The following is a 57,671-nucleotide window of genomic DNA, read 5'->3' on the forward strand; positions in this document are numbered from 1 at the left end:
GAAAACCTAGTACTGGAAAACCTAGTACTGAAAAACCTAGTACTGAAAACTCAGAAACTCCCAAAGAGTGGAGTTTCTGATGTTGTTATTCTCCATATGCTTGACCCAGAAGGCCGACGCTGACAGACTTCACCTGTATATAAATTCAGGCTTTTTCTATGGCGCTTATTCTGGGTATTGACCCCGGCTCTCTAAAAACCGGCTTTGGTGTTATCAATACCATTGGCAGTAAAAACGAATACATCGGTAGTGGTGTCATCCGTCTTCCTGCAGAATCTCCTTTGCCTGCACGCCTCAAAATCATCTTCCGTTCATTGATTGAAATTATCGAAGAGTATCAGCCTCAGCAAATGGCAGTAGAACAAGTATTTGTGTCAAAAAGCGCAGGCTCTGCACTAAAACTGGGTCAGGCTCGCGGTGCTGCTATTGTGGCTGGTGTACACTCGGAGCTTGAGGTTTTTGAGTACGAAGCCCGAAAGGTTAAACAATCCGTGGTAGGTACAGGAGCCGCCGATAAATATCAGGTTCAGCATATGGTCAAGCATCTGCTGCGATTGTCGGCTACACCTCAAGAAGATGCTGCGGATGCTTTGGCTGTGGCGTTATGTCACGCTCATACCCATCAGCATTTAGTTGCAACCACTAAGTCGGTGGCTTTTCGACGTGGACGGCTGGTTTAGGCCGAATTGCTGTTACCTAGTGTCAACCCTATACACATATTTTTTATAACTGAGTTCAGACTTTTATGATCGGTCGCTTAACCGGTATTCTCGCCGAAAAACAACCTCCCTTTTTGTTAATAGATGTCAACGGTGTGGGTTATGAAGTGCAAGCTCCCATGACCAGTATTTATCAATTACCGGGGCTGGGAGAGAAGGTTACCCTGCACACGCATTTTTCGGTCAGCGAAAATGCACAACAGTTGTTTGCGTTTATTGATCAAAAAGATCGTTTGTTATTTCGTCATTTAATTAAAATCAGTGGTGTAGGTCCTAAGTTGGCTTTGGCTATTTTGTCGGGTATGGAAACTCAGGAATTCGTGCATGCCGTGACCCTTGGTGATAGCACGCGGTTAGTAAAAATTCCCGGCGTGGGTAAAAAGACCGCCGAGCGTTTGGTAATCGAAATGCAAGATCGCCTTAAAGACTGGCAAGTGCCCAGCGAAGCTGCCGCAAACACCGTTACGGAGTCCTTCGATCTTGGCGTTAATCAAAACGCTATTGTTTCGGAAGCTGAAAGCGCTTTGATTGCTTTGGGTTATAAACCGGTTGAGGCTTCTAAAGCGATTAATCGTGTTCTTAAAGAGCACGCGCCTGAACGTTCAGAAGAGTTGATTCGTTTAGCATTAAAAAGTATGTTGCCCGGCTGAATCGTTCCATAAACTGCACATCTTTCGGTAAAAGATAATCCACTATGATCGACAAAGATCACCTTGATGCTCCCAGACTGGTTTCGGCGGTTGCCGATCAGCGTGAAGACGTGCTTGATCGCACGGTTCGTCCCAAACGCTTATCCGATTACGTGGGGCAACCTGTGGTTCGCGAACAAATGGAGATCTTCATCCACGCTGCAAAAAAACGCAACGAGGCCCTCGATCACACGTTAATTTTTGGCCCACCTGGGCTAGGGAAGACCACCTTAGCGAACATCATTGCCGCCGAAATGGGCACCGAGTTAAAGACTACCTCTGGCCCGGTTTTAGAAAGAGCCGGTGATCTTGCCGCGCTGATGACCAATCTTGAGTCTGGGGATGTGTTGTTTATCGATGAAATCCATCGTTTGAGCCCAGTTGTCGAAGAAGTTCTCTATCCTGCCATGGAAGACTTCCAGCTCGATATTATGATTGGCGAGGGCCCGGCTGCGCGTTCTATCAAGATTGATTTACCGCCTTTTACTCTTGTGGGAGCCACTACCCGTGCTGGTTTATTAACCTCGCCGTTGCGGGATCGGTTTGGTATTGTGCAACGCTTGGAATTCGTCAATATTGCCGATTTGACCCATATCATTGCTCGCGCTGGCAGTTTAATGTCCATTCGATTAGAAGCTACCGGTGCCGCCGAAATCGCTAAACGCTCACGTGGGACACCACGAATTGCTCTAAGACTGCTAAGACGCGTTCGAGACTATGCAGAGGTAAAAGGTGATGGACTTATTACCGCTGAAGTTGCCGATGCGGCGTTAAATATGCTGAATGTCGATTCGTTGGGGTTTGATCACATGGATCGCAGAATGCTTTTGGCTGTAATGGAAAAATTTGGCGGTGGACCCGTTGGTGTTGATAGTCTCGCTGCTGCCATCAGCGAAGAACGTGGTACCATAGAAGACGTTCTTGAACCTTATCTTATTCAACAGGGTTATCTTTCTCGAACCCCAAGAGGGCGTATTGCCACACAACTTGCTTACGATCACTTTGGTTTACAAGCGCCCACATCAAACTAGACGATCTGTCTCAAAAACTAGCCGATTCACATTCCAATTAAAAACACCTACAGCTTATTACGGATAAATCATGTCTTGCTTCTCCACCTCGATACGAGTCTACATTGAAGATACCGATGCTGGTGGCATTGTTTTTTATGCGAATTACCTGAAATTTATGGAACGCGCGCGCACCGAAATGCTTCGATCGCTGGGGTTTTCTAAACCAGCGTTAATCGATGATACCGCTTTATTGGTCGTTGCTTCGGTTAGCGTTGACTACAAACGGCCGGCGCGATTGGACGACCTTTTAACGGTTACCGCTGAGGTTGTTGAAATTGGTCGAGTGTATGTGGTCTTCAAGCAGCAAGTTTTTCGTGGTGAAGAATTGATCAGTGACGGCGAAATCAAAGTCGTCTGCGTAGATAGTCAATCATTAAGACCGATTTCTTTACCGGAAAATATGCTTGAAAAAATCAAAGAATATTCTGTGTCGCAAGAGTTGTTGAGAAATCCGTAACACAACAACGCTTCTCGGATTCTAGTCGGTTTAAATTCTAGTAATTCTTACAAAGTTATCGATCAAATTCTTAATCAAGACGTTAACAACGTAAGAATACGACACAAAGATTATTCGCTACTTTTCCGATGTGACTCGATATTTCGCGGATATTGATCGTTAAATACCGAGTAATTTCACATAACTGAACTAAATGCTTGATTATTACTCTCTAGGTGGCAAGTGATTTGTATATTAATTGATAGACTTGGGTTGATTAAAAGTCGTGCTCAACAAAACGCTAAGTAAAGTATTAGATCAGTCTTAACTCATCTTAGCAGACAATATTTTTTGTAATAAATATTCACCGTTGAATTTTATTGCAGTGTAGAGAGACGCGTATCGTTTTATTATGGTTGTTTATAGCAGTATTAACGAAGCTAATGTTGTTTTTGACGCGCCGTAAATATCAATTCGCGTAAGCAAACGTTAAAATAAAAAAATTCAGTTCAATTTCTTCGGTTTAGAATCCTCATTAGTTCGGAGTCCAGATTTTTCATGCAGCCCGGTGAATCCCTTTCTTTATGGTCATTAATCTCTCAGGCGAGTTTGCTTGTTCAATTGGTGATGTTGGTTTTATTGCTCGCCTCAGTTGTTTCCTGGGTAATGATTGTCAATCGTGGCATTTATCAAAATCGAGCCGCCAAGTTGTATAACGATTTTGAAAAGCAATTTTGGTCGGGTATTGATTTAACTCAGTTATATAAACAAGGAAATAATCGCGCAAGCAGCGGCACCTTAGACGGTGTTGAAAATATTTTTCGCGCGGGTTTTAAAGAGTTTTCTCGCCTTCGTCAACAAAGCTCTGTTGAACCTGAAGTGGTAATGCAAGGTACTGAAAGGGCAATGCGAGTCGCTTTAGCGCGCGAAGAAGAAAAGCTCGAAGCCAATCTTTCCTTTTTGGCCAGTGTTGCATCAGTAAGTCCTTACATCGGCCTATTTGGTACCGTATGGGGAATTATGAGTTCATTTCGCGGTTTGGCTAATGTGCATCAAGCAACCCTGGCGACCGTCGCTCCAGGAATTTCAGAAGCATTGGTGGCAACCGCTATGGGTCTTTTCGCTGCAATTCCTGCGGTTCTGGCCTATAACCGGTACTCGGCACGCGCCGAATCTTTATTGGCAAATTACGAAACATTTGCCGAAGAATTGTCGTCATTTTTCCACCGCAAACTTCATTCTGGCCAAGCGTAAACTCTCATGGGCGCAAGGAATAAAAAACGTAAACCTATGGCTGAAATCAATGTGGTTCCCTACATTGATGTGATGCTGGTGTTGTTGGTGGTATTTATGATTACTGCGCCTCTGCTTATGCAGGGTGTCAAGGTCGATTTACCACAAGCTCCATCCACTCCTTTAGATAGTAAAGAAGACGAACCGTTAATTGTTTCGATAAAACAAGATGGTTCCTATTATTTGAATTTGGGCCGCGACCAAGACGTGGCTAAACCTATGTCGCAAATTCAAGATACGGTATCGAAAGTACTTCGTGAAAAGCCCGCTACCCAAGTGTTAGTTTGGGGTGATCACCGAGTGCCATATGGTGAAGTGGTTCAAGCGATGACTTCTTTGCAAGCTGCCGGTGCACCTTCGGTTGGTTTAGTTACGGAGCCGCAGCAGTAATGGCTTTTTGGCTCAAAGCAAAACCAACGCTTGCCGTTTCTATTGTTGTGAGCCTTGTGCTGCACGCCGGTTTAATCGCATTCTTATTTTTTGGCGTGCAACAGGCTAAGCCGCCCGAACCTAAAAAAACGCCTAAATTTGTTCAAGCAAAATTGGTAGAGCTTAAACAAACTGCACCGGAACAGGCGCCAAAACAAAGCACCGAAAATACACCGCGAAAAATTGATTTAACAAAACGTCAGCAAGAAGAAAAAGCCGCGCAAGAGAAAAAGCAACAGGCCAAAGCGGCTGAGCAAAAGCGACAAAAAGAACTGGAAGATAAACGCAAAAAAGACGAAGCCAAAAAAATTGCAGACGCTAAGCGTAAGAAAGAAGAAGCTGAGCAGGCTAAAAAATTAGAAGCGGCCGAAGAGAAAAAACGACAGCAAGCGCTTGTTGAAGAGCTTGATCGTATCGAAAAAGAACGGCTTGAAAAACAACTGGCCGAAGAAGCTGCTGCTGCCGAGGCGGCCGAAAAAGCCTTGCTTGCCGAGCAACAAGCCGAAGCCACAGCACAGAGTTATGTTGCACTTATTGCCAGTCGCATCGAACAATTTTGGAGTCGGCCGCCGTCTGCGCGAACTGGAATGCGTTGCGAATTGCTGATCAAATTGGTTCCCACTGGTCGAGTTGTAAATGTATCCATTATTTCCAGCAGTGGTAATTCTGCCTTTGACCGCTCGGCAGAGCAGGCAGTATTGAAAGCCGAACAGTTTCGAGAGCTACAAAATGTTAAACCAGAAGTTTTCGAACGTTATTTTCGTGAATTGCGGTTAGTGTTTGATCCGCAAGATTTACGACTATAAACGCGTCAATAATAACTAAGCCTCACAGGAGATATTGTGAAGTTAATTGCTCTACGAAGTGTATTTTTCTTGATAATTGCGAGTTTTAGCTTAATGGCTAAAGCACAGCTTACGATAGAAATTACGCGAGGTATCGATAATCCAACATCCATTGCGATTGTGCCTTTTGCTGGATCGACTAATTTATCGGAAGATGTCGCTGGCATTGTTTCCGCTGATTTACAGCGCAGCGGTCAATTCGCACCGGTTGATCGCGCTAATATGCTTGCATTGCCTCAAGAACAAAAAGATGTGTATTTTCGCGATTGGAAAATTCTTGGTGCAGAATATTTGGTTATCGGTGGTATCGAGCCTGTTACCGGCGGTTACCAGCTGCGTTTTGAGCTGTACGACGTTCTCAATCAACGCCAAGTTCTTAAAAAGATTGCCACTGCAACCGCCACCGATTTGCGCGGTTTAGCGCACTATGCTGCGGATCAAATTTACGAACAAATCACTGGAATTCGCGGCGCCTTTTCCACCAAAATTATCTACATTGAAGTACTTCGTAATGCCAGTAATCCTCAAGAGGCGACATACCGATTAATTCACGCCGATGCCGATGGTGCTCGTGAGCGTGAATTATTGAAATCCAGCCAGCCATTATTATCGCCACGTTGGTCGCCTGATGGCAAACAAGTCGCTTATGTGTCATTCGAAACGTCACGTCCGGCGATTTTTATTCAAAATATCGCTACCGGCGCACGTCGCCAAATTACCAACTTTAAAGGTTTAAATGGCGCTCCTGCATGGTCGCCTGACGGCAAAAAATTGGCGTTTGTCTTATCGAAAGATGGTAATCCAGAAATTTATACCATTGATTTAGCCAGTGGCAATTATCAAAGAATTACCCAGCATTTTGCCATTGATACCGAACCAAACTTCTCAGGAGATGGAAAAGGTATCATTTTCACGTCAAATCGCGGAGGTCAGCCACAAATATATCAAGTTGATCTTGCCAGTGGCCGTATTGAACGCTTAACCTTTTACGGCGATTATAATGCTCGCGCGAGTCTCTCACCTGATGGTAAGACCATGGTGATGGTTCACCGCGAGCAAGGTATATTTCACATCGCAGCACAGGATGTAAAAACCGGTGATTTGCGGATTCTCACTGAAACGGAATTGGATGAATCTCCAAGCATCGCCCCTAACGGAGCAATGCTACTGTACGCGACACAAGCCAATGGTAAAGGTATACTTGCCGCCGTATCTTTGGATGCCGGTGTGAAGTTTAAATTACCATCGAAACGTGGTGATGTTCGTGAGCCAGCTTGGTCACCGTTTTTTAATTAAATCTCAGTTTGATGACCAATCTGCGATAGGTTGTGTTAGGGTCAAGAATCTGGTGAGCATTTTTGTTTGAGCCTGCTTTTTAAAGTAGTCTGGCAAAACACCTCGATGACTAGGTTATAGATGCTCTACACAATCTCTAAGCATATTAGGCGAGTCGTTAGGCAAACCTCGACAAACAGAGATTTTCAACGCAATTTTAGAGTTAAATTTACGATAATTTTTGGGAGTGTAAGACCATGAATGTGTTTAAAACAGGGTTGGGCTTGGTTGTTTTATCTGCGGTATTAGCTGGCTGTTCATCTACTTCTACACCTGCGGATACTGGTAATACCGGTCCGGTAGAAGATACCAACACCAGTGTTGACGTAGGTACCACAACAGGTGGCGGTATTGTTGAAGATGAAGATGAAGTTGTTGCTTTAGAAACAATTTTCTACTTCGACTTTGACCAATCTACCATCAAGCCAGAAGTTCGCGCCCTGTTAACTGCTCACGCAGCTAAATTAAAAGCAAGCCCACGTTCTATCCGCTTAGAAGGTCACGCTGATGAACGCGGTACTCGCGAGTACAACATTGCATTGGGTGAGCGTCGTGCAAACGCAGTTCGTGATTTCTTGATTCTTCAAGGTGTTGACGCTAGCCTAATCGAAACCATCAGCTACGGCGAAGAAAAGCCAGTTGCTCTTGGTCACGACGATCAAGCATGGTCTTTAAACCGTCGCGTAGAACTTAAGTAATATCAGGAATATACCTCTCAGACATGGCATCATTTAAACGGTCGACACTCTGGGTTATTACGGCAGCCTTATCCGCTGCCGTATTACCAAGTGAAGCGCAAGTACGCGTTATTGATTCAACACCCGTAACTCCCGCTTCAGTCCCCTCGCAACCGGTCACGAATACGGTTTCCAACAGTGGTTCGGAGCTATACAACCGCCTTGAACTTCTTCAACAAGAAGTGCAGGAGCTTCGTGGCTTAGTTGAACAGCAAACGTTTGAAATTAAGCGTTTAAAACAACAGCGATTAGATGACTACACCGATCTCGATCAGAGAATTTCTGTGCTATTGCAGGGTAATTCAAATACGCCAGCAGCATCTTTAGGTAATGCGACCGACAGTGACGCTAGCTCAGCTATTGATAATAATTCTGCTGTGGCAACCGGCGAAGAAATTCCAGAAGAGCGTGAGCTGTATCGTCAAGCCATCGATTTATTATTAAAGCAAAAAGACTTTAATGGATCTGCCGAACTACTAGAGCAATACCTTAATTATTATCCTCAGGGTTTATTTGCGCCAAACGCCCAGTATTGGTTGGGTGAAATTCGTTTGAGTAATGGTGATACTGAAGCCTCAAAAACGTGGTTTACCAAGTTAATTACACAATATCCCGGCCATGCAAAAATTCCTGATGCGAAATTTAAGCTCGGCAAAATCTATTTTGAACAAGGTGATATTATTAAAGCTAAACAGCTACTTACTGAAGTAGCCAATGGCGGCTCATCGGCAGCCGATTTAGCTCGTAACTACCTATCGGCCAATCAAATTTAATCGATGCGTTCCTGGCGGCAGATTTCGTCGCCTTATCTTCGAGCTTGAGCTAAAAATGCTTTTACCGGCTCGATCTCCCGCTCTTTATGCTTGCTATTGCGCGCTGAGTTTCGCTACACTGCGCCGCTTTTCTATACACTGTCCAAGCAACACCCATGGTTGATACCAGCTTAAGAATTACCGAAATCTTTTATTCACTGCAAGGTGAGTCTCTTACAGTGGGCGTGCCCACCGTTTTTGTGCGCCTAACGGGTTGCCCTTTACGTTGCCAGTATTGTGATTCTGAGTACGCCTTCCATGGCGGTACTCGTCTTTCCATTGACGAAATCCTAGCAAAAGTAGACAGCTATAAAGCTAAAACGGTGTGCGTAACCGGTGGTGAGCCGCTTGCCCAACCTGATTGTTTGGTGCTTTTAACGGCTTTGTGTGATCGTGGTTATCGAGTGTCATTAGAAACCAGTGGCGCCTTATCGATAGCAGACGTAGATACCCGCGTGAGCCGAGTTGTTGACCTTAAAACACCGGGTTCTGGCGAGGTCAGCAAAAACCTGTACGCGAATATCGATTATTTAACAAAGCATGACCAAATTAAATTTGTGCTTTGTGATCGTCAAGACTATGACTGGGCCTGTTTTAAAATCGCAGAGTACGATTTAACTCAAAAAGCCCATGTATTTATGTCGCCGAGTTTTGGACAAATTAATCCCACGGAATTAGCCGATTGGATCGTCAACGATAACCTAGATGTACGCTTTCAATTGCAATTGCACAAAATTTTATGGGGCGATAAGCCGGGCAAATAGGTTTATGCTGTGCCTCTAAATTCAGCTTCGTACAATTAGCTTTGTTATTGATGCGTAGAATATCGCGTAACATCTTTAAAAATAACGCGCCTAATTTATTTAGCCTGAAGCTAATACTCGGAGCGCCGTCGCTCTTTAGGAACCTCTGATTAACTTATCCGTGATGTAATCAAAGGGCAGAAATTGACAATGCGACTTCCAATTTCTATACAATTTCAATTACTTACCGTTCTTGAAATTGATGACACATTCTTGTGTCGAGAGAAACTCTAGGTTAACCAGAGTTTTCTGTAATTTATCTACACTGATATTAACTTATTAAATAACCTCGATTCCCATGCCTGATAAAAAGAAAGCCGTTGTACTTGTCTCTGGTGGTTTAGACTCGACTACCGTATTAGCCATTGCTAAAAGCCAAGGCTTTGACTGCTACACAATGAGTTTTGATTACGGACAAAGACATAAGTCAGAATTACACGCGGCAGAGAATACTGCCAAACTGCTCGGTGCAACCTCTCACAAGGTCATAAAACTCGATTTAAGCGCCATAGGCGGCTCGGCGCTTACCGACTTAGATTTGGCTGTGCCAGAGACAGAAACGTCTCCAGGAGAGATCCCAATCACCTATGTGCCAGCACGTAACACCGTATTTTTATCAATCGCCATGGGTTGGGCAGAAGTCTTAGGTGCAAAAGACATCTTCATTGGTGTAAATGCCGTCGATTACTCCGGTTACCCCGATTGTCGTCCCGAGTTTATTCAAGCATTTCAGGCCATGGCAAACGTCGCTACAAAGGCTGGGGTTGAAGGCAAGGGTATGCGCATACAAACACCACTCATCTTTATGACCAAGGGCGAGATTATTCAAAAAGGCATTGCGTTAGGCGTAGATTACGCAAAGACCGTTTCTTGTTATCAAGCAAATGACCTCGGACAAGCCTGTGGTCGTTGTGATAGTTGTCGATTACGTAAGCAAGGATTCGAACAAGCGGGCATTGAAGATCCAACTCCGTATCAAAATTGATCAATTTGGCTAAGCCTTTGTTTCAATGGCAAATTTGTCCTCAATTAATTTAAAAAATTACTTGTCTTTTAAATTTTAATGAGTACTATATGCGCCTCGCTTGGGGGTCGTTAGCTCAGTCGGTAGAGCAGTTGGCTTTTAACCAATTGGTCACTGGTTCGAATCCAGTACGACCCACCATATCAAGCGTTATAAAATTTATTCAAATTAGAGAGTTGTTGGTGCTAATTTGAATTATGGGTCGTTAGCTCAGTCGGTAGAGCAGTTGGCTTTTAACCAATTGGTCACTGGTTCGAATCCAGTACGACCCACCATTTTTCCCTTCTGTTTTTTTAAATTCTCTTCTCTAATTTTTCTGTTTCAATTTTTAGAATTTTTGTTCCATATATAAAATTTAATCCACATATTTTCGAATACTCAGTCTGTATCATGTTGCTCATTCAGCTTTTTTGAATGAAAAAACTACTGCTCTCTACTCAAATATCAAATAGCCATCAACTACACAAAGCAATAATTCATACCCAGTTTTTCTGTAAATAAAATAGCTAGTAATAGATGGATGGCAAATTCGAGAAATACCGATAGTTATTTTCGCTGTGATTCGGAATTTATCGTTGAATAGTTAAAAGGCTAAAAATTAAAGGCAACTGAATTGATCGGGAGTCTCTATAAATACATGGATGTGTATCAAAGTTCGAGAATTGTAGTTGAATGAAACTATGAATAAATTGGAAATTGTATTTTCAATTTGTGAGTTTATCGGGAATTAAAAATAAAACGTTAGATGTGAGTGGATGTTTTAGTGAAATATCAAAAAAATTTTCTTATTAAATGTTTTGATATTTTTTGACGCTCCTTTTTTATTAAAAATTTCGTTACGAACTCTCAGGTATTTAAACCGCTATTTCTTTTATTTCTGAATAAGAAATTTTATTTCGACCAGTTTGTTTTGCCTGATAGAGCATTTTGTCGGCGGAATCGAGCAGTTTGTTGTGATCGTCGTCTGTTTTTGGAATACAGCTGGCAACTCCGGCGCTGATGCTAACGTGCTTGCTGCTCACGGTGGATTTAATGTGGGGAATTTTCAGTTTTTTGATTTCATCGATGCAACGTTGAGCGATTAACGCGGCAGAAGATAGGTCGGTACCGGGAAGCATTAACACAAATTCTTCGCCACCAAAACGTGCTAATAAGTCTGATGATCTTCCGGTAACGCGGGTAAGGGCGCGAGTAATGCGTTGTAGGCATTCGTCGCCCATTACGTGGCCGTAGTGGTCGTTGTAGCTTTTGAAGTGATCAACATCAAGAATTACTAGCGATATGGGCGATTCATGGCGAATACCACGTGACCATTCAGCACGGATGGTTTCGTCGTAACGTCGTCGGTTGGCGATATTGGTCAACGGATCGGTGTAAGAAAGTTGTTCAAGTTGATGGTTGAGTTGGTGAACCATCGTTTCCATTTTCTTGCGTTCAGAAATGTCGAACATAAAACCCACAAGAGCCTTGGTTTTACCGTTTTCGCGAATAACGTGTACGACGTCTCGAATCCACACGTAGCTGCCATCTGCGGCTAGAGCTCGATAATCGGCTTCGTGGTCGACACCTGTCTCAGACTGGCGCAGGCAATAACTGAAGGTTTTGTCGCGGTCATCTTGATGAATTCGATCTCTCCATTCATGAACGCTCTTCCAAGTTTCTGGTGCCCAGCCTAACAGTTCTTGAATTTGCGGGCCTATGTATTCAAATAAACCACTCTCCCAGTCGATTCGCCAAGGAATAGCTTTGGTCGATTCCAGTAATGTTTTGTAGAAGTCGTCTTGAAGAGGTTTATTGATTGACATACCACCGCCGAAAATTACAAAAATCAATAGTTCTCATATTAACCACGCTAGATATTTTCTGACAAGGTTTTATTGATATTTAGCCGAGCTGTTCAAACCGAAAATTATTATTTTTAGCGACTATTTTATTCAACATGAAATGCCAGGTTATTGATTGCGAAATTTACGTTGTGAAGTTCAAGCATAATGTCACTAATATCAAAAATAACGTATTTAAATATTTTTCGATTATTTCGCGAATGAATGAATTAAAAATTCATAAAGTTTTCAGCGACACAAAGTCGTGTCGCTAATTTCGTGAACCGTAAGCGATTGAAATTATCAGAGAATTAGAAGTTACATTTTAATTGCGGCTCTCTAATTAAATAAAGGATGTATTTATCAGAGATTCCTGCAAACAATTACCGACAATCTTGAGGCGGCCAATCGGGTACGACATCCATCGCCATTGTTAACGTGTTTTCGTTATACATCAGTACTGTATTCGCTGATACAAATGCAGAATCGCCAACCGTAAGCGCGTATACACCAACGAGTGTGCCGTCACCATGAATGGTATAAGACGGCGTATAGAGTGCGTAGCCAAATGGAATTTGAAAGGCGGTAAAGTGAAATTTGGTCGCTGAAAGTTGTTTACCAATGACAATGTATCCGCCGCAGTCTGCGGTGGTGGGAATATGGATATGCGGAAAGTCATGAGTTTCGACAAAAATACCGCCGCCGCCGTATTTCTGCATTAAAAAATCTTTTTTGTAGTCTTTGGTGTAGTCGTACTCCATCATCACAATTTCGTAGTTATCGGATTTCACCGTAAAGGTTTGTTCCGCTGGAATTAACGTTAAACCATAATGTTTTACGTTATCTTGATCGGCAATTACGGTTGGTATACAGAAAGCATCGGGTACCAATAGCGCACCGAGCCCGCCAAATGAATTTGCAGAACTGCCATGTATAACACGAACGCCAGTCTCCAATGCAGCCTGTGTATCTAACCATTGGGCATCAACCTCAATGTAAGGTGTAGAAGTTGCTGTGGGATTTACGGTAATTTTACCGTTAACATCAAACGACCAAGTGCTGGTGCCTTTATCAAAAATAACCACCTCGTCTTCGGTTGTCATGACTGGGTGATTTTTGTCGGGTTGGCCAGAAGAATCTACTGCGTAGCGTGTTAGTTTTGCACTATCAATTAAGGCTTCTTTTAATAAATTTTTGTCGTACGGTGGGGTAGTGCTGTTCATTGTTTAAAGATCCTTTTTAAAGGTATTTTTGTAGGTATCTTAAAATCCGGTTGAGTGCGAAACATTTTTCATCGCATCAAATTTTCTCTGTAGGTGCGTCAGCAGCTAAGACAGTTCGTAAATAAACGCCATCTAGGTTACGAACTCTTGTACATATTACTAACGTTATATGTGCCGTCTGTAAATTACAGTTAATTACAGAGACGTTATATCACCGATTGCGGTAATTCCAAACAGGTGAGGTGTAAGTACAGAATCGATGGGTCGTAAGGATTTGATGAGATGAATTTTTGCTCAGTAAATGTTCTGCTTTGTGTGAAGGTGCAGCAGGGTTAACGCTCAAAATGTATCGGAGTTTTTGTAAAACGAAAAAATTAGATATAAAAAAAGAGCTATTAAAAGCTCTTTTTACAGAAGATAAACACAATTAAATTGTTCATTAAAGATTTAAGCAAACTTTAACACTTGTAAATTGGTATCGTGTAATACATCGGCAAGAGTAAGCTTTTTAAGATATTTCATGTACTCTTGCTGTGCCTGCCATAGGTGGCCTTTCAACGCGCAATTGCCATTAAGAATACACATAGGGCTTTCGCAATTAATTGGCGCTAGGGTTTGTTCCATTTTCACAATAACATCAGCGACACCAATTTCGTGTGGTTCTACCGCTAGGCGAATACCGCCTTTTTTTCCGCGAATGGATTCTACCCAGCCGATGTTAACCAGTTTGTTAACAACCTTCATTAAATGACTTTTTGAAAGATCAAAAGTCTCTGCAATAATTTGAATAGTAGCTAGGGAATCTCGATGACTGGCTAAATAGATAAGTGTTCTAAAGGCAAAGTCTGTATGTTTTGTTAGTTGCATAAAAATCGGTTCTCAGAACAATTTTGCTTGCGACGCTCGGACTTTAACGACTTTTAGGTAGTTTGTTAAGCGTATTATTAGTATCGGCGTGACTGCGTAAGCAATTATTTCATTTTGTGGCGGTTAAATTGCCAGATTTTGTGAATTTAATCCACAGAATTAAAATTTAATGATTCTTAAAATGCCACTCAAAAAATAGAGCAGCCAAGTATTTTAATATCTTGGCTGCTCTATATTGGTACGAAACCGAACTGATTTAGTGCTAAATGCTAATTATTTGGGTTTTTTAAAGGGGGCGAAACCATCATCAATGGGTGTGGCAGTGGTTTTTTTCCCAGTTGACACAATCTCATTTTTATCTTGGTTATTTTTAGGTGCCTTACCAAAGCGTTTCGGACGACCTTTATTTAATTGATCGCGCGTGCGCACTTTAACTTTGGGTTTATCGTCTTTTTTGTTGGTATCTTCTTTAGACTTCTTTTTACCGGCAATTTTGCCGGAAGACTTAACCTTATCTGGACCTTTATATTTAGCGGTTAATCCCGGAACGGTAATTTGTTCCATGCGCGCACCTAAGGCACCTTCGCAGCGAGCTTTATTGTTCCAATCGTCGGCGCAAATAAACGCAATAGAGCTACCACTTCTGCCTGCACGAGCAGTTCGGCCAGAGCGATGAATATAATCTTCTGGCTTGCGTGCCATTTCGTAGTGAACAACCAACTGGATTTCTGGAATGTCTAAACCTCGGGCGGCAACATCGGTTGCAACCAAGAATTGAAATTTGCGAAAACGGAACGCTTTAAGAATTTGTTGGCGTTGATCTTGAGTCATGTCGCCGTGTAAACAACCGGCTTTCAATCCAAAATATTCTAAAATACCGCGTAGCTGATTGGTTTTTGCTTTGGTGTTGGCAAAAATAATAACTTGAGATGATTCGTGATCTTGTAAAATGAGTTTCAGTAACTTTTGCTTAAACTTATCGTCGTCACACAAAACATATTTATGGAAAATATTGGTATTGTGTTCGGCAGCGGTCTCGGTACCGATTCTTATCGGATCATTTAGCAGGGATTTTGCGATCGCTAAAACCTGCGGGTTTCTCATCGTTGCCGAAAATAACAAGCTTTGACGCTTTGGATTCGCTTGTTCTGCGATAGCGGTTAAATCGTCTTTAAAGCCCAATTCCAACATTCTGTCAGCTTCGTCTAAGACCAAAAATTCTAAGTCTTTTAAATCTGTTGAGTTTCGACGCAAGTGGTCAGTAAGTCGTCCCGGCGTGGCGACAATAAACTCAGGATTTTTTCGCAGTTTAGACGCCTGGTATTTAAAATCTGCGCCCCCAGTCAACAACACATATTTAAGGTGTGCGTGATTGCTAAATGCTTTAATTTGTTGACCGATCTGATCGGCAAGCTCGCGGGTTGGAGCCAAAATTAACGCTCTGCAACCTGTTGTTGGTGATGGATTTTTGAGCATCAAGTGCATCACCGGTAACAAAAACGCCAGAGTCTTTCCGGAGCCGGTCTGTGCCGAGGCAATTACGTCTTTTCCTGATAGAACTTCAGGTATTGCTTCGCCTTGAATCTCGGTAGGTTGTGAGAGAGATAACTGCTCAAGTGCGTGGGTTAGCCTCTCATCGAGATTAAAACCGGAAAAATCTTCAGGAGTAGTGTTCAAATTTTCTACATCGTCTTGCATAGTCGGTCCGCTGGAAATCAATAATTGGCTGATGAATCAAGCCTTTGCGAGTAGCGTTGTAGAATTGTGGTTCAATAAACGTCTTAACTCACGTAAATGTGTGATTATCTCACAAGAATAGCCAACGAGCGCAGTTTGACTGAGGTTTTTCTGCAGAGACGTTAGGAAAACCACAACCGGAGTGGGTATAAACACTCTTGCAACAAGTGCTTAAAAATAAGATGTAATTACATTAGGAGAAATGAATGCACTTTAACCAAAACGCAAAAAAGCCACTGCTTACCTTGGCTTCATTGTTGTTAACGACCAATGCAACTTGGGTTTGTGCACAAGATGATGCACCCAAGGTAGAGAGCGAAAAAGTCACCGACTCAATATACATGATTACCGGTCGCGGTGGTAATGTGGGTTTATTTATTGGCGATGAAACTACCATTTTAATTGATGATAAATTTGCACCTTTATCGGAAGTTATTACCCAAGAAGTTGCATCCATTACCAAAACGCCGATTGAGTATTTACTCAATACCCATTATCACGGCGACCACACCGGTGGTAATGTGAATTTTGGCAAAGCGGGAACTACCATTGTCGCTCACGATAACGTTCGTAAAATTCTCGCTTCCGGTGGTGAAATTAAGGCTTTTAATAGCAAATTTGAGCCTTTAGAAAAAGCGGGGCTACCCAGCATTACCTTTAACGATAAAATCAGCTTTCATGTTAACGGTGAGACAGTAACGTTAGAACATTATCCAAACGCACATACCGACGGCGATGGTGTGGTATTTTTTGAAAATGAAAATGTTGTACACACAGGAGACGTTTTCTTTAATGGCCGCTATCCATTTATTGATCTCAGTAATGGCGGATCTGTTCAAGGTACCATTGCTGCCATCGATAACATTGCCGCAAAAATCAATGACAGCACTAAAGTCATTCCCGGACATGGCCCGCAAGGCAATAAAAAGGACATGATTGCCTATCGAGATATGCTTGAGAAATCTCTAGCGATAGTTGCAGAGCTAAAAAACCAAGGTTTATCTATGGATGAAGTAAAAGCTAAATTACCGTTGGCTGAACTTGATAAAACTTGGGGTGAAGGTGGTATGAAGCCTGAAGTTTGGGTAACCATTGTGTACAGTTCGCTAGATTAATTGCAACAGCTCTGATTAGTTAGAGCTTCCTATAATTTGATTTTTCTTGATAAGAAAGCCTCTAAATACTAGAGGCTTTTTTTATGAGTAATGGTTTTTTATAAGAACCTATGATTAACTCATCTATGATTTAATCATAGGGAGGAAATTGAAAATGTGATTTCCAATTTCTTCACAATTTCAATCACTTACAGTTCTGGAAATCGGTGACACATCCTTGTGTCGCGAGAAACTCTAGGTTAATCAGAGTTTCCTATAGATTGGTTTTTAAAAAGCAGATTGTTACTCGCATAGGTAATGATGCTAAAAATTAAAAGCTATATAAAATAAAGCTCTTTATTTTGATTGCTAAAAAATAGCGTTTAATGTTTAAGAATTCGAGCTATTGTCAAAAAACCACTCAGTTTAGGTTGATAAATTCAAAAGTCTTACTTATGCTGCTTTGAAAAATAAAAATCCAAGGTGGTAAAATGGCAAACGGATTTAGCATCAATGAGCTGCTCAAAGCTCTACAGTTTGCAATTGTTGAAGCGCAAGAAATTGCCGAAAATCAACACGCTCGCCAAATTGCTGAATATTTTAAAGAAGACGGCACGCCCGTTACCATTCCTCTTAAATTACCAAATCCTCATCCTAATGCCGGTGAAACCAATGCAGCCGGTGAAAGCATTCCGCAATACGTTACTGTCGAAGTTCCTAAAATTACCTTGGTGCCGCAAAATTCTATCGTTATTAAAGAATTAGAAATGCAGCTAGAAGTACCATTGGGTGATTTAGATACCGAAGCCATCGACTGGCAAGATAACGAGATAAAAGAGCCTTCGATGACGGATGAACAGTGGGATAAAAATATTATTAAAAATCGATTACAGAGACGACCTTCAAAACGTGCGATGGTGGATGATCAAATTCGTGCCTTGCGAATCAGTGGTAAGGGTTCTTTTTTCAGTCGTAAAAACAAACAAACTGCAAAGTTAAAAATTAAATTCGAAGGAACAAATCCTCCAGAGGTTTTGGCGAGAATAGAACAGAGTCTCGTAAAAGGTGTGGAAACATAAATTTTGAGCTTGTTCTTTAAAAAATAACTACAAAAAAACCTCTAATTAACTCATTCGTTATTTAATTAGAGTCTAGAAATTGAGTATGCGATTTCCAATTTCTTACAAATTTAATTATTTGCAACTCTTGAAATTGGCGGCGCAGCCTTGTGTCGCTAGAAACTCTAAATTCATCAGGGTTTCCTACAGCAACGTAAACACATGAGGGATTTTAGTATGTCAATTGCAAACCAGTTTAAAGGCTTACCCATGAAAGCATTAATCGGTGGCCCGCTTCAGGCTGCCTGTGATGCTCAGGTGCAATTAGCCAAAGCAGAAACGAATTTTATTAATGAAGTTGGTTTAATCGAGCAGGGTGGAACAGACGGTCAGCCCGGCGATTTAATGACGCGAACCGTCGACTTTAAAGCTTCTCGTCCCACAACCTTGCCGACCGGGGAAATTATTGAAGAAGTCATTTCTATTCAGGCACCTGTACTGGCAATTGTGCCAATTCCTGCGCTTTTGGTTGATGAAGTAGATATTAAATTTAATATGGAAGTTAAAAACAGTTTTGAAGAAAAACAGCAGACTGATACAAAAGGCTCGTTAAAGGCCAAAGCCGGTTGGGGGCCATTTTCGGTAAGTATTACCGGTTCGGTGAGTTCTCACAAAGAAAATACGCGCAAATCCGATAACAGCGCAAAATACGACGTTCATGTTCACGCAAAACAAATGGATGCGCCAGAAGGTTTGATGAGAATTCTCGATCATTTAATTACGGCGTGTGAGCCACGAGAAATTACCTCGGCAAAAACGTACAATCCAGAGAGTGGTGAGGCAGAAGCCGTAAAAAACGAATAAATTTTACGGTTTTTAGGCAATTAATGGCACTCGATAATGTTTATAAAGTTGAGTGCCAATACTGCTATCACGTTGTTGAACTACAGGTCTCGACATGCCAGAAAAACTCAGCCTTGGAGAAATTACCTACATTCAACGCGTCGTTGTTGGACCAACAACCGCCGATCGTATTCCTTCGCAAGAAGAAATTAACGCACAAATGGATTTTATCAACCGCTGCCTTGGTGAAGGACGTGGTCAATTGGTTGGTTCGGAGAAAGGTTTAATTGTGGTGCAAACTAGCGATCAACAATTGGTGATTCAACACTCGGTGTATCACATTGGTTTTAAACGAAAACCCAGTTGGCTCGATCATTATCGGCCGAAATCCAATGCAGCAGCGGGCATACCGGATTTTGTAAAAGATAAAATGAAACTTTAGGAGCTTTAAATTCAATACAAAATCTATTGCTCTAAAATTCCTAAAGCCATTTCTAAATTAACTTTGTTACAAAGAAAACTCTGCTACAAAGAAAACTCTGATTAAATCATGGACGAGTTAATCAGAGGTTCTTAAAGTTATTCCGTTAATACCAAAATTCGAATCGCATCTAAACGCACTTGGGCTTGGTCTAAATAGCCTAAGAGTTCGGCTTTTTCGGCTTCTAGAAAATCGATTTCTTCTTGGCGAATGTTCGGGTTTACCTGCGCAAGAGCTTTTAGGCGATCAATTTCGTAGTTTTGTTGTGCAGTTAATCGGTCTTTTGCTTCTTTAATTTTACTTGCTGCGGCTTTTTCCACTGCTTTTTGACTTGCGTTGGTGCGAGATTTAATTTCGTCACGTAAATGTTGAATAACATTTTGAGCTTGTTTTAGTGGCAGTGTTTTGGTGAGTTGTGTTAGTTGTTGGCTAGAAATAACACCGCTCAAATCTTTTCCCGATTGATCGCTTAAAATTCGAATAGACGACGCCGGTAAAAATTGGCTGAGTTGTTTGGCTTTTGGTGTCGGGCAGTGAATTAAGAAATTCGCCTCTAATAACCAGGTGCCTGCCGGTAACGCTGGCAGTTTGATGGTACACAAACATGCATTACCGTGTTCGCCGCTGGTGATCATTTCCATGGCGCCGGTGACCATGGGGTGTTCCCAAGTAATAAAGCTCAATTCTTCACGGCTCAAGGCTTTTTCGCGATTAAAGCAAACGCTAATGCCTTCATCGGGTAATTCTGGAAATGGGCTGTGCATGCTTTCACTAGGATGCAGAATTTGTGTTTGTTCGCTGTGGTCTTGATGTTCTACGCCAAATTGATCAAACACGGCCGACATGTAGTCTTCTAGTTCGTTTTCAGAACTTGCAGCGCGAATTTTTTCGATAACGGCTTGCGCTTTTTCGGGATTGCATGAGTTTAATTCTAAGAGTCGATCGCGACCTTGTTGTAGATTGCTCAGCAGTGTTTGCGCGTAGGCTGCGGTTTCGCTCACCAGAGTTTCTAATGCGGCTTTATCTTCGGGTGCTTTTAAACAGGCGCTTACTTGCTCGGCGAATTTTTCATTAATGGCGGTACCAATGGCGCAGGTGTTTTCGAAGGCGTTAATTCCTTCGTGTAACCAATGCATTAAAACTTGACCGGAGCTACCTTCAAAGTAGGGTAGGTGTAATTGCACATCTTGGGTTTGACCAATACGGTCTAAACGGCCAATGCGTTGCTCTAGTAAATCAGGATTTCCGGGTAAATCGAACAGAATTAAATCGTGCGCAAATTGGAAGTTACGACCCTCACTGCCAATTTCCGAGCAAACTAATAATTGCGCGCCATCTTCAAAATCGGCGAAATACGCAGCGCTGCGATCGCGTTCTAAAAGACTCATGCCTTCGTGGAAGACACTGGTGCGCAAACCTTGGCGTAATCGTAAATGAGCTTCTAAATCCAATGCGGTTGAAGCATTGGCGGTAATTAACAAGATTTTGTCTTGCTTGCGCTCTTTCAAGAATTGTTTTAACCAAGGAATTCTGGGGTCGGTTTCTAACCACGAGTCGTATTGTTGGGTTTCTGGATACAGTGACGCCGCATTCCAACCTTCAGGCAGTGCCATTGGGTAGGTGTGCAAAACACGTTTCGGAAAACCCTTGACGCTGGATCGAGTATTACGGAATAGAACCCGGCCGGTTCCGTGGCGATCTAATAATTCTCGAACGTGGGCAAAAATACAGGCTTCGATCTCGTGTTCATCATCCAGCGATTGAATTTGTGCCACCAAGTCTTTAACCATGTCGGGTTCGACGAATTCGACCAGATCTGCTTGCAGTTTGGCGTCGTTGACCAGAGTTTGCGCTCCGCCTTTTTCTAAAAGGGTTTGTATGATTTGGTTGACCGGCTGATAGCGTTGTTCTTCTTCGCGGTAGGCTTCTAGGCTGTGATAACGATCGGGATCGAGTAATCGTAAACGGGCAAAGTGGCTCTCAACGCCTAATTGTTCTGGGGTTGCGGTTAATAACAACAGGCTTTGGCTGCAAGAGGCTAAGTCTTCAACCGCGTTGTAATCATCGCTGGCACCGGCTTCGTTCCAATGCAGGTGATGGGCTTCGTCCACGCACAAAATGTCCCAGCCAGCTGCGCAGGCTTGGTTGAGTCGTTCTTCATTCTTGGTGAACATACTCAGTGGTGATATCACCAATTGTGCCGATTCAAACGGATTGATGCCTTCGCTGCCTTCAATATCTTCAGCGCGCTCTTCGCTCATGACAATAAATTTAAGATTAAAGCGTCGCAGCATTTCGACCAGCCATTGGTGAACAAGGCTGTCTGGAAGTGTGATCAATACCCGTGAGGCGCGTTGGTTGATCAATTGGTGATGGATAATCAAGCCAGCTTCAATGGTTTTACCCAAACCCACTTCGTCGGCGAGCAATACCCGCGGCGCATAACGATTGGCTACTTCGTTGGCGATGTACATTTGGTGATCGAGAAAATCAACCCGTGCGCCAATCAAGCCGCTGGCACCTGAGCTTTGTATGCGTTGCAGGTGATCAAGCGTGTTAAGGCGCAATTGAAAGTGTTTAGGTTTGTCGAGATTGCCCGCTAAAAGGCGCTCAAGTGGGCCGCTGAAGTGAACAAACGGATTCAGTTCGACTTCGCTCAGTTGATCGGCGTCGCCTGCGCTGTTTTTAACGCTGTAGATGATGTGACCGTGATCGGTGATCGATTGCACCTGCCAAGCTTGGTCTTCTAGGTCGTAGATAGTGTCGCCCACTTCGTATTTCACACGAGTCAGCGGTGCGTTGCGCTCTGCATAGGTTCTGATTTCGCCACAGGCGGGGTAGGTGACCGTCACGCGACGATCTTTTAATTCAATGACAACTCCCAGACCTAATTCTTTCTCGGCATTACTAATCCAACGTTGACCAATAGCATATTGAGGTGCAGACAAAACCAACTCCAATTTTCTGAATGAAACTTCGTTCCGACGAGCTTCGGACTAAAAAGCCGCGATGATAGAAATTTACGCTGGGTTTGTCACCGGAAAGGTTTGAATCAAACCCATTGACTATACTTCGAGCATAGGTTGTTCGTTGAGAGATTGATGCGTTGAATCAGGTATCTTTGTCGTTGCACGACTGTATTAAATCGAAGTGGGCAAAAACTAGGCCCCAAATCCTTGTGCCTGATCGTGCCAAAAATATCCAACGGCAAGTTGAAGTGCATTTACCTGAGCTGGTTTTGCTGGAAGATATCATCAAGCGTAACAGCGGTTGTTTTAAAGTACAGGTTGAAGCAGAAATTCCTCTCACTGCTGAGTTGAGTTTGCCACTTTATTCGCTGCATTTCGGCAATGCGGCCGTTGAAAACCCAGCGGTAATCATCACCGGCGGTGTTCATGGGGTTGAGCGTATTGGCAGCCAGGTGATTTTGGGATTTTTGCAATCGTTTACGGAACGTTTGGCTTGGGATAAGTCGGCAAATCATCTACTCGACAATATCAGTCTCACCGTTGTCCCGATTGTGAACCCTTCGGGAATGTATCTACGCAGCCGCTGTAACCGAAATGGTGTTGATTTAAATCGTAACGCGCCCTTGGATGTTGTTGATACTGACGGCTTTCATGCTCATTGGTTGGCGGGTGGGCAACGCTGGAGTCGCCGCTGGCCTTGGTTTCGAGGTAAAACCGAGCAGCTTGAAACTGAAAATCAAGTCTTAGAGCGAATACTAGACGCAGAGTCTATCAAGCGGCCCTTGGTGATCAGTCTGGATGTTCACTCAGGCTTTGGTTTTGAAGACCGGCTTTGGTTTCCTTACGCGTATCGACGTAAGCCCTTTGACCAGTTGTCCGAGGTGATGGCTTTAAAGTTGTTGTGGCAGAGAACCTGTCCCCATTACAACTATCGTTTTGAGCCGCAATCGAGCCATTATTTAACCCATGGCGATATTTGGGATTACCTGCACAAACGTGTGAAAGACAAGCAGTTATTTTTACCGCTTACGTTAGAATTGGGCTCATGGAACTGGGTTCGTAAGCGTCCTAGCCAATTGTTTTCTAGACTTGGATTATTTCATCCAATGGTTCCGCATCGCTTGCGCCGTGCGGTTCGCGATCATCAAATGTTGCTGCAATTTATTCTGCATGCTGCGGCGAGCAGTTCGGCGTGGTTACCGAACGAGCACAACCGTGACAGTTTGTGGCAATCGGCAATTAATCTTTGGTATCAGGAATTGCTATGACATGGGTTTGGCTGCGCGGCCTTGCACGAGAAACTGGCCACTGGGGTGGTTTGCCTAAGCAAGCAGAAAAACTGTTAGGCGAACCGGTGGTAACCATCGATCTTCCTGGCTTTGGTCGATTTAGCGATCGAGATGCGCCTGCTAAAACACGCAAGGTTGTCGAGTTTTTGATCGAGCAAACCCAAAATCTTACTCAAATTCATGTTTTGGGTGTGTCGCTGGGTGGATTAATTGCGTTGGAGTGGGCCAGTGTTGATCAACGTATTGTCTCGGTAACGGCAGTGAATTCATCCAATCGCCTATGTTCCATTCACCATCGTTTGAATTTTTCTAAAGCCTTAAAATTACTCGCTGCATTTGTAACCACCGATCGTGCATCGATTCGCGAATCTAAGATTTTGTCAGTGGTTAGTAACCAAGAGAATAAGGTGAGGCGGGTACATGATCTATGGTCAGAAATAGCGAGACGTCGCCCCGTAGCAATTAAACAAGTCTTGCGGCAGCTGTTTATGGCGGCAACCGCGCCGATTGTAAATCCTAAACTTTTACAACAATGCCGAGTTACGTTTATTACTAGTGAGCACGATCAGCTTGTTTCTAGTCGGTGTTCACATATCTTGGCGAGCTTCTATAGTGCTAATTTACTGGTTCACCCAACCGCAGGGCATGATTTACCATTGGATGATCCGCAGTGGTTGTTGATGCAATTGCCCATCGTGCAATCACATACGGAGTCAGCTCAGCCGAAAGCTAGTGACGTTTAATGGCGTCCCAAACAATCAACCCTAGTTTGAGTCTTATGTGGTTAGAGTTTGTTGTAACACACAGGCTCAATCTTAAGGTTGGTTTAATTGAACAAAACTCTGTCTAAACAGACGAATAAGTTATAGGAAACTCTGATTAACTTAGAGTTTCTAGCGACACAAGGATGTGTCGCCAATTTCAGGAACTGTAAGTGAATGAAATTGTGAAGAAATTGGAAATCGCATTTTCAATTTCTGTCCTCTGATTAAATCATGGATGAGTTAATCAGAGGTTCCTATAAGTGTTGATGATGCGTGACCGGCACCAACGTCATCGAGACTTGTTTTATAACAATAAATAAACCTTATCGTTACATTTCTGGCTGTTCTCGATAAATATCGCAAGCTAACACTTGCTAACCGATTTTATATTTCATGAGCCAAATCTCTCGGGGGAGATATGACAGATTCAGTTTTTAAAGACTCAACTTTACCACTTGCTCTTGTTACGGGTGCCGGTAGCGGTATTGGTGCTGGTATTGCCAAACATCTTGCGGCGAATGGCCACAAAGTTATGGTTACCGATCTTGATATTAATGCGGCAAGTAAAGTTGTTGAAGAAATTCAAAGCGAAAATGGCATTGCTATGCCTTTTGCTTTAAATGTAACCAAGCAAGAAGATATTGAAGCCGCTGTTGCTGCCGCAGGTAAGGTGGATGTACTGGTAAACAACGCCGGTATTCAGTACGTATCAAAATTGGAAGAGTTTCCGGTTGATCGCTGGAAAATGCTGATTGATATTTTATTAACCGGCCCAGCCATGCTAACGCGCGAAGTGTTACCGGGCATGAAGGCAAGTGGCTCTGGTCGTATTGTTAATGTCGGCTCTATTCATGCTTTAATCGCCTCGCCATTTAAAAGTGCTTACGTTGCGGCAAAGCACGGTTTAATTGGGTTTTCGAAAGTAATCGCCCTAGAAGTGGCGGAGTTCGATATTACCATCAACACACTTTGCCCTGCCTACGTTAAAACTCCGTTGGTTGAAAAACAAATCGCCGATCAGGCTCGTGAGCACGGCATTTCTGAAGAAGAGGTTGTAAACAACATTATGTTGCAACCTATGCCGAAAAAATCCTTCATCAGTATCGAAGAGATGTGCGGTGCGGTTGATTTTCTGTTGTCACCGGTAGCACGTAATATGACGGCGCAAGCCATTGTTTTAGATGGTGCTTGGACTGCTCGATAAGCATTTTAATATCGAGCACTTTAACGCTATATAACAGCTTAGAAATCTCTGATTTATTTCTGCTTAAATTGTAATGGAATTAATCAGGGGTTTCTTTATTCAGTTTTATTTGCTCATCAGCAATTTGTTTTAATGGAACAGCTTGTATTTAACAGAACAAGTCGTATTTAACCGATTGTTTTTAACTCAAATCTCTCCATGGCATCTGCCGCATTTAGGATTATCCAAAGATTACCACCCAATAAATATGCCTAATTTTTTTGCGAAACAAGTGATTCGGTAGAAGGCATTGATCACCCAAGTACAGATGTAGTTTCTTTGGGTTCAGTAAACGCTTATCTTATAAGTACAAACGGTTGATAGGTTCAATAAAGCAACCGGCAAATTGTTTGATTTATCATCAAACAGCATCGATAAAGAGAGTCGTTAAAAAAAGTCGTTAAAAAGAACAGTTAATTAAAGCGAGTAGTTTAAAAAGTAGTTTAAAAAAAGCAGTTACGAAAGAGTTGTTAAAGAAAGTCGGCAAAAAGAGGTGGCATATGAAGGTACACATTGAAATTGATTTAACACCCGAAGAGGCCCGGGAGTTGTTAGGTTTTACCGGAGTGGATCGTTTTCAGCAGCTTTTTTTCAACACCATGAAGTCAGAATGGGGAAAAGAAACACACCCAATGTTTGACCTTTATCAGAATTTCGTCAAACAGTCCCAAGAGTTTATGGAAAAGTATGCCAGCTCAAGTGACAGTGGTAACACAAAACGCTGAAACTTCGGCAGCTTGCTGGCCAGATAACAGCTGCGAGTTTTTAGGTGCCCAAAGACTTAGCAGCCTATCGCTTAATTTAGAGGAGCCTTTGGTTAATGTTATTCTGATTTAATCGGAGGACAGAAATTGAAAATGCAATTTCCAATTTCTTCACAATTTCCATAACCTATTGTTATTGAAATTGGCGATGCACCCTTGTATCGATAGAAGCTCTGGGTTAATTAGAGTTTCCCATAAACATAATAGCGCTACTAACAAATCAGGAGTGTTCGTGATGGATCAAGTTGAGAAACAACAAATATTGCAATACGTTGACAAGTATAGAGGTTTATTCAACGAGATCGCCAATGAAGTTATGATGCGATTCCTTGCCGGTGGTAAAGCTGAAATTAATCCACTGACCAATGCTGACAAATTTATGAATGTGCTTTCGCGTGGTGTTAAGGTTGATCCTAGCAAAATCATGCAAGAGCAAATGCGATTTTTAGAATCGCAAATGAAGCTGTGGCAAAACACCGCCCAAGCATTTATGAACAGCGAAAAACCGGCTCCGGTGGTTGAGCCACCTCGTGGTGATCGTCGCTTTAAAGATGATCAGTGGGATACCAATCCCATGTTTAGCTACTTTAAACAAGCCTATTTATTGAATTCGCAAACCATGCAAAACATGGTTGATTTACTCGAATTCGAAGACAATAAAACCGCCGAACAGGTTAAATTTTTTACCCGCCAATACATTAATTCTCTATCGCCAACCAACTATGCGTTAACCAATCCCGAAGTTTGTCGCGATATTCTCGAAACCGAAGGTGAATGTCTGGCTCGTGGTATTGATAATTTTGTTCGCGATTTAGAAAACAGTCCGCTTGAAGCCTTTAAAGTCGGGCAGGTTGGTCTTGATGCCTTCGAAATTGGTAAAGACTTGGCAACGACACCTGGCGATGTGGTTTTCCAAAATGATTTATTTCAATTAATTCAATATTCGCCGAGCACAGCAAAAGTTCACGAAAAGCCGTTATTAATTGTTTCGCCGTTTATTAACAAATACTACATTCTTGATTTAGACAAAAAGAAATCGATGGTGAAGTGGTTGGTTGATCAAGGTTTTACCGTATTTATTATGTCGTGGGTGAATGCAGATGCACGCCATAAAGATAAAACCTTCGACTCCTATGTTGTTGACGGCGTTATTCAAGCGTTAAAAGTCTGTGCAGAAATCTCAGGTGTGAGTTCTGTAAATGCGCTCGGATACTGCATTGGTGGTACGGTATTGGGTGTTGCTGCGTCTGTATTAAAGAAAAAGCGTAGCAAATTATTAAATTCAATGTCGTTACTCACGACCTTATTTGATTTTTCTGAACCCGGCGAAGCCGGAAATTATATTTCCGAACAATCCTATACGCTGGTGGAACAATCCGCGAATACCAAAGGATATTTTGACGGACGGATTCTCGCCTACTGCTTTAGCCTATTGCGTGAAAACAATTTATTCTGGTCATTCTTTGTTGATAATTATTTAAAAGGCAAAGACCCACTGCCATTTGATATTCTGTACTGGAATTCCGACTCTACCAATATTCCTGCAAAAGCGTTTTTGTATTACCTACGCAACACTTATTTGGATAATCGCATTAAAGAACCTAATGCCATATCCGTCGATGGTGTAGAGGTTGATTTAGGCGCGATTGACGTTCCAACCTACGCGCTTGCTACCTCTAACGACCACATCGTTTTATGGCAAGCCGCTTATGAGAGTATCAAGGTGCTCACAAAAGCCAAGGTTCGTTTTGTACTGGCTGGTTCTGGGCATGTAGCCGGTGTCGTGAATCCGCCGGATGATTCCAAATACGACCATTGGGTCAACACTCGCAACCCAAAAACCTCCGATGAATGGCTAAAAAGCGCCAAACAAAAAGAAGGCTCTTGGTGGCTGGATTGGCGCGAGTGGTTATCTGAATTATCGGGTGAACAGGTTGATGCACCTAAACAACCCGGTAACGCACAACACAAATCCCTTGAAGCCGCACCCGGCAGCTACGTGAAAGTTCGTGTTGAGAAAATAGAAGCACCTGTTAAGCCAGAGGCCGAACCGGTTGCTGAATAAGCCGATTGAGCGCTTATTATCACTTATACTGCGGTAGCGTTTATCGCGCCGCAGCGCTACCCACAAATTGACTAAATTGAGGCATGTTCGAGTCTCTTTTGTCCAGCTTAGCTAAAGTCGCTATACTCACTGATATTTATACTGTGCGAGACTCTAAGTGATTATCATCAAAAAGTACCCAAATCGACGACTGTACGATACCTCTCAAAGCCAATACATCAACTTGGAGTACATCAAGACTTTGGTGATGCAGCATCATGAGTTTCAAATCATTGATTCTAAAACCGAGGATGATCTCACCAAGAGTATTCTGCTTCAGATCATCTCTGAGCAGGAGTCTAACGATCAGCAATCTGTTCTTACCAATCAAGTACTTAAGCAGTTGATCCGCTTTTACGATTCAGACATGCAGGTGTTTTTGCGCATGTATCTTGAGCAAAGCATGGCGAATTTCCTAGAGCAACAAGATGCTATGCAAAGTGTTATGCGCAACATCTTAGATACTTCTCCTATTGGAATCTTTGGCCAAATGTTTGAGAAGAATATGGATTTTTGGCGAACAATCTCCAAGCACAATGCCGATAAAAACTCTGAGGAATAAGAGTTTTCTCTCTTATTTAAAATCTGTAAGTCCTTTTTGCTGCAAAGCAGCAAAAAGTGGTTGACCTAAAAATACGTTCCTCCTATTATCATCACAGTTTTATTGTGCGCTGCAGCATCAAGGCGCGGCATTACAAAAAATGTTATGCATTGAAAGCGTTTAGCAATAATGGCGTTTAGCATCTAATAGGTACCAGGAGAAACTCATGTTTGATAAAATTGTAGAACAAGCGCAGACAGCTTCTAAACCATTCAGTGAAATGATGACTATCAATGCTGAGGTTTTAGAAAAATTTGCTGAAAAGCAAACTTCACTTCTAACCGGTGTAATGAATGACAGCATCGAGTACGCGAAAGATCTTGCGTCTCAAAAAGATTTGGCTGGTATTTATGAAACACAAAAATCTTACGCTGAAGGTCTTCAAGAAAAAATGATGACCAGCGCAAAAGAAACCTACGCTCTGATGACTGATACTTCTGAAAAAATGTCAGAACTCTTTAATGGAGCATTTTCAGAAATAAAAAAGTTTGAAGCGGCAGTAACAACGCCGCAAGCTGCAAAATCTGCTCCTCGTGCAAAAGCTCCAGCGAAAGCTAAGGCGCCAGCACCTAAGGATGAAGAAGCTGCTAGCTAAATAAAAACTCCCTTGGGTAATTTTTTACCCGAGGGAGTTGAAATAAAAATTCTTATTAGGTTTAGAAGTTTTATTAAATAAAGTGTTTTAATGCGAAAGGTTTTGTTTTTGAGTGTTAAGACGATTTATTTAATAGCATTGGAATTGTTTAATAAAATTTAGTAAAAAATTTTAGTTTTGTTTGTTGATGTTTATTAAAAAGTAAAATAATAAAATAATTGTTATCACAAGCTGCTCATCAAAATATGTAACCGTATAAAAGATGCTTTAGAGTTTTCTAGATGTATCGTTTAACGAGTTTAAACCTCTAAAGAATTGCATGTACCAAAAAATATGCTGGTATTGATGCAGGGAATCATCAAAGTTTTCGCAGGCTGCGCTCGTAATGTTTTTCTTTTAGTTGAATGTTATGTCAGTAAGTTAAAGAAAATTTTCCGAGATTTAATATTCTAGATTTGTGAGATTTATTTAAAGGCTTTAATTGATGAAAATACTTAAAGCCTTCGATAGAAAATTTTAGATATCTGATTTGACGTTAAGCTATTAAAGTAAAGTTGAGATTTGATATCCATCGTCTTGTTGTAGCGCTTGTAGTTGTGCCCGGGTACTCCCCGGGCTTTTTTTTATTTATTCGACGTGTGTCACAAGTACCGATAACTTATCAATTTTAGCTTCTAGCTTATCGCCACGCTCTAGTGCGCCAACTCCGGCTGGTGTACCTGTAAAAATTAAATCACCGGGTTGCAGTGAAAAATATTCCGAGAGTTTAGAAATGATTTCTGGAATTCGCCAAATCATTTGATTCAAATTTCCAGATTGTTTTAACTCTTGGTTAATTTTTAAGGTAATTAATCCTTCGTTGAGATGTCCGCAATCTTTATGTGAGGTTATTGCGCCAACCACGGCAGAATGATCAAACGCTTTTGCTGTACACCAAGGGTGTCCTTTTTCTTTGGCAGATTTTTGCAGGTCGCGTCGAGTCAGGTCTAAACCAACAGCGTAACCAAAAATCATTGCGGTTGCGGCGTCAACCGAAACATTCGTGCCGCCGCGCTCAAGAGCAACAACCAGTTCCACTTCATGATGCAGTTCTTCGGTCTTGCTGGGATATTTTATAGGGTGATTGGGTGGAACCACAGCATCAGCAGGTTTGGTGAAAAAAAAGGGTGGTTCTTTGTTTGGGTCGGCACCCATTTCGATGGCGTGGTCGGAATAGTTTCGACCAACACAGTAAATACGTCTTACGGGAAAGCGATGGTCGCTGCCCACTACAGGTAGGGTTGATGGCTCTGTAGCCGGAAATACCATGGTCATAGCGGGTACCTGTTGAGTTGTAGTTGAAGTAAAAAGCGTGTATTAATTATCTCTATTATTACGTATTGATATTATTGGTTTTATTTTTATGTAAAACACTCTTTAAAACTGAATTGGTTTAGATTTAACCAATTTTTGAGGGCCAATTATAATGTATAAAGATTTATATTTAAATTGCAAATATATGCCCTTAAAAGGCTAATTTTATAATAGAAAATATCTGGTTTATTGTGTTCTGTGATGTTTTTTGTTTCGTGGTTTTTATTTTTTAACGCAGTAAATTCTAATTCAGTAATTTTGTGGCTAATCAGAGGCTTCTAAATTGTTGCATCAATTTTATTGTTGTTTATTTCTATTCGTAATCGGTTATGAATAAAGTCGAAGTCTCTACTGCGTTTTATATCTTCCATAAGTACATGAGCTTCTGGATAGGTTAATTTTAAATACGATAACCATTGTTTTAGTCGGTTACCTAAAAATTTATTGGGATGAGTATAGGTTGTTTGCAAAAAATACCTTAATACATAGTGTGCAACTTTACACCAAGGCATTGCTTCGATAGGTTCACCATTTAGGGCGCATTTTATTTGCAGTGCGAGGTCCGGTTTGGCAAGTAAGCCGCGGCCTATCATTACATCAACACAACCACTTTGATCACGCGCCTTAAAATAGTCGTCAACCGTCCAAATTTCGCCGTTAATGATGACATTAATAGAAAGTTGTTCCTGAATTGCCTTAACGTAGCTCCAATAGGCAGGCGGTTTATACCCATCGACTTTACTGCGTGCGTGTACAACCAGTTCTTCGGCGCCGGCGCTTTCTAAGGCTTGTGCGTTTTCTAAAAAGCCAATTTTTTCTTCATAACCTAAGCGCATCTTCGCGGAAAGTTTAACGCCTTGGGGTAGAGATTGTTTGGTAGTGCTGACAATTTTAAATAGGGTGTCAGTCTTTTTTAGAAGAATTGCTCCACCTTCACTTTTGTTGACTGTTTTGGCGGGGCAACCAAAATTTAAGTCGATGGTTTTAGCACCTATTTTACTTGCTTTAACCGCGTTTAAGGCGATTGCCTCGGGATTGCTGCCAAGTAACTGCACGGACACTGGAACCCTGTGTTCAGTCTCACAATCACTAAGAATCTCTGGGAAGTGTTTGAGAAAAACTCGTGACGGGAGAGCGTGATTGGTTACACGAATAAATTCGGTAACGCAGCCATCGATGCCGCCAATTTCCGTCAGTATTTTTCGCATATGAAAGTCAACGACACCTTCCATCGGTGCTAGTAGGACTTTTGGCGATCGAGATTTGTTATTGGCGAGATTGTTTAGCAAGTGCGTAACTCTGTGACAATGTGAATGTGATCAGTGCGCTTAATGATTTTGGATGGCGAATTGTAATCGAATTAGATTCTATAGCCTCTTTATTTAAGGGTTTGAAATCCTATGACGTTGAATAGCATGCTCTAGGAGAGATTTTTTCTTTTTGTGCGTAATTAGGGATTATTTAACGAATTTGGAAACATTTAGTTTCTTTTTCTTTGCTATTCGGTGAATTTATAAGCTGTTTATGTTTCATAAACCTTGTAGTTACAAATAGAGTTAACTACAGATGTCTTGTATTACGCTTCTATGAAGAATTGTACTAATTTCAGGCTGTGTATGTAACTCTTTGATCTATAAGAATAATTTATTTTTCAGTTTTGGATAATGGGTTTGTAGTTCTGGGGCAAACTTGCCTACAAATTTTTTCGTCGCTACATTGACTGAACACTTTCGATGCTCTAACTCTTTGTAATTGAAACAAATTTTACGGGGCTTTTTACTCCTGCGGGAGTCTTTTGCTTGTCTGAAAAACGATTGTTTTATTAATAATTTCAACGAGTTCCGGGTGTTTCCTTTAGTTGATTAAGCAGGTCGGTATAGATCTTATGGCTGATTCGATATTACAACAGGGTTTCGACTTAATGTTGTTCGGTATGGGAACGGTGATGGTGTTTTTGGCGTTACTGGTGGTTGCGATGAATGTAATGTCATCGGTGATAGCCAAATTCCAGCCATCGCCCGTGGTTACCGAAAAACAACCTTCAACAGAAGTTTCTGCTTCTGCCACTGTTGACCCCCATCTTTTTAAAGTTATTCAAGCGGCACTAGATCAGCATCGTAAGCGCTGATTGCCTCGATTGTTTGAATACTTAAGCTCAGAGAAACATTATGGCTAACGAAAATAAACCTCTAGGAATTACCGACGTAGTTTTGCGTGATGCGCATCAATCGTTATTTGCAACGCGTATGCGTTTAGATGACATGCTACCCATTGCCGAGAAACTCGACCAAGTAGGATTTTGGTCTTTAGAGACCTGGGGTGGCGCGACTTTTGATGCGTGTATTCGATATTTGGGCGAAGACCCTTGGGATCGAATTCGTCAGCTGAAAAAAGCTATGCCTAAAACTCCCATGCAGATGCTATTTCGTGGTCAAAATATTTTGGGTTATCGCCATTACGCCGACGATGTTGTAACCAAGTTTGTTGAGCGTTGCGCAGTGAATGGAGTAGATGTATTCCGTGTTTTCGACGCAATGAACGACATGCGCAACTTAGAGACTGCTCTTAAAGCCGTTAAGGATGTTGGTAAGCACGCTCAAGGTACTATTTCGTTCACGCTAAGCCCTGTTCACAATCTAGAAATGTGGGTTGATATGGGGAAGCGTATTGAAGATACCGGTGCCGATTCGATCGCCATTAAAGACATGGCTGGGCTCTTAAAACCTTATTATGGTTATGAGTTGGTTAAGCGCCTGAAGGAATCTTGCTCGATTCCAATCCATATGCAATGCCACGCGACAACTGGTTTATCAACCGCTACTGCATTGAAATGTATCGAAGCAGGTATCGATAACATTGATACCGCCATTTCTTCTATGTCGATGACTTATGGACACAGTCCAACCGAATCCGTTGTGGCCATTCTTGAAGGAACCGAACGCGATACCGGCTTAGATTTGAATTTACTCGAAGAAATTGCAGCGTATTTCCGCGAGGTTCGTAAAAAATACGCGAAATTTGAAGGTTCGCTTCGTGGTGTAGATTCACGAATTTTAACGGCGCAGGTTCCCGGTGGCATGCTCACCAACATGGAAAACCAACTCCGTGACCAGGGTGCGACCGATAAATTTGATGCGGTTTTAGAAGAGATCCCTAGAGTTCGTGAAGATCTCGGTTTTATTCCTTTGGTAACTCCAACCTCTCAAATCGTGGGTACTCAAGCGGTACTGAACGTGTTGACTGGCGAACGTTACAAATCGATCTCTAAAGAAACTCAGGGCGTGCTCAAAGGTGAATATGGTGCAACTCCAGCACCCGTAAATGCCGAGCTACAAGCTCGCGTGTTGGATGGTGCCGAAGCAATTACTTGCCGTCCGGCAGATTTACTTGAGCCTGAAATGGACAAGTTAAAAACCGAGTTACTAGAGCTTGCCGCTGAAAAGGGCATTGCGTTGACCAAAGGCGAAGGTCAGATCGATGATGTATTGACCTACGCTTTGTTTCCGCAAGTTGGTCTTAAATTCCTTGAAAATCGTGATAATCCTTCTGCTTTTGAACCTAAGCCGGGTGTGCCTGAGCCTGTTAAAAATGAAGCTGGCGAAGAGATTTACACCGTCACCGTTGACGGTAAGAGCTACACCGTTGCCGTTGCTGAAGGTGGTGATATTTCGTCATTGGCGCCGATTGGTGGTGCTGTAGTGCCTTCGGCATCCGCGGCAACTCCGGCACCTGTAAGCGGTGGTGAGCCAGTAGCAGCGCCTCTGGCGGGTAACATTGTTAAGATTGTTGTGAAACCCGGCCAAGCTGTTGCTGCGGGCGAGGTGCTTATAATTTTGGAAGCCATGAAGATGGAGACCAATATTTCTGCGCCAAAAGCCGGTACGGTTACAACTATTGATGTTAAGGCGGGTGATTCGGTTGCTGTCGGCGACTGTTTACTCAGCCTCGCCTAAACCGGAGGTTACACGTGGAAAGTATGCTAGCCCTATGGCAAGACTCCGGTTTGTACAACATGACCGGCGGCCAGATCATTATGATCTTGGTTGGAATGCTGTTGTTGTATCTTGCTATTCAGAAAAATTTTGAACCACTACTGCTGATTCCAATCGGTTTTGGTGGAATATTAGCCAATATTCCTGGGGCTGACTTGGCGCTCTCGGCTGCCGAGGCGGCCATTGCCAGTGGTGATCCTGAAGTTTTAAAAGCCATGGCTCAGGCTTTAGGTGTTGAGCAATGGCAAAACCTTAAACTATTAAAAGCGGCTTACGGGAATTCTACCGCCGAAATTCACTTGGCGGCTGTGCAAACGGCGGAGAACTTTGGTTTCACCAATGGCATGTTGTATAACTTTTACTCGGTTGCTATTGCGTCTGGTGTTGCGCCCCTAGTAATTTTTATGGGTGTTGGTGCAATGACGGATTTCGGCCCGTTATTGGCGAATCCTAAAACATTGTTTTTGGGTGCTGCCGCTCAGTTTGGGATTTTTGCCACAGTGCTTGGTGCTGTGGGCTTAAACGCTGCCGGTCTTATGGATTTTTCCATCGCAGATGCTGCGGCCATTGGTATTATTGGTGGCGCGGATGGCCCAACCGCGATCTATGTTGCGTCTTTGCTGGCTCCAGATTTACTGGGGGCGATTGCTGTGGCTGCCTATTCCTACATGGCTTTGGTACCAATGATTCAGCCGCCGATCATGCGTGCGTTAACCACGCAATCGGAACGCGAAATTGTTATGAGTCAGCTGCGCGAAGTATCTAAGGCTGAAAAGATCATCTTCCCAATTGTGATTTTGATTTTGGTCGCATTGTTCCTGCCATCAGCGGCGCCACTGCTAGGTATGTTCTGCTTCGGTAATCTTATGAAAGAATGTGGGGTTGTTAATCGCTTGAGCGATACTGCCCAGAATGCATTGATCAATATCACCACTATTTTCTTGGGTCTTTCGGTTGGCTCTAAGCTAGCGGCTGACAAGTTCTTAGATCCTAAAACCTTGGGTATTTTGGCGTTAGGTATTGTGGCCTTTGGTATTGGCACCGCAATGGGTGTTTTGATGGCTAAACTTATGAATCAATTTAGCAAGCATAAGATTAACCCGTTGATTGGTTCTGCCGGTGTGTCTGCGGTACCCATGGCTGCTCGTGTGTCCAACAAGATTGGTCTTGAGTCTAACCCACACAACTTTTTGCTCATGCATGCCATGGGGCCAAACGTTGCGGGTGTTATTGGTTCTGCGGTTGCCGCTGGTGTGATGATATCCATGGTGCAGAGCTTTTTAGGTTCTTAATTAACACATTCAGCACTATTCTAAATTCAGTACTATTCTAAAAAGAGTATTGTTCTAAAGAGCCTACTGCGGTTGCGTGGTAGGCTTTTTTGTTTGTGGTTTATAAGTTGATTTTTGATTATGTATAAAATCATTGTTTATGTTCCCAGTGAGTCCAAAGAAACCGTTAAATCTGCATTATTTGATGCGGGGGCTGGAAGAATTGGCGATTACGCCTGTTGCTGTTGGGAGGTGCTAGGTCAGGAGCAGTTTTTGCCTTTGCCAAATAGCCAACCATACTTAGGGCAAGAGGGCGAATTGGAGCGAGTGCCGGAGTTTCGATTAGAGCTGGTTTGCGAGGCGGCGCTGATTAAAACGGCAGTGTTAAAAATGATCGAGGCTCATCCCTATGAAGAGCCCGCTTATCAAGTGCTGCCGTTTTTAACGCTTGCGGACCTTTAGTCCAATTATTGTTGCTAATCCGTTCCTGAATAATTGCTTGCTGATGTGTCGATTGAGCTAATAAATAACTCGTGCTTAAGGGCCGTCTATTTCACGTCGATTAAAGTGACTATTTGCAAAGGAATTAGCCGTTGTTGGATGTAACAATATCGTTATGCACGGGAAAGACATTGTTCGAGTAATCAGTCAGATAGTTTTCGAGAGTGATTCGAACCACGGGGAAGGCGAGCTTATCCCAAGGGATTTGGTCGAAATCGAACAGTTCAACTTCCAACGATTCTGGCCCCGGACCAAAGTCTTGATTGGCAACCTCGCCTTTATAGAACACATACACTTGGTTTATGTAGGGAACACTAAAAACTTGGTACAAAGATGGGTTGCTGATTTTTACACGCGCCTCTTCCCAAGATTCTCGTAATGCTCCTTCTTCTATAGATTCACCGTTTTCCATAAAACCCGCTGGCAGGGTCCATAGATTCGCGCGCGGCTCGATTGCGCGTTTACACAGTAGGATCTTGTCTTCGAATACGGGTAGACAACCGGTAATAACTTTGGGATTTTGATAATGAATGGTTTCGCATTCAATGCAGACGTGACGGTTTCTGTCATCGCCTGCAGGAACTTGAATGCTGACTTTGGCGCCACAGTTACTGCAAAATTTCATGAAATAAATCCAAAGAAAGGTTTTGCAGTATATCTTAAATTATTGTGCGGCAGCTGTGGTCTCGAATGCTAAAATTTTTGCACTGATTGTTGGGTTTGTTTCTGCAGGTAAATCGTCTTGGCCCTCATTGAGTACACGGCGCAGACGGTCAAAACTGTCGTGCATCATAGCCGACAGCGTGATACAAGCTTTCATCGGCGTACTGCTGGTCTTACGTTTAGCGTCGATTTGGAATTGCAATCCACGTAAGCGACGTTGCATATTTACAGGTGAGTTTTCGATGACAGCGTTAATATATTGCTCACGAAGAGCCTCAAACGCTGTTGGATCGTTTTTCGCTAACTCCATTAAGGTGTCGAAATCGGGTAGATCTTTTTGCATTGCTCGCCTCGCTTTGTGATTTCCTATACTGGCTTTGTGTCAGTCCTTTGTAAACAAATGCTATAAGAAGCCAGAAGAACTAAACAATTCCTGATACTATCAATCAGAAATTGGCGACCTAAATAATAATTTCTTATATAGAAAAACGTTTTCGCCATTTTAAAAAGGATTTTTGGCCTCTTGTTATGACGTCTATCATTCATATACAGGTAGTCATTGATGATTCACTTGATCATCGTTAATTTCTAGGAGTTAGATAACAAATATTTCTTATGCCTAATTTTTTTAAGCAAAATTTGCTTTCTATCGAAAATCTGCTTGTTCAGCAAAAAAACATCCGAAATGCTGGCGTTTTGGTCGGATTAGTACCTTTTGGTGACGATTATTCTGTGGTGTTAACTCGACGGGCAAGTCATTTGAAGTCTCATGCAGGGGAGGTTGCTTTACCCGGTGGAAAGTGGGAGCCCCAAGACGCCAATTTAATTGCCACAGCGTTGCGCGAAACCCACGAAGAAATTGGTTTAGAGCCCAGTGCCGTGGAGCTTATGGGCTGCCTGCCACTTCGAGCGTCGAAATTGGGTGTTAATGTGGTTCCGGTGGTCGGCATCATAGAAACGCTGCCGGTGTTGATTCCTAATCAAGACGAGTTGGACGAGGTGTTTTTGGTACCCTTGAGTTTTTTAAGAGAAGACTTAAGAACACGCACAGATATTTTTCATCGTGCTGGAAAAGATCACTGGGCGCCAGCTTGGCAGTTTGAGTGCTATGAAATATGGGGCCTTACAGCTCGGATACTGGTGGATTTGATGCAATACGGGTTTGACGTTAATTTAACTCGTGAACATCAAGCCCCGGAGCGAACCTACTGACTAAGTAACCCTTTTTAAGATCGATGCTGTGTTCGCCGATTTCGCCAGATAAGCTCTTCAAGCGTGAACAGAGTTTCGATAGTGTGTTATAACTCGGATCGATTCCACAACCTACGCCGTTTGTAAGCAAATGACCTTTAAATCATTCAAACCAAGTCAAGATTCATCAGATACTGGTGCCCGAGCTAAGCCAATCAACTCGCCATGTGTTTCTGTTTGTGTATTAAACGATGAAGACGTCTGCGTTGGCTGTTATCGAACGGGGTCGGAGATTTCGCAGTGGGGAAGAATGGCCGATGACAATAAGTTAGCCGTGCTTGAGCATTGCCGTGAGCGGGCAAAAAAACTGAATCCGTTTTTATAGGAGCTTCAGTTTTAGGCGCACTTTGCAGATGTCTATGATTGATTCATCCGTGATCTAGCCGGAGGCCGAAAAGTAATTGCGTGATAGCCAAGTTTTGGTCAAGTTCGATGATTTATGCTTGTTGGATTTGGCTGTGCATCCTTGCTGTGCTCAAAGCTCTCATTGATTCAAAGCTCTCATTGAATTGAGGTATTAAATTAGAGGCTTCTTGGATTTGGATTTTTTGACTTTTGCCTTAACAATAACCTTGTCACTCAGTTCGATGACTTCGAATATATAGCCATTAAGTTTGAAGCTGATCAACCCGTCAGGGATGGATTGCAGGAATTCAACCGAAAGCCCGTTCAGGGTTTTTGGACCTTCGGTCGGTAATTTCCATCCCAAATGCTTGTTAATGTCACGAATTGACGTAGAACCATCAATCTCAAACCAGCCTTCGCCTACATCGGTAATTTCTTCGTAAGAGTCTTCGGCTGTATTGGTGGTAAAGTCGCCAACAATCTCTTCGAGAATGTCTTCTAGAGTTACCAATCCCTGAACTTCACCGTACTCATCGACCACAATTCCCATGCGGCTTTTTTCTTTCTGGAAGTTTAGAAGCTGATTACTCAGTGGTGTGCCTTCATGCACGAAATAGGGTTTTCTGGTGTAACGGCGTATCGCTGCATGCGTGACCGTGCTGCCTTCACTGGTAATAATGCGTGATGCATGGCGCAGGTGCAGGGTACCAATAACATTATTGATGTCGCCTTCATACACAGGTAAGCGGGTGTAGTCGGTGGTGCGAATTATGTTCATCAAGTGATCGATATCGTCATTAAGATCAAGGCCTACTACCTCATTGCGAGGAATCATAATATCTTCGACAACGGTCTTCTCAAGATCGAGTACGTTAAGCAACATGCCCTGGTGTTGATCAGGGATTAGGTCACCGGCTTCGTCAACTACGGTTCTGAGTTCGTCTGGATGTAACTGATCTTGTTTTGGAGCCTTGTCGGGGTCAACGCCAAACACGCGGGCTAAAGAGTTGGATAAGAAGTTAACCAACAGCACAATTGGATAAAACAGTTTAAGTAGCGGCTGTAAAACCCAGCTAAAAGGATAGGCTACGCGCTCAGGGTGCAGTGCGGCGACGGTTTTTGGGGTTACTTCTGCGAAAATTAATACGACGACGGTTAGGATTATGTTGGCTACCCAGATATAGCCTTCTCCGTATAAGCGTAAGCAGATCATGGTTGCCAACGCTGCGGTAAAATTATTGACTAAGTTGTTACCAATTAGGATAACGCCAATTAAACGATCTGGTCGATCGAGTAGGCGGGCAACACGCTTAGCGCCTTTATTACCTTTATTGGCGGCGTGTTTTAGTCGATAGCGGTTGATGGACATCATGCCTGTTTCTGAGCTTGAGAAAAAAGCTGAGAGAACAATTAAAAAAGCAAGAATGCCAAAAAGGGTGCTAATGGGTATATCGCTCAAGCGGGGAAAACCTGTGTTGATTAGTCAAGAGTGGCAGTGACGATAGTCTCTGTTTACCGTTATAAAGTACTTCTATGAAGAATTAATTCGATAACCAATTTACTTCCAAAATATGCCACCATTAGTGAGCAAAAGCCCGAGAGGGTCCAGCGAATTGCGCTGTTGCCGCGCCAACCTCTGACGTGTCTGCCCCACAATAACGTGGCATAAAGCAGCCAGGCAAAGATCGACAAAATAGTTTTGTGCACCAGCGACTGCGCGAACATATCTTCTAAGAAGATAAAACCAGAAACGATCGAGAGTGTAAGCGTTATTTCACCCGCCCAAACAATATCAAACAGTAAGGTTTCCATGGTTTGGAGCGGAGGTAATAATCGGATTCGACCGGTTGCATGCTTGTTGCGTAGCTGATGGTTTTGCCATGCCAGTAAAATAGCCTGAAGAGCTGCGATCATCAAAAGGCTATAAGCCAGAACCGACAGCGAAATATGAATAAACAGGCCGTGTGGAATATTGTTAAACGGTGTAACTGGGCCTTCTGCTAATAAGGCGGCAATAATCACACAGGCTGAAAAAGGGAACAGGAAAACAAATAAATTTAATATCGGTAGTCGCAAGCCGCTGATGGCGATTAAAAAATTCACTACGCAGGTGATCAACGACAGGGCGACAAAAAATCCCAGTCGGTAGCCGTCTTCGGCAAATACCAAGTGATAAATACTTAGGGCATGGGCGATAACGGCAAGACAACAGGCGGTGATTAGCCAAGACTTTTGGACATTCTTAAGTTTTGCAATTTGAAGTGAGATATATCCGCCAGACACTAAGTAAAGAAACACGGCAGCTATACTGGGGGCGAAGCTTGACATTACAGTTTGTAAATCACTCTCAGACTTGAAAAGTTCGTCAAAGACGAGAGTGTGTCACAGGAAAGCGGCATTTAGAAGGGACAAAGTTTGTAAATTTCTACAGACATTAGTCCTGTATCTACAAGTGATACGCATAACTGAGCAGAAAACGCCTCAAAATCAGGATTAGTCGTGCATTTCCCTAAGCATTGGGTATACTCTGCGGCCAATTTTATTCGTGTAATCATCACAACATACTGCATCTTATGTTTGAAAATCTTTCTGATCGACTCACGCAATCCTTACGCAGCATTACTGGTAAGGCAAAAATTACCGATGACAACATCCAAAAGACCTTACGAGAAGTTCGTAAAGCGTTGCTTGAGGCAGATGTTGCGCTGCCGGTAGTTAAAGATTTCGTATCACAGGTTCGCTCTAAGGCTCTTGGTCAGCAAATCTCCAAGGCGTTGAATCCCGGCCAGCAATTTCTAAAAATTGTTGAGCGCGAACTCGTCCTAACCATGGGCGAGTCCAACGAGACCTTGGATTTGGCCGCACAACCGCCTGCTGTAATTTTGATGGCGGGTTTACAAGGTGCTGGTAAAACCACTTCTGTTGCCAAGTTGGCGCGTTTTCTTAAAGAACGACAAAAGAAAAAGGTGTTGGTTGTTTCTGCCGACATCTATCGTCCAGCAGCGATTAAACAGCTGGAGACTCTTGCGGGTGAGGTTGAGGTTGAGTTTTTCCCTTCTACTGCTGAAGAGAAACCGGTAACCATCGCACAAAATGCCATTGCTCATGCCAAGCGTCAGTTTTTCGATGTGCTAATCGTCGATACCGCGGGTCGTTTGCATATTGATCAGGCGTTGATGGGTGAAATTAAGGATCTGCACGCCGCAATTAATCCTGTCGAAACCTTGTTCGTGATCGACGCGATGATCGGTCAAGATGCCGTTAATACCGCAAAAGCATTTAATGATGCTCTACCTTTAACGGGTGTTGTTCTTACCAAGGCCGATGGTGATGCCCGTGGCGGTGCAGCCCTTTCGGTTCGCCATGTCACCGGCAAGCCCATCAAGTTTTTGGGTGTGGGTGAAAAGGTTGACGCGCTTGAGCCATTTTATCCTGAACGTATTGCTTCTCGTATTTTGGGCATGGGTGACGTTATGTCACTTATTGAGCAAGCTGAGCAAAAAGTCGATCGAGAAAAAGCTGAAAAATTGGTTAAAAAAGTCCAAAAGGGTCAGAAATTTGATCTTGAGGATTTACGCGATCAACTCCAGCAAATGGCTAACATGGGTGGTATGGCATCCATGCTTGAAAAGCTGCCCGGAATGGGTGGTATGGCCAAGATGGCCGAGCAAGCGGATGTCACCAAACAATTCAAGCAAATGGAAGCTATCATCGGCTCCATGACTCCAGAAGAGCGCCGTAATCCGGACGTTCTTAATGGTTCACGTAAACGCCGCATCACCATGGGTTCCGGTACCGACATTCAGGATTTGAACCGTTTGCTCAAGCAACATAAGCAAATGGCGAAAATGATGAAGAAAATGAAGGGCGGTGGTATGGCGAAAATGATGCGCGGCATGGGTGGCATGCTTGGCGGTTTACCCGGTGGTGGTGGCCTACCTCCTGGTATGGGTAAATAGCCGCAAAACTCTCTGGCTCCTCTATACATTGGCACGCGGTTGAAATATAATCGCGCGCCTTAAATTTTTGGGTAAATTCTTACTCAAGAGTTACCTTTCAGAAGACTATCTTCTATTAGACATAAATGTGTGGCATTGCCGTGAGGCAAAGTCCAGCTTAACAAAAACAGGAATCTTAAATGGTAAGTATTCGTTTGGCTCGTGGCGGTTCTAAAAAGCGTCCTTTCTATCATGTGACTGTAACTGATTCACGTAACACCCGTGATGGTCGTTTTATCGAACGTTTGGGTTTCTTCAACCCAGTTGCGCGTGGTCAAGAAGTTCGTTTGCGTATCGACAACGAAAGAGTTGAATACTGGTTAGGTCAAGGCGCTCAAATGTCTGATCGCGTTAGCCAATTGGTTAAAGAATCTCAAAAAGCAGCAATTGCGGCTTAATTTTTTGAGCGCGCGCTGAGTATGTCTGGTTTGGTTCCGGTTGGCCGTATAGCCGGTGCATTCGGAATTAAGGGTTGGGTTAAGATTCTGTCTGACACCGAGCCCAGAGAAAATATCTTTCAATACACACCTTGGTGGTTAAAAACCCGTCATGGTGTAAAGGTCTTTGAGTGTGATGAGTTTCAAAATCACGGCAAAGGTCTAATTGCTCACATTAAGGGCGTTGATGATCGCGATGCCGCTGAGTTATTGGCTGGTGTTGAGATCGCTATTGATCGCGAGCAATTGTCACCGTTAGAAGACGGCGAGTACTACTGGAGTCAGTTGATGGGTTTGAGAGTGATAACCCATGTTAATGCTGAAGCCGGTGACGCCGATTCAGGTTCTTTACAGAGCGTGGATCTAGGGGTGGTAAAAAAACTGATTGAAACTGGTTCTAACGACGTACTTGTTGTTATGCCAGATGCACAAAGTTTTGATGATCGAGAACGGCTGTTACCGTATTTGCCCGGGCAATTTATCTTAGAGATAAACCTTGATGCAGGCACGATTTTGGTTGATTGGGACCCAGATTTTTAGAAGTCCTTGGAAAGAGAGTCGAGTAATCTTGCTCGCAAGATTACCTGCTACGGATTGGTTATGCGAATCGCGGTTGTGACACTATTTCCAGAGATGTTTAACGCTATTACGCAGTACGGTGTTACGTCTCGAGCAATCAAAGATGGCCTTGCGGATTTGCGCTGCTTTAATCCTCGTGATTTTGCGCAAGATCGCCACAAAACTGTTGATGATCGTCCCTATGGCGGTGGTCCTGGAATGCTCATGAAAGTTGAGCCTTTAGAAAGAGCACTAGAAACGGCTCTCGATTGGGCAAGACAAGATGAACAACCCTTAAAGGTTGTTTATATGAGCCCTCAAGGAAAACCATTGGATCAAGGCGATGTTATCAACCTAAGTTCTGTCAGTAATAATCTTGTATTAATTGCTGGCCGATACGAAGGCATTGACGAGCGGTTCATTGAATCCTACGTCGATAGTGAAATCTCGATTGGCGACTATGTACTAAGCGGTGGTGAATTACCGGCAATGGTTTTGGCAGATACTTTAATTCGCCAAATTCCAGGAGCGCTGGGTCATAAAGAGTCTGCAAATGAAGATTCTTTTGCAAATGGCCTGCTAGATTGTCCTCATTACACTCGGCCAGAGTTGTATCAAGGGCAACAGGTTCCGGAAGTCTTATTGTCTGGGGATCACGAGCGTATTAGAAAGTGGCGCTTAAAACAGTCTTTAATCAGAACCTACGAAAGACGACCAGATTTATTAAAGCAGAGGGAGCTCAGTAAAGAAGAAAATTCTTTGCTGAAAGAATATCTCTCGCAAGCAAGCGATTTAGATTCGATAAGCAAACCTTAAGAATATTTTCGCAAAGACTCATCCGCCAGGTCGGTAGTTTTTGATGAGAACTGAATTGATGGTCTAGCTGAGAAGCTACACCGATAAAGAGTTAGGAGCAAAAAATGACTAACAAAATTATTCAAATGCTAGAAAACGAACAGCTTAAAAAAGATGTTCCTGAGTTTTCACCGGGTGACACCGTAGTTGTTCAAGTGAAAGTAGTAGAAGGTAGTCGTGAGCGTTTACAGGCTTTCGAAGGCGTTGTAATTGGTAAGCGTAACCGTGGCTTAAATTCAGCATTCACCGTGCGTAAGATTTCTCACGGCGTTGGCGTTGAGCGTACTTTCCAAACTCACAGCCCATTGGTTGATAGCATTAGCCTTAAGCGTCGTGGTGATGTTCGTCAAGCTAAGCTTTACTACTTGCGTAACCTTACTGGTAAGGCTGCTCGAATCAAAGAAAAACTCAACTAAGTTACAGGTTGATGTTTCTAAAAAGCCGACTTTATGTCGGCTTTTTTGTGTCTAAAATTTAAGAAAATAAGTCATTTGAAAAAAAACAATTTTTGCGGAAAATTTTTGGAACCTCGTTAATAACATGAGTTCCAATAGCTCGAATTATCGATTGTTAATAACCGTAAAAATATATCTATAGTCTTTTACAGGCTTGCTCATGATAAATAAACACTATGGACGAGGTGCAGCTTGAATTTTCTTAACGTAAAACACAGTCTTGGAGCCCTAATGACACGGTCTATGCCGAGATTAAAATTGTATAAAGTATTAGGTGCAACTTTGTCTGCGCTTACCTTTTCATTGGCTGCAATGACTGTTTCTGCTCAAGAGTTAGACACGTCTGTTTCCAAAGAAGTTGAATCGGTTGTAATTTCCGGCATTAACAAAGCTCGTCCGCAGCTGGTTGTTGAGTCTGTTAAGAAGAGTCCGGTGAATGGACTCTACCAAGCGAAAATTGAAAATGGCCCTACGCTTTTCGTAAGTGCTGATGGCCAATACGTGCTTGCAACTGATATGTATCAGGTAGTTGCTGGTGGTTTTGTGAATCTACAAGAAGTAGAGCGCGAAGAGTATCGTAAAGAGTTGGCTCACCGCCTAGACGAGAATCACGACGATGCGATTGTTTACTCACCAAAAGGTGAAGTAAAAGGGGTGGTGAACGTATTTACCGATGTTGATTGTGGTTTCTGTCAGCGTTTGCATCAAGAAGTGGCTGAATTGAACGAAATGGGTATCGAACTTCGTTATTTAGCGTATCCACGTAGCGGGCTAAACTCAGAGTCATACAATAAAATTGCTTCGGCTTGGTGTGCAGACGATCAGCAAAAAGCAATGAATAAACTGAAAGCTCGTGAAGAAATTGCTATGAATGTTTGTGAAAACAACCCAGTTGCCGATCACTATGCACTTGGTAATCGCATTGGTGTTCGTGGCACGCCTGCATTGTTGTTAGACGATGGTACTTTGCTACCCGGTTACTTACCTGCTAAAGAATTAGCGGCGCGTATTGGTGTTGCTTCTGCCAACTAAGCCTAGAAAAAGCCGTTATCGTTCTTCAAAAAAGCCCTTTAAGGGCTTTTTTGCGTTAAGGCCAGCGCGTGCTTTCATTGATCTGGGCTTGTTCTGTTTAAAATTAGCGAATCACCCGTTTAATTGGTCTATTGATTTCCCAGTCCTGACTAATCATGTCGCACTATTTTGTATTCTAAAATACACATTGTCTGATTAAACTGCCTATTGAATACATTGCCACAGCGAAAGGCTTCTTTAATATCTTGGCGCAAGGAATGATCGACATTGAGTGGACTACAGCAAACAGCATTTCGTCGAGTGTTAATTATTGGTTGGGTGTGGCCAGAGCCTAAAGCTTCAGCCGCCGGTGAGCAGATGCTCGCAATCATTCGACTTATGCAATCCGTGAGTGAAGAGATTCATTTCGCAAGCCCTGCACAAAAGACGGAGTTATCTTTCCCGCTTGAGAGCATTGGTGTTCAAACTTCAGCTATTGACGTAAACAATTCTTCCTTTGATTTGTACCTTGCAGATTTGTCGCCTGATGTTGTGATTTTCGATCGTTATATGATGGAAGAGCAATTTGGCTGGCGAGTTGATCTTAATTGCCCAGACGCGATACGAATTTTGGATACGGAAGACTTGCACAGCTTACGAGAAGCTCGGCAAAAAGCACTAACAAACGGTTCTAAACTTGACTTAAACACTGAGAAAGCACTTCGTGAAATTGCTTCTATTCACCGGTGCGATACATCCTTAATTATTTCACGCGACGAATTTGATTTATTGCAGCGCCACTATCAAGTTCCTCAGTCTTGGCTAGTGAACCTTCCTTTGCGATACGGTGCCGGTGACATAAACCCCGATAACTCTCATCTAGCAAAGATGCTCGGATACGAACATAGAACCCATTTCATCTCTATTGGTAATTTCCGACATCCGCCCAATTGGGATTCTGTGTTGTGGCTCAGAGAGCTGTGGCCAAGCATTAGAGCGCAAATTCCCAATGCTAAACTTCATATTTACGGTGCCTATTTACCGGCAAAAGCCAAACAACTGCATAATGAAAAATTGGGTTTCTATGTGCACGGCTGGATAGAAGACGCATTTTTAGCGATGTCTCGTGCTCGTGTTTGTCTTGCGCCATTGCGTTTTGGTGCTGGGCAAAAAGGAAAGCTAGTGTTGGCTGCAATGGCTGCAACACCCAGTGTGACCACTACAGTTGGTGCTGAATCGATGATGTTGGAAGAGACACTTTGGCCGGGTGTTATCGCTGATAAAGAATCTGAGTTTATAAATGCAGCCGTTCGGCTTTATACCGATGAAGATTTTTGGATCAGCGCTCATTCGCGTTGCGATGCCTATGATCAGTATTACAACAAAAAGCCAAACTGGGGTAATGAGCTAGTTACCCGATTAATCTACCTCAAAGAAAATTTAGCTCAGCATCGTAATAGCAATTTCGTTAGTTTGATGTTGCGCCATCATCATCATCGGTCAACGCAATTTATGTCGCAATGGATCGAAGCTAAAAATCAGCTGGCTGATTTGAAAGACTCAGACTAGGTTTGGAAGAGTTGTGAGGCGAGCTATTAGCGCGATAAATCAGCGTTAAATTTGACACAGCAACTCAGCCTAAGTAATGTTGCCTACCCTTTTTCGGGCGCCAAATAAGGTAAATGTTCACTCATCATGAAGGCGTCGTTAATCCAGAGGAAGTTAATTTTGAAACCGGTAAAAGTTGGTATCTGCGGTCTAGGAACCGTAGGAAGTGGCACTGTTAATGTTTTAACTCGAAACGCGACTGAAATCAGCGCTCGTGCAGGTTGTGAAATTATCATTACACAAATTGGCGCTAGACGAGATAACCCTAACTGTAATACTTCTGCCTTTAATGTTACTCGTGACATTTTTGAGGTAGTAACCAACCCGGAAATTGATATTGTTGTTGAATTGATTGGCGGTACAACCATTGCGAAAGATTTGGTTTTGCAAGCCATCGCCAATGGCAAGCATGTTGTGACGGCAAACAAAGCATTAATCGCTGAGTTTGGTAACGAAATATTTACAGCCGCGAAAGAAGCTGGCGTCACTGTAGCCTTTGAAGCCGCCGTCGCTGGTGGTATTCCTGTTATTAAAAGCATCAAAGAGGGTTTGGCCGCCAACAAGATTCAATGGCTAGCGGGAATTATTAACGGTACTGGCAACTTTATTTTGACAGAGATGCGCGACAAGGGCCGCGCCTTTGATGACGTATTGAGAGAAGCGCAAGCGTTAGGTTACGCCGAGGCAGATCCTACCTTTGATGTTGAAGGCATCGATGCTGCTCATAAGTTGGTGATCTTGGCGTCTATCGCCTTTGGTATGCCGTTGCAATTCGACAAGGTATTCACCGAAGGTATTACCAAAATTACCGCCGAAGACGTGTCATACGCCCAAGAGTTGGGTTATCGCATTAAACACCTTGGTATTGCCCGCAAAGTTGGCGATGCGGTTGAATTGCGAGTTCACCCAACATTAATTCCAAAAGAACGATTGATTGCGAATGTTGATGGCGTTATGAACGCGGTTATGGTTAAAGGTGATGCCGTTGGCCCAACTATGTATTACGGGCCAGGTGCGGGTGCTGAGCCAACTGCTTCGGCTGTAATTGCCGATATCGTCGATCTTGCTAGGACTTTAACTGCTGACCCCGAGCACCGAGTGCCTCATTTGGGCTTCCAACCCAATGCGCTGAATAACTTTGAAGTGCTGCCGATTTCAGAGGTGCAAACCTCTTACTACATTCGCTTAAATGCACTGGATAAGCCGGGCGTACTTTCGACCATTACGCAAATTCTAAGTGATGCAGGCGTCAGCATTGAAGCTTTGATCCAAAAAGAACAGCCCGAATCTATCGAAACCTCTCCAATTATTTTGCTGACCAACCGAGCTGTGGAAAAAGATTTAATGCGAGCTGTGGAGAAAATTCAAAACCTATCGTCGGTGGTTGGTGAAGTCTTCCAAATTCGTATGGAATCACTGGGTAAGTAATCTAATTTTCTGGGAAAAAAGTTGTGAAATACATCAGTACGCGCGGACAGGCGCCAACGCTTAATTTTGAAGATGTGGTTTTGACAGGCCTAGCCAGTGATGGTGGCCTCTATGTGCCTGAAACCTTACCCAAATTTAGCGCAGAAGAGATTCAATCTTGGGCCGGATTGAGCTATCAAGAACTCGCGTTTAAGGTAATGAAGCCTTTCGTCACCGAAACGCTAAACGATGAAGAGCTTAAAGGTTTGATCGATAAGTCTTACGCGACTTTTCGTCACGATGCGATTGCGCCTTTAGTGCAATTGGGTAAAAACGAATGGGTTCTAGAGCTGTTCCAAGGACCAACCCTTGCGTTTAAAGACTTTGCGTTGCAGTTTTTAGGCAATCTTCTTGACCATATTTTGAAAAAGCGCGATCAAAAAGTCGTCGTAATGGGTGCAACTTCTGGCGATACCGGTTCAGCTGCCATCGAAGGTTGTCGTCATTGCGAAAACGTTGATATTTTCATTTTGCATCCGTATCAACGTGTCAGCGATGTACAGCGTCGACAAATGACCACAGTTATCGAAAACAACGTTTATAACATTGCTCTTGAAGGTAATTTTGATGACTGCCAAAACATGGTGAAAGCCAGTTTTGCTGATCAGTCATTCTTGCCAGATGGCCGCCAATTGGTTGCCGTAAATTCAATAAACTTTGCCCGCATCATGGCGCAAATTGTTTATTATTTTTACTCGGCTTTAGCGTTGGGTGCGCCGCACCGTGAGGTTTCTTATTCGGTGCCGACCGGTAACTTTGGTGATATTTTTGCCGGTTATCTTGCCAAACAAATGGGTCTGCCCATTAAGCAATTGATTGTTGCAACCAATCAGAACGACATTTTGCATCGCTGTATTACCAATAACGATCACAGTAAGCAAAGTTTGGTTCATTCTCTATCGCCGTCAATGGACATTATGGTTTCGAGCAACTTTGAGCGTTTGTTGTTTGACCTGTACGGTCGTGATGGTGCTGCAATCAAGCAACTTATGGAAGACTTTAAATCGGGGCCAATTACGCTTTCCGATGATGTATTTACTAAGCTAAAAGCGGGTTTCTCCAGTTATCGCTTGGATGACGAAGAAACCACCACGGTTATTGCTGATGTGTTTGAAAATACCGGATATTTGCTAGACCCGCACACGGCGATTGGCGTGCAAGCGGCCCGTAAAAACAATCAATCGCCAGAAACACCCATGGTTTGTTTGGCGACTGCACATCCTGCAAAATTCCCTGAGGCAGTCAACAAAGCGGTGGGCATTGCAAATCCTGAATTACCGCATCACATGGTCGATTTGTTCGAGCGTGAGGAGCAGTATCAGGTACTAGCGAATGATATTTCCGCAGTACAACAGTTTATGTCTGCGAATATCCGTTAGTAAAAAACCGCTCAATGTGGCCAGGATTCTTCTGGCCACTTTCAATCTAATCGCTCCGTGTAATCCAGTAATCCAGTCTCTTCTTGATCGCTCAAGTTTCTTTGTTTGTAGATTTTCAACAGAAGACGGTGTCCTGTGAGAATTTCCCAGATTGTTGCCTGATCCCGTGGTTCAGGATCACGTTGCAACACTTATCTGCTTCGCACTTTTGCTTAGTGATCCCCTAAAAAAAGAATTTAAGTTGTTTTACCGCACTCATGCCAATAATCTGTACCAGTATCTGATATAAATTTTATTCATGTTGGATTAAAAGCGTCTGTAATCGGTTTGAGGTTTTTGTGTACCGAAAGTACAAGATTATGGCGCTAAGTTTGCTGGGTTGTTATTCACTTATTCGTGTTTGAACAACATGAGGTCGCTATGAATTTGACGCAAAGTTCGGAAATTCTTAATTTGTTGCTGCCGTTAATAAAACGGTTTCCCAGTTTTCCAACGGCCAATGCTCTGTATAACAGAAATTTTGTTTCTGTTTTTCGCGCAGCCATTGAGCGCTTGCGTGCTCAGGGCCAGTCTGTACAGAGCAGTCACACCGAACAGCTGACCTGTTGCCATATCCACTTTTCGGAAAGCGTCACCGGCAGGCACGATCAAGATAAACTTCAAGCGCTTAATAAACTGTTAACCGAAGAGGCCGCGAAGCTTAAGCGTCATTTAAAAAAACTTAAATCTATCGAGCAAGATTTAGTTTATTTAAAAAATCTGGATGATCGATTTGATCACAATAGTAAAAAATTAATTCGTTTAGCACCTTTTTTATACGATCAAAACGGAAAAGCCATTAATGCTGCTGGTTTGATACATTTTTCTTGCAAACACTATTCGCCCACAGAAATACAAAATGTATTTGATGATCACTTTCGCCTTTATTTAGCACCAATTATTGAAAATATTGCTAAAAAGAAAGGTTTTGGTCAGCTGCAAAAAATTACCAATAACACCTTAAATCAATTTATTCCCAAGCACGTACTTACAGCTACGCAAATTTATAATGCAACTCAAGAAAAAGTTGCTTCGAGACATATCCTACTCGAAGAAGTACCGGCTTTGTATTCAACATTGCGCGGGGCTGTTGCGAAAGATTGCAGCATGGTCTCTGTACCGTTTTACGGATTGTTAAAACAGGTACGTGTTTTTTGGATATTTAAATCCCAGAATTCTCAAGGCGTACCAGAAGGCTATGTTTTATTACTGGAAAACGAACATAACAACTCCATTATGCCCTGTGTGTTAACCATTAACGGCCCCAATCTTACGCAATCAGATGTTCATGCAGTCTTTAAGGCACTTGCGGAAATTTATAACACTGAAACAATAACGGTTGCGGACTGGAATTACACTAAATTTTTAGTGAATTATTCTCCCATTCGCGAAGCTTTAGATCAGTGTAAAACACAGCTCGCCGATGTGTTCAAATTGCCGGAACACTGGAGTGAAATGACCGATGAATCCTTTAATTTTGATTGCTATAGCGAAAGCCATTTAAGTCGATTTTTATCGTTGAACATTAATGATTTACCGCTGAAATCTTTTTCCTCAAAAGTTTCGGAAGTTGATGATCTATACCCAAACGTATTTGAGTCAACGTCGTTGCCGGTTATTGATAGGGCGATAGTGGGTTATTATTTTAAACAAGATAATTTAAATTCAGCGCTGCTGGCCTGTCAAAGCGGTAGGTCAAATGCTTTGGTAAAATCTGAGGATTACAATGACGTAGAATGGAATTATTGGATTGAGAGCCAGTTGTCTATTAGTTCTAATCAATTGACCAGCATTAAGCATTTTTTTGACTTATATGTGAATAAAACATTTACTGTAGAAGTTTTTTGGATCTTAAACAGAGAATTTAATTTTAATTTAATGGATTTACTTTCTATTGATGTATTGTTACGTGCACCAGTAATAATTGAATTGATTAAGCTTGAAAATAATGCAATTGAAAGTGTTTTTTCAAACCAGGCTCTTAAGAAAGTTTGCCAAAACACTTTTCAGCAGTTAAATGAAAAATTACAAGATACTACGCTTAATCCAGAGACGCATTCGTTTATAAAAGACCAGCTTACCGCTCTGCCTGACAAGTATGTCGAAAACTACTGGGGTGTTGTTCGTCAATTCTTATATAACTCCTCAGGTCATTTGCCAGATTATTACGCGCTTCAGCGTATGGTAAAGCATTTGAAATCTAAGAGCGCTATTGAGTCTATGATGTCGTTCTTTTTAGAAGAAACTGTGTTTTTAACGTTTGTGCGACCGCAAGACAAACGCTGGTATGAATTTTTTAAACAAGCCGAGTCCGTACAGGTAGATGACATTGTTTTAACTAAAGTCTTGTATGAGTCGTATTTCAAGAAGATGCTGAGTACTGACTCTAATCTTGCGATATACGAAACGGCAAAGATATTTGCATTTTCTCTAAAGCTTAATTTATTTAAAAAAATTTTTCTGCTGGATGACGCTGATCTGTCTGATGTAAATGTGTTTGAAGCTCATGATAACTATGAACACTGGCTAAATGTGGTTGCCAATGCCCAAAATTATGAAGGTGATGTGTTGGTGGAATTTCAAAATCGAGTCGATACAGAGCTAAAATCACTGGTCAAAGTTTGATGAGAGGAGAACAGAATGTGCATCCTACGCTCACTTTAAAACGAATAAATTAAATCCAATAGAGAAATTTACGTCTGTTATTGGTCGTTTTTGTCTAATGTTATTAACTGCCAATCGCTGCCTTTTTTCAGTTCAACACTTTTGATTTTGCCAAAACCTTCTACGTTGACTAAGTTGGTCTGTTTTGGCCATATCTCTTGTAAAGCCGTTTGTTTAACCGATATAAACTGAATCGCTTCGGGTTTTTCTACTTCTTGGTAGACCCAAAAATATTTCTCGTCGGATTCAAAACCAACGTTAACCAAAACGGGTTCTTGATCTTGAAGTTTAATTTTAAAGCTCTCAATTACATAATCGGCGAAAGCTTTTTGCGTTTCTGGCTGTTTATTAAAATCGGCGGTAGGTTTAAAGAGTTGTTTCACTACGTGTTCTGCATCGTGCACTAGAAAGCGATGTATTATTTCTAGATTTTCCGTTCTTGGGTTTAACTCAATGGTGGTGATTGCGTACTTCTGTTGATGCGCCTGAACCTGAGTTACAGCAATAATTGTGGTTAATATCAGTAATATAAAAGAAGAAAATTGTTTTAGTTTCATACGATAAGTCATTGAAAAAACGCCACTAAAAAGTGGCGCTATAGGGTGTAATTAAATAATGCTGGGTTCAAACTCTTTTTAATTTTGCAACATTATTTCTTTTGCTTTTTCTCTTTTGGTGGTTCTACTTTGGTTTTGATGTCGTGCATTATATCACGCGCAATTGGATGCTCATCTTTCTCGTCTTTGAATGCTTCAATACGTGAAGGAATTATTTGACGTGGGTAGTGGTTATTTTCGACATCCACATCGGCGGTTTCCCAACCCGGATCAACAACAACAGACTTAAGAAGCTTGTCTTTCTCGGTGACGATCAGTTTGCGAACCGCTTTGGGTGAGCGACGCCAGATTTCCGCAGGAATGTATTGATCTTCAACGGTGCCGTCTTCATAGGTTAAACGAAGAAGAATTGGCATAACTAAACCGCCGATATTAGAAAACTCCATCAAATAATAGTTTTTGTCTTCTTTAACCGCCCGAGCCAGTGCTTCACGTTCCCAATCTTTTAGGTCGGCAAGGTCTTGCTGGTATTTATTGCGTTCCTTATTTGTAACAGTAAAGCGATCGTTTTCGTCGTAAAAATCACGAATATCGGGGTTTTTGTCGATCCACAATTCGCGGCCTTCGGCTTTGTTGGTTTCAACAAAACGTGATGGCGGTTTATCGGCTTCTTCTTGGCGTAGGCGCTCAAGATCAACGTCTGGATTCCAAGTATCCAAACGTAATTTAGAAACTTTATCGATGGAAATATCTACATGATCGGTGGTGTAAAACCAACCGTACCAGAACCAGTCGAGATCAACACCCGACGCTTCTTCCATGGTTCTGAAAAAGTCCGACGGAGTAGGGCGCTTATATTTCCAGCGTTGTGCGTATTCTTTGAAGGCGAAATCGAATAATTCGCGACCCAAAATAACTTCACGAAGAATGTTTAAGGCGACCGCAGGTTTGGTGTAAGCGTTTGGTCCTAGGCGCAAAACGCTGTCTGATTGAGTCATTACCGGAACCTGAACGTCCGATTTCATGTAATCAACTACGTCACGAGGCTCAACTTGCCATGGGATATTCGGGTCCCATTCGCGACCAGCAATTCCGTCTAGGAAGCTGTTTAGACCTTCGTCCATCCAAGTCCATTGACGCTCGTCAGAGTTCACCACCATTGGGAAGTAGATATGACCAATCTCATGAATCACCACACCAATTAAGAAGCGTTTTTCCTTTTGAGTGTAGGTTCGAGAATTATCACTTTCATTCCAGGTTGTTCTTGGGCCATTAAAGGTGATCATCGGGTATTCCATACCACCTACAGGGCCGTTAACACTCTGGGCAACAGGGTATGGATAATCAAAAGAGAAACGAGAATAGACTTCTAAGGTGTGAACAATGGCTTCTGTTGAGTACTTTTTCCAAAGATCGCCGCCTTCTTTAGGGTAGAAAGACATGGCCAATACTTCGGGCATGTCTTCGCCACCTTGCTGGTAACCTTTGGCGTCCCACATAAACTTTCGAGACGATGCCCACGCAAAATCGCGAACGTTCTTAGCTTGGAAGTGCCAGGTTTTTTTATCGCTGGTTCCTGCTTTTTCGTTCTCAAGGGCTTCTTTTTCAGTAACGATGAATACTGGGCGTTTTGCGGTTTTAGCTTGCTCAAGACGATCTAACTGGGTTTTGGTTAAAACATCAGCCGAATTTTGCAGCTCACCGGTTGCCGAGACAATATGATCGGCAGGAACGGTGATAGAAACGTCGTAATCACCAAATTCCAGTGTGAATTCACCACGGCCCAAGAATTCTTTGTTGTGCCATGCTTCGTAGTCGGAATAGGCTGCAACTCGCGGATACCATTGTGCGAGCAGAAAGATGTCGTTGCCGCCTTTGCGCTTATCATCTGGGAAGTGTTCATAGCCGGCGCGAGCGCTCACGGCGTCTTCTTCGACGATATTAAACGTGTAGTCGATATTGAAGGTAAGCGACTCATCGCCTTTTAGAGCTTTAGGTAAATCTAGGCGTAACTGCGCGCCGTTGACGATAAACGGAAGCTTGTTGCCTTCAGAGTCGGTAATTTCTAGAGACTGATAGCCCAAGTCATTATCGGCGTAAAATTGCTGACGGCGAAGCTCACCCAGCGATACTCCGGCAGGTTTGCCACCTTCAGCGGCGCGAGTACCGGGGCCTCTGCGTCCTTCTCCGGCGAAATCCAGCGTGCGCTCGGCAATAGATTCAGGTTTAAAGCGGTTTTGCTCTAATTGAATCCAAAGGTATTTGAGGTTGTATGGTGAATTGTTGTGGTAGGTGATGGTTTCTTTTGCGCTAAGGGTGCGCTTGTCTTCGTTTAAAACAGCATCAATTTTGTAATCAACTTGCTGCTGCCAGTAGTCGATACCAGGCTCACCGGAAGCACTACGGTAGACGTTAGGTGTTGGCAGAATTTCATCGAGCTGGCGAAATTTATCTTCAAAATCGCCTTTACTTTGTTTAACAACAGTTGCGTGACTTAGGCTTGAACCAGCACACAAAACCGCGGTGAGAATAACCATCGAATGAGGGGTAAAGCGCACTGAGTGCCCTCCTAGATATTGAAGAGTCCGCTGGTGGTAGCGGTAATCCTTGTCTTAATGTATTGGGTCATCAGTCTGAAACAGAAGCGCGGCGATGCTCTCACTTATTAGCAGATCAGCTGTAACACTGTCAGAGAGACGCCTAAATGAGCAATTGCCTCATAAACTTCGCGTATCTTATTAGTGCAAGTAAAGTGGTGAAAAATACCAGTAGACTCAAAAATACTTTTTAGGCGACATGTGCTTGAGCTTTTTCTGACCAAAAATACGTGCAAAATAGGTTCTCCTGTAGATTTAGCTCGATTTCTAGCAACCTATAGGAACCTCTGATTAACTCATCCTTGATTTAATCAGAGGACAGAAATTGAAAATGTGATTTCTAATTTCTTCACAATTTCAATCACTTACAGTTCTTGAAATTGACGACACATCCTTGTGTCGCGAGAAACTCTAGGTTAATCAGAGTTTCCTATAATTTGTTGAGCGACGATAACTCTGGCAATGATATCTCCGGCAATGATATCTCCGGTAATTTCGTTTCCAATATTCGTTGTATTCGCAGAGCGCAAATTAGACGTTGTTTGCAGGCTTTTTACGAGTTGATACTTGATTTAGGACGATAATAATGGATTTTAAATCGATTCTTTTTGAAGCGATTAAGACCTTATACAGTGAAGCCAATGCAGACATTACGATGAAATTCATCGTTGACTGTTGTTAAATGTTTCTTAATTTTTACCGTAAATAATTGAAGATCTAATACCTTGAACACTGTAAATACCGTCATCAAACGAAAGTTAATTCAACCAGACAGTTCATTGTCGAATTATTCGCCATTGATGCAGCGATTACTGGCAAATCGTGGAATCACTCATCCCTGTGATCTCGATTATGGGCTCAATAATTTGCCGTTGCCGGAGAGTTTATTGGGTATTGATAAGGCCGCAGAGGTTTTAGCTCAAGCGATTATTCACCGGCAAAAAATATTAATTGTGGGTGATTTTGATGCCGATGGTGCGACCAGTACATCTCTGGCAGTTCTGGCATTAACCGCAATGG

At 42.7% G+C, this 57,671-nt stretch carries 53 protein-coding genes and 2 tRNA genes (1 of these 55 only partly in view); 42 read left to right on the forward strand and 13 right to left on the reverse strand.

All coding sequences use genetic code 11. From position 1 onward, the window contains the following. The first annotated feature begins 158 nt into the window (after positions 1–158). The 14 genes from ruvC to ACYQ28_RS04855 all read left to right on the forward strand — a co-directional run bounded on the left by ruvC (position 159) and on the right by ACYQ28_RS04855 (position 10,470). On the forward strand, positions 159–680 hold the full coding sequence (ruvC, locus tag ACYQ28_RS04790) for a crossover junction endodeoxyribonuclease RuvC (RefSeq protein WP_460048194.1): 522 nt from the start codon (positions 159–161) through the stop codon (positions 678–680). 65 nt (positions 681–745) lie between these two features. After that, positions 746–1,369, forward strand: coding sequence for a Holliday junction branch migration protein RuvA (ruvA, locus tag ACYQ28_RS04795; RefSeq protein WP_460048193.1), 624 nt, complete (start codon positions 746–748; stop codon positions 1,367–1,369). A gap of 44 nt (positions 1,370–1,413) precedes the next feature. Then, on the forward strand, positions 1,414–2,439 hold the full coding sequence (gene ruvB / locus ACYQ28_RS04800; RefSeq protein WP_460048191.1) for a Holliday junction branch migration DNA helicase RuvB: 1,026 nt from the start codon (positions 1,414–1,416) through the stop codon (positions 2,437–2,439). Between the two features lie 70 nt (positions 2,440–2,509). Beyond that, a complete protein-coding gene (ybgC, locus tag ACYQ28_RS04805) occupies positions 2,510–2,938 on the forward strand; it encodes a tol-pal system-associated acyl-CoA thioesterase (RefSeq protein ID WP_460048190.1) in 429 nt (142 codons plus the stop codon). Positions 2,939–3,475: 537 nt separating this feature from the next. Continuing rightward, positions 3,476–4,171: a protein TolQ gene (gene tolQ / locus ACYQ28_RS04810; protein WP_460048189.1), complete on the forward strand. Its 696-nt coding sequence runs from the start codon at positions 3,476–3,478 to the stop codon at positions 4,169–4,171. 36 nt (positions 4,172–4,207) lie between these two features. Next, complete coding sequence (gene tolR / locus ACYQ28_RS04815; protein WP_460048187.1) at positions 4,208–4,600, forward strand: protein TolR; 393 nt, start codon at positions 4,208–4,210, stop codon at positions 4,598–4,600. Further along, a complete protein-coding gene (gene tolA, locus ACYQ28_RS04820) occupies positions 4,600–5,445 on the forward strand; it encodes a cell envelope integrity protein TolA (RefSeq protein ID WP_460048185.1) in 846 nt (281 codons plus the stop codon). Before tolR ends, tolA begins: the two co-directional genes overlap by 1 nt. Positions 5,446–5,490: 45 nt before the next feature. Continuing rightward, positions 5,491–6,780: a Tol-Pal system beta propeller repeat protein TolB gene (tolB, locus tag ACYQ28_RS04825; protein WP_460164692.1), complete on the forward strand. Its 1,290-nt coding sequence runs from the start codon at positions 5,491–5,493 to the stop codon at positions 6,778–6,780. 236 nt (positions 6,781–7,016) lie between these two features. After that, entirely contained in the window at positions 7,017–7,517 is a 501-nt protein-coding gene (gene pal, locus ACYQ28_RS04830; protein WP_460048182.1) for a peptidoglycan-associated lipoprotein Pal, read from the forward strand. 23 nt (positions 7,518–7,540) lie between these two features. Continuing rightward, positions 7,541–8,329: a tetratricopeptide repeat protein gene (locus ACYQ28_RS04835; RefSeq protein WP_460048181.1), complete on the forward strand. Its 789-nt coding sequence runs from the start codon at positions 7,541–7,543 to the stop codon at positions 8,327–8,329. A 155-nt stretch (positions 8,330–8,484) separates the two neighbouring features. Beyond that, positions 8,485–9,132, forward strand: coding sequence for a 7-carboxy-7-deazaguanine synthase QueE (queE, locus tag ACYQ28_RS04840; RefSeq protein ID WP_460048180.1), 648 nt, complete (start codon positions 8,485–8,487; stop codon positions 9,130–9,132). A 337-nt stretch (positions 9,133–9,469) separates the two neighbouring features. Next, a complete protein-coding gene (gene queC, locus ACYQ28_RS04845; protein ID WP_460048179.1) occupies positions 9,470–10,156 on the forward strand; it encodes a 7-cyano-7-deazaguanine synthase QueC in 687 nt (228 codons plus the stop codon). A gap of 104 nt (positions 10,157–10,260) precedes the next feature. Continuing rightward, positions 10,261–10,336 (forward strand) — tRNA-Lys (locus tag ACYQ28_RS04850). Between the two features lie 58 nt (positions 10,337–10,394). After that, positions 10,395–10,470 (forward strand) — tRNA-Lys (locus tag ACYQ28_RS04855). A 579-nt stretch (positions 10,471–11,049) separates the two neighbouring features. Here the strand turns inward: ACYQ28_RS04855 and ACYQ28_RS04860 are convergent. The 4 genes from ACYQ28_RS04860 to ACYQ28_RS04875 all read right to left on the reverse strand — a co-directional run bounded on the left by ACYQ28_RS04860 (position 11,050) and on the right by ACYQ28_RS04875 (position 15,806). After that, positions 11,050–12,000: a sensor domain-containing diguanylate cyclase gene (locus ACYQ28_RS04860; protein ID WP_460048178.1), complete on the reverse strand. Its 951-nt coding sequence runs from the start codon at positions 11,998–12,000 to the stop codon at positions 11,050–11,052. Between the two features lie 401 nt (positions 12,001–12,401). Further along, complete coding sequence (locus ACYQ28_RS04865; RefSeq protein WP_460048177.1) at positions 12,402–13,241, reverse strand: hypothetical protein; 840 nt, start codon at positions 13,239–13,241, stop codon at positions 12,402–12,404. Between the two features lie 447 nt (positions 13,242–13,688). Then, positions 13,689–14,108, reverse strand: a complete 420-nt coding sequence (locus ACYQ28_RS04870) for an RrF2 family transcriptional regulator (protein WP_460048175.1) — start codon at positions 14,106–14,108, stop codon at positions 13,689–13,691. 273 nt (positions 14,109–14,381) lie between these two features. Further along, a complete protein-coding gene (locus tag ACYQ28_RS04875; protein WP_460048174.1) occupies positions 14,382–15,806 on the reverse strand; it encodes a DEAD/DEAH box helicase in 1,425 nt (474 codons plus the stop codon). A gap of 245 nt (positions 15,807–16,051) precedes the next feature. Between ACYQ28_RS04875 and ACYQ28_RS04880 the strand changes: the two genes are divergently transcribed. The 4 genes from ACYQ28_RS04880 to ACYQ28_RS04895 all read left to right on the forward strand — a co-directional run bounded on the left by ACYQ28_RS04880 (position 16,052) and on the right by ACYQ28_RS04895 (position 19,282). Next, positions 16,052–16,960 carry an MBL fold metallo-hydrolase gene (locus tag ACYQ28_RS04880; protein ID WP_460048173.1) on the forward strand — a complete coding sequence of 303 codons (909 nt, stop codon included), beginning with the start codon at positions 16,052–16,054 and terminating at the stop codon, positions 16,958–16,960. 470 nt (positions 16,961–17,430) lie between these two features. Then, positions 17,431–18,018 carry a DUF2589 domain-containing protein gene (locus tag ACYQ28_RS04885; RefSeq protein WP_460048171.1) on the forward strand — a complete coding sequence of 196 codons (588 nt, stop codon included), beginning with the start codon at positions 17,431–17,433 and terminating at the stop codon, positions 18,016–18,018. Positions 18,019–18,234: 216 nt separating this feature from the next. After that, positions 18,235–18,861 carry a DUF2589 domain-containing protein gene (locus tag ACYQ28_RS04890; protein WP_460048170.1) on the forward strand — a complete coding sequence of 209 codons (627 nt, stop codon included), beginning with the start codon at positions 18,235–18,237 and terminating at the stop codon, positions 18,859–18,861. Positions 18,862–18,955: 94 nt separating this feature from the next. Next, positions 18,956–19,282: a hypothetical protein gene (locus ACYQ28_RS04895; protein WP_460048169.1), complete on the forward strand. Its 327-nt coding sequence runs from the start codon at positions 18,956–18,958 to the stop codon at positions 19,280–19,282. 137 nt (positions 19,283–19,419) lie between these two features. Here the strand turns inward: ACYQ28_RS04895 and rapA are convergent, their stop codons facing one another. Beyond that, entirely contained in the window at positions 19,420–22,269 is a 2,850-nt protein-coding gene (gene rapA, locus ACYQ28_RS04900; protein WP_460048168.1) for an RNA polymerase-associated protein RapA, read from the reverse strand. Positions 22,270–22,427: 158 nt separating this feature from the next. Between rapA and ACYQ28_RS04905 the strand changes: the two genes are divergently transcribed. The 7 genes from ACYQ28_RS04905 to ACYQ28_RS04935 all read left to right on the forward strand — a co-directional run bounded on the left by ACYQ28_RS04905 (position 22,428) and on the right by ACYQ28_RS04935 (position 29,650). After that, on the forward strand, positions 22,428–23,558 hold the full coding sequence (locus ACYQ28_RS04905; protein ID WP_460048167.1) for a DUF2817 domain-containing protein: 1,131 nt from the start codon (positions 22,428–22,430) through the stop codon (positions 23,556–23,558). Then, positions 23,555–24,322, forward strand: coding sequence for an alpha/beta fold hydrolase (locus tag ACYQ28_RS04910; protein ID WP_460048166.1), 768 nt, complete (start codon positions 23,555–23,557; stop codon positions 24,320–24,322). Before ACYQ28_RS04905 ends, ACYQ28_RS04910 begins: the two co-directional genes overlap by 4 nt. Positions 24,323–24,761: 439 nt before the next feature. After that, entirely contained in the window at positions 24,762–25,547 is a 786-nt protein-coding gene (locus tag ACYQ28_RS04915) for a 3-hydroxybutyrate dehydrogenase (RefSeq protein WP_460048165.1), read from the forward strand. Positions 25,548–26,086: 539 nt separating this feature from the next. Next, positions 26,087–26,311, forward strand: coding sequence for a hypothetical protein (locus tag ACYQ28_RS04920; protein WP_460048163.1), 225 nt, complete (start codon positions 26,087–26,089; stop codon positions 26,309–26,311). A 274-nt stretch (positions 26,312–26,585) separates the two neighbouring features. Then, on the forward strand, positions 26,586–28,415 hold the full coding sequence (gene phaC, locus ACYQ28_RS04925) for a class I poly(R)-hydroxyalkanoic acid synthase (RefSeq protein WP_460048162.1): 1,830 nt from the start codon (positions 26,586–26,588) through the stop codon (positions 28,413–28,415). A gap of 157 nt (positions 28,416–28,572) precedes the next feature. After that, entirely contained in the window at positions 28,573–29,016 is a 444-nt protein-coding gene (gene phaR, locus ACYQ28_RS04930) for a polyhydroxyalkanoate synthesis repressor PhaR (protein WP_460048160.1), read from the forward strand. A gap of 205 nt (positions 29,017–29,221) precedes the next feature. Further along, positions 29,222–29,650: a phasin family protein gene (locus ACYQ28_RS04935; protein ID WP_460048159.1), complete on the forward strand. Its 429-nt coding sequence runs from the start codon at positions 29,222–29,224 to the stop codon at positions 29,648–29,650. A gap of 627 nt (positions 29,651–30,277) precedes the next feature. On the opposite strand, the gene ACYQ28_RS04940 is transcribed toward ACYQ28_RS04935, so the two are convergent. Further along, positions 30,278–30,964 carry a fumarylacetoacetate hydrolase family protein gene (locus tag ACYQ28_RS04940; RefSeq protein ID WP_460048158.1) on the reverse strand — a complete coding sequence of 229 codons (687 nt, stop codon included), beginning with the start codon at positions 30,962–30,964 and terminating at the stop codon, positions 30,278–30,280. Positions 30,965–31,281: 317 nt separating this feature from the next. After that, complete coding sequence (locus ACYQ28_RS04945; protein ID WP_460048157.1) at positions 31,282–32,292, reverse strand: tRNA dihydrouridine synthase; 1,011 nt, start codon at positions 32,290–32,292, stop codon at positions 31,282–31,284. Positions 32,293–32,888: 596 nt separating this feature from the next. Between ACYQ28_RS04945 and ACYQ28_RS04950 the strand changes: the two genes are divergently transcribed. The 4 genes from ACYQ28_RS04950 (at position 32,889) to ACYQ28_RS04965 (ending at position 36,728) form a co-directional block, all read left to right on the forward strand. Beyond that, positions 32,889–33,131, forward strand: a complete 243-nt coding sequence (locus ACYQ28_RS04950; RefSeq protein ID WP_460048156.1) for an OadG family protein — start codon at positions 32,889–32,891, stop codon at positions 33,129–33,131. Positions 33,132–33,171: 40 nt separating this feature from the next. Next, on the forward strand, positions 33,172–34,956 hold the full coding sequence (oadA, locus tag ACYQ28_RS04955; RefSeq protein WP_460048154.1) for a sodium-extruding oxaloacetate decarboxylase subunit alpha: 1,785 nt from the start codon (positions 33,172–33,174) through the stop codon (positions 34,954–34,956). Positions 34,957–34,979: 23 nt separating this feature from the next. Next, positions 34,980–36,287 (forward strand): sodium ion-translocating decarboxylase subunit beta, encoded by a 1,308-nt coding sequence (locus ACYQ28_RS04960; RefSeq protein ID WP_460048529.1) that lies wholly within the window; start codon positions 34,980–34,982, stop codon positions 36,285–36,287. 120 nt (positions 36,288–36,407) lie between these two features. Continuing rightward, the gene (locus tag ACYQ28_RS04965; RefSeq protein WP_460048153.1) at positions 36,408–36,728 is read left to right on the forward strand and encodes an NGG1p interacting factor NIF3; all 321 of its coding nucleotides are present in this window, start codon (positions 36,408–36,410) and stop codon (positions 36,726–36,728) included. A 124-nt stretch (positions 36,729–36,852) separates the two neighbouring features. Here ACYQ28_RS04965 and ACYQ28_RS04970 read toward each other — a convergent pair whose 3' ends face one another. Both ACYQ28_RS04970 and ACYQ28_RS04975 read right to left on the reverse strand, forming a co-directional pair. Continuing rightward, the gene (locus ACYQ28_RS04970) at positions 36,853–37,392 is read right to left on the reverse strand and encodes an NUDIX hydrolase (RefSeq protein WP_460048152.1); all 540 of its coding nucleotides are present in this window, start codon (positions 37,390–37,392) and stop codon (positions 36,853–36,855) included. 39 nt (positions 37,393–37,431) lie between these two features. Further along, positions 37,432–37,773 (reverse strand): DUF3135 domain-containing protein, encoded by a 342-nt coding sequence (locus ACYQ28_RS04975; protein ID WP_460048150.1) that lies wholly within the window; start codon positions 37,771–37,773, stop codon positions 37,432–37,434. 272 nt (positions 37,774–38,045) lie between these two features. Between ACYQ28_RS04975 and ACYQ28_RS04980 the strand changes: the two genes are divergently transcribed. Together ACYQ28_RS04980 and ACYQ28_RS04985 are read left to right on the forward strand one after the other, a co-directional pair. Then, entirely contained in the window at positions 38,046–38,642 is a 597-nt protein-coding gene (locus tag ACYQ28_RS04980) for an NUDIX hydrolase (RefSeq protein WP_460048148.1), read from the forward strand. 130 nt (positions 38,643–38,772) lie between these two features. Next, positions 38,773–39,006, forward strand: coding sequence for a DUF1289 domain-containing protein (locus ACYQ28_RS04985; protein ID WP_460048147.1), 234 nt, complete (start codon positions 38,773–38,775; stop codon positions 39,004–39,006). A 192-nt stretch (positions 39,007–39,198) separates the two neighbouring features. Here the strand turns inward: ACYQ28_RS04985 and ACYQ28_RS04990 are convergent, their stop codons facing one another. Next, the gene (locus ACYQ28_RS04990; RefSeq protein WP_460048146.1) at positions 39,199–40,485 is read right to left on the reverse strand and encodes an HlyC/CorC family transporter; all 1,287 of its coding nucleotides are present in this window, start codon (positions 40,483–40,485) and stop codon (positions 39,199–39,201) included. 59 nt (positions 40,486–40,544) lie between these two features. After that, positions 40,545–41,354, reverse strand: a complete 810-nt coding sequence (locus ACYQ28_RS04995) for a cytochrome C assembly family protein (protein ID WP_460048145.1) — start codon at positions 41,352–41,354, stop codon at positions 40,545–40,547. Positions 41,355–41,599: 245 nt separating this feature from the next. Between ACYQ28_RS04995 and ffh the strand changes: the two genes are divergently transcribed. From ffh to ACYQ28_RS05045, 10 genes are all read left to right on the forward strand, one after another. Then, positions 41,600–42,985 (forward strand): signal recognition particle protein, encoded by a 1,386-nt coding sequence (gene ffh, locus ACYQ28_RS05000; protein ID WP_460048144.1) that lies wholly within the window; start codon positions 41,600–41,602, stop codon positions 42,983–42,985. A 179-nt stretch (positions 42,986–43,164) separates the two neighbouring features. Continuing rightward, positions 43,165–43,422, forward strand: a complete 258-nt coding sequence (gene rpsP, locus ACYQ28_RS05005; protein WP_460048142.1) for a 30S ribosomal protein S16 — start codon at positions 43,165–43,167, stop codon at positions 43,420–43,422. A 21-nt stretch (positions 43,423–43,443) separates the two neighbouring features. Further along, positions 43,444–44,001, forward strand: a complete 558-nt coding sequence (gene rimM / locus ACYQ28_RS05010; protein WP_460048140.1) for a ribosome maturation factor RimM — start codon at positions 43,444–43,446, stop codon at positions 43,999–44,001. A 60-nt stretch (positions 44,002–44,061) separates the two neighbouring features. After that, positions 44,062–44,835 (forward strand): tRNA (guanosine(37)-N1)-methyltransferase TrmD, encoded by a 774-nt coding sequence (gene trmD / locus ACYQ28_RS05015; RefSeq protein WP_460048139.1) that lies wholly within the window; start codon positions 44,062–44,064, stop codon positions 44,833–44,835. A gap of 104 nt (positions 44,836–44,939) precedes the next feature. Continuing rightward, positions 44,940–45,290, forward strand: coding sequence for a 50S ribosomal protein L19 (gene rplS, locus ACYQ28_RS05020; protein ID WP_460048137.1), 351 nt, complete (start codon positions 44,940–44,942; stop codon positions 45,288–45,290). A 270-nt stretch (positions 45,291–45,560) separates the two neighbouring features. Beyond that, entirely contained in the window at positions 45,561–46,361 is an 801-nt protein-coding gene (locus ACYQ28_RS05025) for a DsbC family protein (RefSeq protein WP_460048136.1), read from the forward strand. 267 nt (positions 46,362–46,628) lie between these two features. Further along, positions 46,629–47,909: a glycosyltransferase gene (locus ACYQ28_RS05030; protein ID WP_460048135.1), complete on the forward strand. Its 1,281-nt coding sequence runs from the start codon at positions 46,629–46,631 to the stop codon at positions 47,907–47,909. A gap of 159 nt (positions 47,910–48,068) precedes the next feature. Continuing rightward, on the forward strand, positions 48,069–49,376 hold the full coding sequence (locus tag ACYQ28_RS05035; protein WP_460048134.1) for a homoserine dehydrogenase: 1,308 nt from the start codon (positions 48,069–48,071) through the stop codon (positions 49,374–49,376). A gap of 23 nt (positions 49,377–49,399) precedes the next feature. Further along, positions 49,400–50,794 carry a threonine synthase gene (gene thrC / locus ACYQ28_RS05040; protein WP_460048133.1) on the forward strand — a complete coding sequence of 465 codons (1,395 nt, stop codon included), beginning with the start codon at positions 49,400–49,402 and terminating at the stop codon, positions 50,792–50,794. 420 nt (positions 50,795–51,214) lie between these two features. Further along, positions 51,215–53,458: a hypothetical protein gene (locus ACYQ28_RS05045; RefSeq protein ID WP_460048132.1), complete on the forward strand. Its 2,244-nt coding sequence runs from the start codon at positions 51,215–51,217 to the stop codon at positions 53,456–53,458. Positions 53,459–53,535: 77 nt separating this feature from the next. On the opposite strand, the gene ACYQ28_RS05050 is transcribed toward ACYQ28_RS05045, so the two are convergent. Both ACYQ28_RS05050 and ACYQ28_RS05055 read right to left on the reverse strand, forming a co-directional pair. Then, complete coding sequence (locus ACYQ28_RS05050; protein ID WP_460048131.1) at positions 53,536–54,066, reverse strand: DUF6702 family protein; 531 nt, start codon at positions 54,064–54,066, stop codon at positions 53,536–53,538. An 80-nt stretch (positions 54,067–54,146) separates the two neighbouring features. After that, positions 54,147–56,612, reverse strand: a complete 2,466-nt coding sequence (locus ACYQ28_RS05055; protein ID WP_460048130.1) for a M1 family metallopeptidase — start codon at positions 56,610–56,612, stop codon at positions 54,147–54,149. A 764-nt stretch (positions 56,613–57,376) separates the two neighbouring features. On the opposite strand from ACYQ28_RS05055, the gene recJ reads away from it, so the two are divergent. Then, positions 57,377–57,671, forward strand: the start of a protein-coding gene (recJ, locus tag ACYQ28_RS05060) for a single-stranded-DNA-specific exonuclease RecJ (RefSeq protein WP_460048129.1). Its footprint extends 1,451 nt past the window's final position; only the first 295 of its 1,746 coding nucleotides appear in the window; the start codon lies at positions 57,377–57,379; the stop codon falls past the right edge of the window.

The sequence above is a fragment of the Sessilibacter sp. MAH1 genome (genome assembly GCF_054658315.1).

Excerpts from the sequence above, each read along its gene's own strand:
- ACYQ28_RS04940 (WP_460048158.1), bottom strand. The coding sequence starts at position 30,964 with ATGACCATGGTATTTCCGGCTACAGAGCCATCAACCCTACCTGTAGTG.
- ACYQ28_RS04890 (WP_460048170.1), top strand. The coding sequence starts at position 18,235 with ATGTCAATTGCAAACCAGTTTAAAGGCTTACCCATGAAAGCATTAATC.
- ACYQ28_RS04985 (WP_460048147.1), top strand. The coding sequence starts at position 38,773 with ATGACCTTTAAATCATTCAAACCAAGTCAAGATTCATCAGATACTGGT.
- ACYQ28_RS04880 (WP_460048173.1), top strand. The coding sequence starts at position 16,052 with ATGCACTTTAACCAAAACGCAAAAAAGCCACTGCTTACCTTGGCTTCA.
- ACYQ28_RS04895 (WP_460048169.1), top strand. The coding sequence starts at position 18,956 with ATGCCAGAAAAACTCAGCCTTGGAGAAATTACCTACATTCAACGCGTC.
- rpsP (WP_460048142.1), top strand. The coding sequence starts at position 43,165 with ATGGTAAGTATTCGTTTGGCTCGTGGCGGTTCTAAAAAGCGTCCTTTC.
- queE (WP_460048180.1), top strand. The coding sequence starts at position 8,485 with ATGGTTGATACCAGCTTAAGAATTACCGAAATCTTTTATTCACTGCAA.
- ACYQ28_RS04935 (WP_460048159.1), top strand. The coding sequence starts at position 29,222 with ATGTTTGATAAAATTGTAGAACAAGCGCAGACAGCTTCTAAACCATTC.
- rimM (WP_460048140.1), top strand. The coding sequence starts at position 43,444 with ATGTCTGGTTTGGTTCCGGTTGGCCGTATAGCCGGTGCATTCGGAATT.
- tolR (WP_460048187.1), top strand. The coding sequence starts at position 4,208 with ATGGCTGAAATCAATGTGGTTCCCTACATTGATGTGATGCTGGTGTTG.
- ACYQ28_RS04870 (WP_460048175.1), bottom strand. The coding sequence starts at position 14,108 with ATGCAACTAACAAAACATACAGACTTTGCCTTTAGAACACTTATCTAT.
- phaC (WP_460048162.1), top strand. The coding sequence starts at position 26,586 with ATGGATCAAGTTGAGAAACAACAAATATTGCAATACGTTGACAAGTAT.
- ACYQ28_RS04860 (WP_460048178.1), bottom strand. The coding sequence starts at position 12,000 with ATGTCAATCAATAAACCTCTTCAAGACGACTTCTACAAAACATTACTG.
- ACYQ28_RS04875 (WP_460048174.1), bottom strand. The coding sequence starts at position 15,806 with ATGCAAGACGATGTAGAAAATTTGAACACTACTCCTGAAGATTTTTCC.
- ACYQ28_RS04915 (WP_460048165.1), top strand. The coding sequence starts at position 24,762 with ATGACAGATTCAGTTTTTAAAGACTCAACTTTACCACTTGCTCTTGTT.
- ruvC (WP_460048194.1), top strand. The coding sequence starts at position 159 with ATGGCGCTTATTCTGGGTATTGACCCCGGCTCTCTAAAAACCGGCTTT.
- ACYQ28_RS05050 (WP_460048131.1), bottom strand. The coding sequence starts at position 54,066 with ATGACTTATCGTATGAAACTAAAACAATTTTCTTCTTTTATATTACTG.
- ffh (WP_460048144.1), top strand. The coding sequence starts at position 41,600 with ATGTTTGAAAATCTTTCTGATCGACTCACGCAATCCTTACGCAGCATT.
- ACYQ28_RS04910 (WP_460048166.1), top strand. The coding sequence starts at position 23,555 with ATGACATGGGTTTGGCTGCGCGGCCTTGCACGAGAAACTGGCCACTGG.
- ACYQ28_RS04835 (WP_460048181.1), top strand. The coding sequence starts at position 7,541 with ATGGCATCATTTAAACGGTCGACACTCTGGGTTATTACGGCAGCCTTA.
- trmD (WP_460048139.1), top strand. The coding sequence starts at position 44,062 with ATGCGAATCGCGGTTGTGACACTATTTCCAGAGATGTTTAACGCTATT.
- rplS (WP_460048137.1), top strand. The coding sequence starts at position 44,940 with ATGACTAACAAAATTATTCAAATGCTAGAAAACGAACAGCTTAAAAAA.
- ybgC (WP_460048190.1), top strand. The coding sequence starts at position 2,510 with ATGTCTTGCTTCTCCACCTCGATACGAGTCTACATTGAAGATACCGAT.
- ACYQ28_RS04865 (WP_460048177.1), bottom strand. The coding sequence starts at position 13,241 with ATGAACAGCACTACCCCACCGTACGACAAAAATTTATTAAAAGAAGCC.
- ACYQ28_RS04970 (WP_460048152.1), bottom strand. The coding sequence starts at position 37,392 with ATGAAATTTTGCAGTAACTGTGGCGCCAAAGTCAGCATTCAAGTTCCT.
- ACYQ28_RS05045 (WP_460048132.1), top strand. The coding sequence starts at position 51,215 with ATGAATTTGACGCAAAGTTCGGAAATTCTTAATTTGTTGCTGCCGTTA.
- ACYQ28_RS04885 (WP_460048171.1), top strand. The coding sequence starts at position 17,431 with ATGGCAAACGGATTTAGCATCAATGAGCTGCTCAAAGCTCTACAGTTT.
- ACYQ28_RS04965 (WP_460048153.1), top strand. The coding sequence starts at position 36,408 with ATGTATAAAATCATTGTTTATGTTCCCAGTGAGTCCAAAGAAACCGTT.
- ruvB (WP_460048191.1), top strand. The coding sequence starts at position 1,414 with ATGATCGACAAAGATCACCTTGATGCTCCCAGACTGGTTTCGGCGGTT.
- ACYQ28_RS04950 (WP_460048156.1), top strand. The coding sequence starts at position 32,889 with ATGGCTGATTCGATATTACAACAGGGTTTCGACTTAATGTTGTTCGGT.
- pal (WP_460048182.1), top strand. The coding sequence starts at position 7,017 with ATGAATGTGTTTAAAACAGGGTTGGGCTTGGTTGTTTTATCTGCGGTA.
- oadA (WP_460048154.1), top strand. The coding sequence starts at position 33,172 with ATGGCTAACGAAAATAAACCTCTAGGAATTACCGACGTAGTTTTGCGT.
- queC (WP_460048179.1), top strand. The coding sequence starts at position 9,470 with ATGCCTGATAAAAAGAAAGCCGTTGTACTTGTCTCTGGTGGTTTAGAC.
- ACYQ28_RS05025 (WP_460048136.1), top strand. The coding sequence starts at position 45,561 with ATGACACGGTCTATGCCGAGATTAAAATTGTATAAAGTATTAGGTGCA.
- ACYQ28_RS04960 (WP_460048529.1), top strand. The coding sequence starts at position 34,980 with ATGCTAGCCCTATGGCAAGACTCCGGTTTGTACAACATGACCGGCGGC.
- ACYQ28_RS04975 (WP_460048150.1), bottom strand. The coding sequence starts at position 37,773 with ATGCAAAAAGATCTACCCGATTTCGACACCTTAATGGAGTTAGCGAAA.
- tolQ (WP_460048189.1), top strand. The coding sequence starts at position 3,476 with ATGCAGCCCGGTGAATCCCTTTCTTTATGGTCATTAATCTCTCAGGCG.
- ACYQ28_RS04920 (WP_460048163.1), top strand. The coding sequence starts at position 26,087 with ATGAAGGTACACATTGAAATTGATTTAACACCCGAAGAGGCCCGGGAG.
- ruvA (WP_460048193.1), top strand. The coding sequence starts at position 746 with ATGATCGGTCGCTTAACCGGTATTCTCGCCGAAAAACAACCTCCCTTT.
- ACYQ28_RS04980 (WP_460048148.1), top strand. The coding sequence starts at position 38,046 with ATGCCTAATTTTTTTAAGCAAAATTTGCTTTCTATCGAAAATCTGCTT.
- tolA (WP_460048185.1), top strand. The coding sequence starts at position 4,600 with ATGGCTTTTTGGCTCAAAGCAAAACCAACGCTTGCCGTTTCTATTGTT.
- ACYQ28_RS04995 (WP_460048145.1), bottom strand. The coding sequence starts at position 41,354 with ATGTCAAGCTTCGCCCCCAGTATAGCTGCCGTGTTTCTTTACTTAGTG.